Annotated in this window: 50 protein-coding genes and 3 tRNA genes (2 of these 53 running past the window's edge); 26 read left to right on the top strand and 27 right to left on the bottom strand. The window is 72.0% G+C overall.

Translation table 11 applies throughout. The features are described 5' to 3' along the window. Positions 1-117: the beginning of a Gfo/Idh/MocA family oxidoreductase gene (locus ACWCQM_RS04155; RefSeq protein WP_450913801.1), read on the bottom strand. It extends 990 nt beyond the left edge of the window; the window shows 117 of its 1,107 coding nt (coding positions 1-117); its start codon is at positions 115-117; its stop codon lies off the left edge, out of view. A 56-nt stretch (positions 118-173) separates the two neighbouring features. Here ACWCQM_RS04155 and ACWCQM_RS04160 point away from each other — a divergent pair, with 56 nt between their 5' ends. From ACWCQM_RS04160 to ACWCQM_RS04185, 6 genes are all read left to right on the top strand, one after another. Beyond that, a complete protein-coding gene (locus tag ACWCQM_RS04160) occupies positions 174-1,310 on the top strand; it encodes an ROK family transcriptional regulator (RefSeq protein ID WP_450913802.1) in 1,137 nt (378 codons plus the stop codon). Positions 1,311-1,686: 376 nt separating this feature from the next. After that, positions 1,687-2,571, top strand: coding sequence for a hypothetical protein (locus ACWCQM_RS04165; protein ID WP_450913803.1), 885 nt, complete (start codon positions 1,687-1,689; stop codon positions 2,569-2,571). A 143-nt stretch (positions 2,572-2,714) separates the two neighbouring features. Beyond that, positions 2,715-3,509: an HAD-IIA family hydrolase gene (locus tag ACWCQM_RS04170; protein WP_450913804.1), complete on the top strand. Its 795-nt coding sequence runs from the start codon at positions 2,715-2,717 to the stop codon at positions 3,507-3,509. Positions 3,510-3,575: 66 nt separating this feature from the next. Next, positions 3,576-4,133 carry a hypothetical protein gene (locus tag ACWCQM_RS04175; protein ID WP_450913805.1) on the top strand — a complete coding sequence of 186 codons (558 nt, stop codon included), beginning with the start codon at positions 3,576-3,578 and terminating at the stop codon, positions 4,131-4,133. A gap of 1 nt (position 4,134) precedes the next feature. Then, entirely contained in the window at positions 4,135-4,809 is a 675-nt protein-coding gene (locus ACWCQM_RS04180) for a class F sortase (protein ID WP_267075525.1), read from the top strand. A 279-nt stretch (positions 4,810-5,088) separates the two neighbouring features. Beyond that, entirely contained in the window at positions 5,089-6,117 is a 1,029-nt protein-coding gene (locus ACWCQM_RS04185; RefSeq protein ID WP_450914086.1) for a glycoside hydrolase family 6 protein, read from the top strand. A 61-nt stretch (positions 6,118-6,178) separates the two neighbouring features. Here ACWCQM_RS04185 and ACWCQM_RS04190 read toward each other — a convergent pair whose 3' ends face one another. The 3 genes from ACWCQM_RS04190 to ACWCQM_RS04200 all read right to left on the bottom strand — a co-directional run bounded on the left by ACWCQM_RS04190 (position 6,179) and on the right by ACWCQM_RS04200 (position 10,437). Further along, positions 6,179-8,113, bottom strand: a complete 1,935-nt coding sequence (locus ACWCQM_RS04190) for a galactose oxidase-like domain-containing protein (protein ID WP_450913806.1) — start codon at positions 8,111-8,113, stop codon at positions 6,179-6,181. After that, positions 8,110-10,044 (bottom strand): glycosyltransferase family 2 protein, encoded by a 1,935-nt coding sequence (locus ACWCQM_RS04195; RefSeq protein ID WP_450913807.1) that lies wholly within the window; start codon positions 10,042-10,044, stop codon positions 8,110-8,112. Before ACWCQM_RS04195 ends, ACWCQM_RS04190 begins: the two co-directional genes overlap by 4 nt. Positions 10,045-10,363: 319 nt before the next feature. Beyond that, positions 10,364-10,437: transfer RNA gene (locus ACWCQM_RS04200), tRNA-Lys, on the bottom strand. 169 nt (positions 10,438-10,606) lie between these two features. Between ACWCQM_RS04200 and ACWCQM_RS04205 the strand changes: the two genes are divergently transcribed. From ACWCQM_RS04205 to ACWCQM_RS04215, 3 genes are all read left to right on the top strand, one after another. Then, positions 10,607-11,887 carry a peptidoglycan-binding protein gene (locus tag ACWCQM_RS04205; protein WP_450913808.1) on the top strand — a complete coding sequence of 427 codons (1,281 nt, stop codon included), beginning with the start codon at positions 10,607-10,609 and terminating at the stop codon, positions 11,885-11,887. A 56-nt stretch (positions 11,888-11,943) separates the two neighbouring features. Continuing rightward, positions 11,944-14,004 (top strand): SPFH domain-containing protein, encoded by a 2,061-nt coding sequence (locus ACWCQM_RS04210; protein WP_450913809.1) that lies wholly within the window; start codon positions 11,944-11,946, stop codon positions 14,002-14,004. 160 nt (positions 14,005-14,164) lie between these two features. Next, positions 14,165-14,755, top strand: a complete 591-nt coding sequence (locus tag ACWCQM_RS04215; RefSeq protein WP_267075530.1) for a lytic polysaccharide monooxygenase auxiliary activity family 9 protein — start codon at positions 14,165-14,167, stop codon at positions 14,753-14,755. Between the two features lie 73 nt (positions 14,756-14,828). On the opposite strand, the gene ACWCQM_RS04220 is transcribed toward ACWCQM_RS04215, so the two are convergent. The 7 genes from ACWCQM_RS04220 to ACWCQM_RS04250 form a co-directional block, all read right to left on the bottom strand. After that, positions 14,829-14,902, bottom strand: a tRNA-Lys gene (locus ACWCQM_RS04220). Positions 14,903-15,133: 231 nt separating this feature from the next. Further along, positions 15,134-15,892, bottom strand: coding sequence for an IclR family transcriptional regulator (locus tag ACWCQM_RS04225; RefSeq protein WP_450913810.1), 759 nt, complete (start codon positions 15,890-15,892; stop codon positions 15,134-15,136). A gap of 178 nt (positions 15,893-16,070) precedes the next feature. Beyond that, entirely contained in the window at positions 16,071-16,904 is an 834-nt protein-coding gene (gene ehuA / locus ACWCQM_RS04230; RefSeq protein ID WP_450913811.1) for an ectoine/hydroxyectoine ABC transporter ATP-binding protein EhuA, read from the bottom strand. Next, positions 16,894-17,538 (bottom strand): ectoine/hydroxyectoine ABC transporter permease subunit EhuD, encoded by a 645-nt coding sequence (gene ehuD / locus ACWCQM_RS04235; RefSeq protein WP_450913812.1) that lies wholly within the window; start codon positions 17,536-17,538, stop codon positions 16,894-16,896. Before ehuD ends, ehuA begins: the two co-directional genes overlap by 11 nt. Further along, positions 17,535-18,269 carry an ectoine/hydroxyectoine ABC transporter permease subunit EhuC gene (ehuC, locus tag ACWCQM_RS04240; protein WP_450913813.1) on the bottom strand — a complete coding sequence of 245 codons (735 nt, stop codon included), beginning with the start codon at positions 18,267-18,269 and terminating at the stop codon, positions 17,535-17,537. Before ehuC ends, ehuD begins: the two co-directional genes overlap by 4 nt. 19 nt (positions 18,270-18,288) lie before the next feature. Continuing rightward, the gene (gene ehuB / locus ACWCQM_RS04245) at positions 18,289-19,191 is read right to left on the bottom strand and encodes an ectoine/hydroxyectoine ABC transporter substrate-binding protein EhuB (RefSeq protein ID WP_267075533.1); all 903 of its coding nucleotides are present in this window, start codon (positions 19,189-19,191) and stop codon (positions 18,289-18,291) included. A gap of 217 nt (positions 19,192-19,408) precedes the next feature. Beyond that, positions 19,409-20,368, bottom strand: a complete 960-nt coding sequence (locus ACWCQM_RS04250) for a D-2-hydroxyacid dehydrogenase (RefSeq protein ID WP_450913814.1) — start codon at positions 20,366-20,368, stop codon at positions 19,409-19,411. 183 nt (positions 20,369-20,551) lie between these two features. Here ACWCQM_RS04250 and ACWCQM_RS04255 point away from each other — a divergent pair, with 183 nt between their 5' ends. Both ACWCQM_RS04255 and ACWCQM_RS04260 read left to right on the top strand, forming a co-directional pair. Next, on the top strand, positions 20,552-21,316 hold the full coding sequence (locus ACWCQM_RS04255; protein WP_450913815.1) for a maleate cis-trans isomerase family protein: 765 nt from the start codon (positions 20,552-20,554) through the stop codon (positions 21,314-21,316). A gap of 140 nt (positions 21,317-21,456) precedes the next feature. Next, on the top strand, positions 21,457-22,557 hold the full coding sequence (locus tag ACWCQM_RS04260) for an LLM class flavin-dependent oxidoreductase (protein ID WP_450913816.1): 1,101 nt from the start codon (positions 21,457-21,459) through the stop codon (positions 22,555-22,557). A 23-nt stretch (positions 22,558-22,580) separates the two neighbouring features. On the opposite strand, the gene ACWCQM_RS04265 is transcribed toward ACWCQM_RS04260, so the two are convergent. Then, on the bottom strand, positions 22,581-24,410 hold the full coding sequence (locus ACWCQM_RS04265; protein ID WP_450913817.1) for a putative bifunctional diguanylate cyclase/phosphodiesterase: 1,830 nt from the start codon (positions 24,408-24,410) through the stop codon (positions 22,581-22,583). Between the two features lie 400 nt (positions 24,411-24,810). Here ACWCQM_RS04265 and ACWCQM_RS04270 point away from each other — a divergent pair, with 400 nt between their 5' ends. Further along, the gene (locus ACWCQM_RS04270) at positions 24,811-26,052 is read left to right on the top strand and encodes a M6 family metalloprotease domain-containing protein (protein WP_450913818.1); all 1,242 of its coding nucleotides are present in this window, start codon (positions 24,811-24,813) and stop codon (positions 26,050-26,052) included. A 67-nt stretch (positions 26,053-26,119) separates the two neighbouring features. Here ACWCQM_RS04270 and ACWCQM_RS04275 read toward each other — a convergent pair. The 7 genes from ACWCQM_RS04275 to ACWCQM_RS04305 form a co-directional block, all read right to left on the bottom strand. Further along, positions 26,120-26,193 (bottom strand) — tRNA-Lys (locus ACWCQM_RS04275). Next, on the bottom strand, positions 26,184-26,882 hold the full coding sequence (locus ACWCQM_RS04280) for a hypothetical protein (RefSeq protein ID WP_450913819.1): 699 nt from the start codon (positions 26,880-26,882) through the stop codon (positions 26,184-26,186). Before ACWCQM_RS04280 ends, ACWCQM_RS04275 begins: the two co-directional genes overlap by 10 nt. A 313-nt stretch (positions 26,883-27,195) precedes the next feature. Further along, positions 27,196-27,537 (bottom strand): hypothetical protein, encoded by a 342-nt coding sequence (locus tag ACWCQM_RS04285; protein WP_450913820.1) that lies wholly within the window; start codon positions 27,535-27,537, stop codon positions 27,196-27,198. Between the two features lie 84 nt (positions 27,538-27,621). Beyond that, positions 27,622-28,956, bottom strand: coding sequence for an AAA domain-containing protein (locus ACWCQM_RS04290; protein WP_450913821.1), 1,335 nt, complete (start codon positions 28,954-28,956; stop codon positions 27,622-27,624). After that, positions 28,953-30,593, bottom strand: coding sequence for a hypothetical protein (locus tag ACWCQM_RS04295; RefSeq protein WP_450913822.1), 1,641 nt, complete (start codon positions 30,591-30,593; stop codon positions 28,953-28,955). The genes ACWCQM_RS04290 and ACWCQM_RS04295 overlap by 4 nt, the downstream gene beginning before the upstream one ends. Beyond that, on the bottom strand, positions 30,584-31,768 hold the full coding sequence (locus ACWCQM_RS04300) for a hypothetical protein (RefSeq protein WP_450913823.1): 1,185 nt from the start codon (positions 31,766-31,768) through the stop codon (positions 30,584-30,586). The genes ACWCQM_RS04295 and ACWCQM_RS04300 overlap by 10 nt, the downstream gene beginning before the upstream one ends. Then, positions 31,665-32,612, bottom strand: a complete 948-nt coding sequence (locus ACWCQM_RS04305) for a phosphatase PAP2 family protein (protein ID WP_450913824.1) — start codon at positions 32,610-32,612, stop codon at positions 31,665-31,667. The genes ACWCQM_RS04300 and ACWCQM_RS04305 overlap by 104 nt, the downstream gene beginning before the upstream one ends. A gap of 315 nt (positions 32,613-32,927) precedes the next feature. Here ACWCQM_RS04305 and ACWCQM_RS04310 point away from each other — a divergent pair, with 315 nt between their 5' ends. Continuing rightward, a complete protein-coding gene (locus ACWCQM_RS04310; RefSeq protein ID WP_450913825.1) occupies positions 32,928-33,524 on the top strand; it encodes a histidine phosphatase family protein in 597 nt (198 codons plus the stop codon). A gap of 181 nt (positions 33,525-33,705) precedes the next feature. Here the strand turns inward: ACWCQM_RS04310 and ACWCQM_RS04315 are convergent, their stop codons facing one another. Then, positions 33,706-35,061: a tetratricopeptide repeat protein gene (locus ACWCQM_RS04315; protein WP_450913826.1), complete on the bottom strand. Its 1,356-nt coding sequence runs from the start codon at positions 35,059-35,061 to the stop codon at positions 33,706-33,708. A 251-nt stretch (positions 35,062-35,312) separates the two neighbouring features. Between ACWCQM_RS04315 and ACWCQM_RS04320 the strand changes: the two genes are divergently transcribed. The 12 genes from ACWCQM_RS04320 (at position 35,313) to ACWCQM_RS04375 (ending at position 48,888) form a co-directional block, all read left to right on the top strand. Continuing rightward, positions 35,313-35,675 carry a hypothetical protein gene (locus tag ACWCQM_RS04320; protein WP_241839528.1) on the top strand — a complete coding sequence of 121 codons (363 nt, stop codon included), beginning with the start codon at positions 35,313-35,315 and terminating at the stop codon, positions 35,673-35,675. Between the two features lie 87 nt (positions 35,676-35,762). Further along, entirely contained in the window at positions 35,763-36,638 is an 876-nt protein-coding gene (locus ACWCQM_RS04325) for a spermidine synthase (protein WP_450913827.1), read from the top strand. Positions 36,639-36,888: 250 nt separating this feature from the next. Beyond that, a complete protein-coding gene (locus ACWCQM_RS04330) occupies positions 36,889-38,115 on the top strand; it encodes an aspartate-semialdehyde dehydrogenase (RefSeq protein WP_450913828.1) in 1,227 nt (408 codons plus the stop codon). A 407-nt stretch (positions 38,116-38,522) separates the two neighbouring features. After that, the gene (locus ACWCQM_RS04335; protein ID WP_450913829.1) at positions 38,523-39,623 is read left to right on the top strand and encodes a LuxR C-terminal-related transcriptional regulator; all 1,101 of its coding nucleotides are present in this window, start codon (positions 38,523-38,525) and stop codon (positions 39,621-39,623) included. A 114-nt stretch (positions 39,624-39,737) separates the two neighbouring features. Beyond that, entirely contained in the window at positions 39,738-41,168 is a 1,431-nt protein-coding gene (locus ACWCQM_RS04340) for an aspartate aminotransferase family protein (RefSeq protein ID WP_450913830.1), read from the top strand. Further along, positions 41,162-42,250 (top strand): NAD-dependent epimerase/dehydratase family protein, encoded by a 1,089-nt coding sequence (locus tag ACWCQM_RS04345; RefSeq protein ID WP_450913831.1) that lies wholly within the window; start codon positions 41,162-41,164, stop codon positions 42,248-42,250. The genes ACWCQM_RS04340 and ACWCQM_RS04345 overlap by 7 nt, the downstream gene beginning before the upstream one ends. 31 nt (positions 42,251-42,281) lie before the next feature. After that, entirely contained in the window at positions 42,282-43,469 is a 1,188-nt protein-coding gene (locus tag ACWCQM_RS04350; protein WP_450913832.1) for an endonuclease/exonuclease/phosphatase family protein, read from the top strand. Beyond that, positions 43,466-44,638 carry a glycosyltransferase family 4 protein gene (locus ACWCQM_RS04355; RefSeq protein WP_450913833.1) on the top strand — a complete coding sequence of 391 codons (1,173 nt, stop codon included), beginning with the start codon at positions 43,466-43,468 and terminating at the stop codon, positions 44,636-44,638. The genes ACWCQM_RS04350 and ACWCQM_RS04355 overlap by 4 nt, the downstream gene beginning before the upstream one ends. 194 nt (positions 44,639-44,832) lie before the next feature. Beyond that, complete coding sequence (locus ACWCQM_RS04360) at positions 44,833-45,699, top strand: UbiA prenyltransferase family protein (RefSeq protein ID WP_450913834.1); 867 nt, start codon at positions 44,833-44,835, stop codon at positions 45,697-45,699. 9 nt (positions 45,700-45,708) lie between these two features. Further along, the gene (locus tag ACWCQM_RS04365; protein WP_450913835.1) at positions 45,709-46,740 is read left to right on the top strand and encodes a glycosyltransferase family 2 protein; all 1,032 of its coding nucleotides are present in this window, start codon (positions 45,709-45,711) and stop codon (positions 46,738-46,740) included. After that, a complete protein-coding gene (locus ACWCQM_RS04370; protein WP_450913836.1) occupies positions 46,733-47,794 on the top strand; it encodes a lysylphosphatidylglycerol synthase domain-containing protein in 1,062 nt (353 codons plus the stop codon). Before ACWCQM_RS04365 ends, ACWCQM_RS04370 begins: the two co-directional genes overlap by 8 nt. Beyond that, a complete protein-coding gene (locus tag ACWCQM_RS04375) occupies positions 47,788-48,888 on the top strand; it encodes an aldo/keto reductase (RefSeq protein WP_450913837.1) in 1,101 nt (366 codons plus the stop codon). Before ACWCQM_RS04370 ends, ACWCQM_RS04375 begins: the two co-directional genes overlap by 7 nt. On the opposite strand, the gene ACWCQM_RS04380 is transcribed toward ACWCQM_RS04375, so the two are convergent. The 7 genes from ACWCQM_RS04380 to ACWCQM_RS04410 form a co-directional block, all read right to left on the bottom strand. Beyond that, on the bottom strand, positions 48,851-49,849 hold the full coding sequence (locus ACWCQM_RS04380; RefSeq protein WP_450913838.1) for a LacI family DNA-binding transcriptional regulator: 999 nt from the start codon (positions 49,847-49,849) through the stop codon (positions 48,851-48,853). The genes ACWCQM_RS04375 and ACWCQM_RS04380 overlap by 38 nt on opposite strands. A 34-nt stretch (positions 49,850-49,883) precedes the next feature. Further along, positions 49,884-50,921, bottom strand: coding sequence for a Gfo/Idh/MocA family protein (locus ACWCQM_RS04385; protein ID WP_450913839.1), 1,038 nt, complete (start codon positions 50,919-50,921; stop codon positions 49,884-49,886). Further along, the gene (locus ACWCQM_RS04390) at positions 50,921-51,760 is read right to left on the bottom strand and encodes an HAD-IIB family hydrolase (RefSeq protein ID WP_450913840.1); all 840 of its coding nucleotides are present in this window, start codon (positions 51,758-51,760) and stop codon (positions 50,921-50,923) included. Before ACWCQM_RS04390 ends, ACWCQM_RS04385 begins: the two co-directional genes overlap by 1 nt. Positions 51,761-51,776: 16 nt before the next feature. After that, complete coding sequence (locus ACWCQM_RS04395; protein ID WP_450913841.1) at positions 51,777-53,165, bottom strand: DegT/DnrJ/EryC1/StrS family aminotransferase; 1,389 nt, start codon at positions 53,163-53,165, stop codon at positions 51,777-51,779. Beyond that, a complete protein-coding gene (locus ACWCQM_RS04400) occupies positions 53,162-54,319 on the bottom strand; it encodes a glycosyltransferase family 2 protein (protein WP_450913842.1) in 1,158 nt (385 codons plus the stop codon). The genes ACWCQM_RS04395 and ACWCQM_RS04400 overlap by 4 nt, the downstream gene beginning before the upstream one ends. Positions 54,320-54,363: 44 nt before the next feature. Then, positions 54,364-55,734 carry an MATE family efflux transporter gene (locus ACWCQM_RS04405; protein ID WP_450913843.1) on the bottom strand — a complete coding sequence of 457 codons (1,371 nt, stop codon included), beginning with the start codon at positions 55,732-55,734 and terminating at the stop codon, positions 54,364-54,366. A gap of 438 nt (positions 55,735-56,172) precedes the next feature. Continuing rightward, on the bottom strand, positions 56,173-56,730 hold the full coding sequence (locus ACWCQM_RS04410; protein ID WP_450913844.1) for a hypothetical protein: 558 nt from the start codon (positions 56,728-56,730) through the stop codon (positions 56,173-56,175). A 78-nt stretch (positions 56,731-56,808) separates the two neighbouring features. On the opposite strand from ACWCQM_RS04410, the gene ACWCQM_RS04415 reads away from it, so the two are divergent. Further along, a protein-coding gene (locus ACWCQM_RS04415) for a response regulator transcription factor (RefSeq protein WP_450913845.1) crosses the window boundary here: on the top strand, positions 56,809-56,923 show its 5' portion. Its footprint extends 590 nt past the window's final position; 115 of the gene's 705 nt are visible here — the first part of the coding sequence; its start codon is at positions 56,809-56,811; its stop codon lies off the right edge, out of view.

Here is a 56,923-nt window from a genome sequence, read left to right on the forward strand (position 1 = left end):
CGTGACGACCGTGTCGAGCACGAGGCCCTCGGTCGAGGAGATCAGCGGGGCGTGGAAGACGGAGCCCGCGAGGCCGTAGCCGACGAGCCCGACGCGGAGAGGAGCGTTGGCAGTCATGCAAACCACTTAAGCAACGCTGTTGCCAAAGTGCAAGCGATGGAGACAATGGTGCCGTGAACAGGAGCAGCAGCAGGAGCGGCGGGGCGAACCTGCCTTCCCTGCGCCACCACAACGCGTCGCTCGTCCTCGACCTGCTGCGCGTGGCCGGTGAGCAGGGCATCAGCCGGCTGGAGCTCGCCGAGCGCACCGGCCTCACCCCGCAGGCCGTCAGCAAGATCACCGGACGGCTCCGCGCGGAGGGCCTCGCCGCCGAGGCCGGCCGCCTCGCCTCCACCGGCGGCAAGCCCCGCACCGTCCTGCGGCTGGTCCCCGACGCCGGATACGCCGTCGGGCTCCACCTGGACCGCGACGAGCTCACCGCCGTACTCGCCGACCTCGCCGGAACCACGGTCGCGACCCGCGCCTTCCCGCTGGACCTCGGGGCCCCGGCCGCCGATGTCCTCGCGACAGCGGCCCACGCGGTGCAGACGGTACGGGCAGCCGCCCCCCGGACCGAGGACCGCCAGGTCTTCGGCGTGGGCGCCGCGCTGCCCGGCCCCCTGGACCACCGCGCCGGCGTCCTGCACCGCGTCACGGGCTTCCCGCAGTGGGACGGCTTCCCGCTGCGCGACGCGCTCGCCGAGCGGACCGGGCTGCCCGTCGTCCTGGACAAGGACACCAACGCCGCCGCCCTCGGCCTCGCGCTGCGCGAACCCGCCGAGGCCGACTTCGCCTACCTCCACCTGGGCACCGGCCTCGGCGCCGGGCTCGTCCTCGGCGGCGCCCTGCACCGCGGCGCCCGTACCGGCGCGGGGGAGTTCGGCCACCAGACCCTCCAGCTGGACGGCCCGCCGTGCGGCTGCGGCGGGCGCGGGTGCGTCGAGGCGCTCTGCCTGGGCGCCGCCGCCCGGGGTGACATCGCCGAGGCGGCCAGGGTCCTCGGCGCGGGCGCCGCCAACCTCGTGGGGCTGCTGGACATCGACCGGGTCGTCCTCGGCGGCCGTACGGTCGCGGCGCACGAGGACGCCTATCTGCGCGGGGTCCGCGAGGTCATCGAGGAGCGGGCCCGGCGGGAGGGCGTCCCGGTCGCGGTTCCCGTCACCGTGGCGGGCGGCGGCGACCGCCCCGTCGCCGAGGGCGCGGCCCAGCTGGTCCTGGCCCCGCTCTTCGGCCGCGCGGGCGAGGACGGGGGCGGCACCCCGGCGGCCTGAAGGCACCCACGCGGCCCGGCCGGCCGAGCGCGCCCCACCGGCCGGGGTGCGGGACGCGCCCGGGGTGCCTCCGGCCGGGGTGCCGGACGCGCCGGTGGCGCCTCACCGGCCAGGCAACCTCACCGGCCGGGGGCGCCGGACGCCGCCGTTCGGGCGGCCCGCGGCGCCACCGGGCAGAGCCGATCGAGCGGATTACGGCGCCCGAACGGGCGGAGTACGCCTCCGGGAGGTGGCGGCCCCACGCGCGCGGGTGGCAGCGTCGCGCACGGAGAAACGCATTGCCATGGCCGTACGTCCGGCCGCGCGTGGCAGCGTCGCCGCCCCAGCCGGTGGCCGTCCGCCGCGACCGTTCGCGAGCAGCAAAGGGTGACCCCCTATGCCCACCAGACCCCCCGCACGACTGCGCGACGGACGCGCCCTCACCCGTCTCGGGCTGGCCGCGGGACTCGTCGTCCCGGCCGGGCTCCTCGGCGTACCGGCCGCCATCGCCATCCCCGTGACCGCCCCCGCCGTCACCGTCACCGAGGAGGCCGCCGAGGCCCTCGCGGCCCCGGACCGGCTGCTCTGCGGTGATCCGGACGGCGCGGACTTCCCCATCGAGACCCGCATCCACGGCGGTCCGGACACCTACGCCTCCGGCGGCGGCTACGGCACCTGGTACCTCGACCTCACGAACACCACGTCCGAGGCGTGCCACGCGATCCACCCCGTCCTGGTCCTCACCGACGAGGACAGGACGCTCACGGCCGAGCAGATCCAGCTGGAGTTCACCGAGCGGGCCCACCCCGACGAGGAGCACCGCGTCAGCTGGGAGTCCACCGACAGGGACGAGCAGATCGGCGTCTTCGGCAGCGGGGAGCAGGACGACGACTTCCCCGGCTTCACCGTCCCCGCGAAGAAGACCGTCACGGTCGAGGTCCGGATGGCGTTCACCTCCGACACCCGGCCGGGCAAGGTCACGGCGCACGCGGCCATCGTCCAGCGGCGCACCGCGCGGGACACCGCCGAGCAGGCCGGGAACGCCACCGACGGCGACTGGGTGGGGGAGTCGGTCGCGTACCCCTTCGTCATCGTCGAGGGCGGCATCGAGGCACCCGAGGACACCCAGGAAACCCGCGACGCGACCGGGGACGCCGTCCCCGAACTGGCCCGCACCGGCCGGGACCGCACCCTCGTCACCGGACTCGCCGCCGGGGCGTTCGTGGTCGCCGGGGCCGCCGCCATGGCGTACGCCCGGCGCATGCGCGCGGGCCACCGCTGACGGGCCGGGACGGGTTCCCCGTGATCGAACGGTTCCGTACGGCGGAGGCGGCTGCCTAAGATCGGGACGTCGGCGCTGCACAGCGCGGTGCCGCCGGCGTCCAGCACCTCGCGTGCACAGTGCGTACGGCAGGAGTCCGTCACATGGCAGAGCGCAAGCCGATCGAATCCTGGCTGACCGACATGGACGGCGTCCTCATCCACGAGGGCACGCCGATCCCGGGAGCCGATGCCTTCATCAAGCGGCTGCGGGACTCCGGTCTGCCGTTCCTCGTCCTCACCAACAACTCCATCTACACCGCCCGTGACCTGCACGCGCGCCTCAAGCGCATGGGTCTGGACGTGCCCGTGGAGAACATCTGGACCTCGGCCCTGGCCACCGCCCAGTTCCTGGACGACCAGCGTCCGCGCGGCACGGCGTACGTCATCGGGGAGGCCGGACTCACCACCGCGCTGCACGACATCGGTTACGTCCTCACCGACCACGAGCCGGACTACGTGGTGCTCGGGGAGACCCGGACCTACAGCTTCGAGGCGCTCACCAAGGCGATCCGGCTGATCAACGGGGGCGCCCGCTTCATCTGCACCAACCCCGACGAGACCGGCCCGTCCGCCGAGGGCCCGCTGCCCGCGACCGGTTCCGTCGCCGCGCTGATCACCAAGGCCACCGGCAAGTCACCGTACTTCGCGGGCAAGCCCAACCCGCTGATGATGCGGACCGGGCTCAACGCCATCGGCGCCCACTCCGAGACCTCCGCCATGATCGGCGACCGGATGGACACCGACGTCCTGGCCGGCCTGGAGGCGGGCATGCAGACCTTCCTGGTGCTCACCGGGCTCACCACCACGGACGACATGGACCGCTACCCCTTCCGCCCCTCCACCGTCGTCGACTCGATCGCCGACCTCGTCGAGCTGGTCGACCTGCCCGAGGCGTAACCCGAGCGGGCTACAGCGGATGCGGGATGCCTCCCCGCGCGTGAACCTTCCTCTAGGAGGTTTACGATGCGTTCACTGCCCATCACATTCTGTGCCGCTGTGGCGGCCGCGGCGATATCCCTGCCCGCGTCCGCCGCCCTGGCCGAAGCGAAGAGCGACTCCAGGGAAGAGAAGAGCTCGGGGACGGTCTCGGTCAGCCCGTCCCGCGTCTCCCCCGGCGGGGAGGTGGAGCTGCGGGTCGACATCTGCGGCAAGAGCAGGTCGGCCCGGGGCAACTCCGAGGCGTTCGAGTCCGAGGCGCGCTTCGAGCCGGACGGCAAGGAACTCGTCGCCGACGCCCGGATCCGCTCGGACGCCGCGCCCGACGAGTACGAGGTCTGGGTGACCTGCAAGGACGGCCACGGGCGTGCCACCGGCACCGTCACCGTGGTCCACCACGGCAGGCCCTCGCCCGTCGCCCCCGTGCGGGCCGGTGGCGGCGGCACCGCGGTGCTCGCCGAGAAGGCCTCGGCCGACGAGGGCCCCGGAACCCCGCACGCGGTGATCGGGCTCGGCCTGGGTGCCGTCGCCGCCGCCGCCCTCGCGTTCCGCAGCGTGCGGCGCCGCCGCTCGGCGCTGGACTGACATGTCCGCCCCTGACCGTCCGGCAGGAACGGGACGGCTGCTCACCGGTGTCGCGTGGGCCGTCCTCCTGCTGGGACTGTGGCTGTGGGGCCGCGCGGCCACCGCCGGCAACTCGGCCCCCACGACCGGTGACGTCGCCGCGGTCGGGCGCCCCCTGGGCGTCCCGCTGCCGCCCGCCCACGACCCACTCGACGGGGCCGCGCCCCAGCGCGTGGAGATCCCGTCCATCGGGATCGACGCGGACATCGTGCGGCGCGGGCTGGACGGCGAAGGGGCGATCGAGCCCCCGCCGTTCGCGACACCCGGAGCCGTCGGCTGGTACGGCGCCGGCACCGAGCCCGGCACCGAGGGCGCCGCGCTCTTCGTCGGCCACGTCGACACCGAGACGAAGCCGGCCGTCTTCTACGGACTCAGCGCGGCCAGGCCGGGCGAGAAGGTCCGGGTGAGCCGCTCCGACGGGAAGATCGCCGAATTCACCATCGACGATGTCCAGGTCTTCACCCGTGCGCGCTTCGACGCGCAGAAGGCGTACGGACAGCGTGAGGACGGCCGGGCAGAGCTCCGGCTGATCACCTGCGGTGGTACGTACGACCAGAAGTCCCATGCGTACACGGCCAATGTCGTCGTCTCGGCGTACCTCACGGGTGAGTCGGACGGTGAGAAGAGCCGCGCCTGACGCGCCCCGCCGAGGATCTGCCCGGCCCGGCCGGCACCCGCTCCCCCTCGGAGTCGCCGGCCGGGCCGGTCCTCGACCGCGGCGCCCCGCCCGCGGGAGTGGACGGGACGCGGCACGGGAGGTCGGTTCGTGCCTGACTGACTGGCCACTGTAGGGCGCCCGCGGGCGGTGGCCGGAGAGTTTCCAGCAGGATGTCCGGATCCGTACGGAAGCGTCCGGGGCCCGATCCGCTGTGCCAGGATGGATTTCGACCGGTGGCGCATCGGCAAGGGGGAGTGGATGTACGGCAGTCGCACCGGACCGAGGGCGAGCGCGGTGGCCGGGATGGGGGTGTTTCTGCTGCTGTCCGGGTGTTCCCCGTCCGACGGCGGGGGAACGTCCGGCGACGGGGGCAAGGACGCGCCGGCGGCGGTCGGGCAACAGCCCGAGGGCGACGGTCCGTTCTGGGTCAATCCCGACGGGAACGCCGCGCGGCAGGTCGCCGCCTACGTGGAGGACGGCGAGAAGAAGAACGCCGAGCTGATCCGGAAGATTGCCGAGCAGCCGGTGGGGGAGTGGATCGCCCCGGAGAACGCCCGGGAGACGACGAAGGGCTTCACACAGGCGGCCGAACAGGCCGACCGGGAGGCGCTGCTCGTCCTCTACAACATTCCGCACCGGGACTGCGGCCAGTTCTCCAAGGGCGGTGCCGCCGACGGCGACGCGTACCGGACATGGCTGGAGGACGTCGCCCAGGGCATCGGCGACCGCCCGGCCACGGTGGTCCTGGAGCCCGACGCGCTGCTGCACCTCGTGGACGGGTGCACCCCGCAGGAGTCGCACGAGGAGCGGTACGACCTGCTGAAGTTCGCGGTCGAGCGCCTGAAGCGGCAGCCGGCGGCCACGGTCTACATCGACGCGGGCAACGCGGGATGGCAGACCCCCGACGCGCTGGACGAGCCCCTGCGGCGCGCGGGCATCGCGGCGGCGGACGGCTTCGCGGTGAACGTGTCCAACTTCGAGACCACCGAGGCCAGCAGGGACTTCGGCAAGCGGCTGTCGGCGAAGGTGGGCGGCAAGCCGTTCGTGATCGACACCAGCCGCAACGGCAACGGCCCGTACGAGGGCGGCGATCCGGCGGAGGCCTGGTGCAACCCCCCGGGCAGGGCGCTCGGCGAACCCCCGACGACGGAGACGGGCGACGAACTGGTCGACGCCTATCTGTGGGTCAAGCGCCCCGGTGAGTCGGACGGCGACTGCAAGGGCGGGCCGAAGGCGGGCGACTGGTGGCCCGAGTACGCACTGGGGCTGGCCCGCGCCACGAAGTAGGCGGGCCGGCCCCGGGTACGTTCGGGATGTCCAGGAGGGCGGGGATCACCGGGGGACAGCCTCAGGGGATCTCCACCCACATCCCCTCCGACGGTGTGCCGTCGGCGTCGGTGACGAAGAGCATGTACCAGCCCGAGGGCACCAGGGCCCGGTTCTTCGGGACCGTCACGGTGATGCCGTCGGCCGACTTCTCCAGGCCCAGCTCGATCGACCGCTGGTCCGTGTCCGTGACATGCGTGACCGCGCCGGGCCGCATCAGCTTCGCCGAGGTGATGGACGAGGCGTGCCGGGTGGTGAACAGCCCCGTGCCGCCCCGGGAGACGCGCTCGGGTCCGGCCGTCAGCTCCGGACGCCCCTCGCGGTAGAGATACGGCGGCGTGTAGATCTCGATGCGCTGCTCGAACGTGCCGGGCCGGGTGTTCGCCTCGTCCGCGTACAGCGGGTCGGAGCCGAAGATCAGGACCCGCCCGTCGGGCAGCAGCACCGACCCGGAGTGGTAGTTGCGGCCCACCGCCGGGTCGGCGACCCGGGTGTACGTGTCGGACGCCGCGTCGTACAGCCTGGCCTGGAGGAGGTCCGAACCGCCGCGCCCCCGGTAGTCGCTGGACCCGCCGGTGACCAGCACGGAGTCGTCGGGGAGGAGCGACGCGCTCGGGTAGCGGGCGCCCTCCTCCAGCGTGGCGCCGTCCGTGAAGCGCGGCTTCTCCTCGGTCAGGTCGACCAGCCGTGACTTCTCGCTGGACTTCTCGGACTCGCCGACGCCGCCCCCGCCGATCACCAGGTACCTCTCGTCCTGCGCGGGAGCCAGCCGCACGGTCGCCGAGGTCTCCAGCCGGTCCGGGTCGCCGATCCCGGGGACCTTGGTGAAGGTGTTGGACTCCAGGTCCCAGACGCCCGGGTCGCGGCCCACGTCGGCGGGGCCGTAACCGGCGTTGGAGCCCGAGTAGAAGAGCTTGCCGTCGTTCATCAGGAAGACGGCCGGATAGGTCGGGAACTTCCGGACGACGCCGGTGTAGTCCCACTCCTTCGTCTCCGGGTCGTAGATCTCGTCCTTGCCCGGGACGATCTGGCCTATCTCGTCCAGGCCGGAGAGCGCGAGGACCTTGCCGTCCTCCAGGGTGGTGAGCGTGGGATACCAGCGTGCCTCGTTCATCGGGTCGACGCTGATGTACTTCTCGGCGACCGGGTCGAACTCGTAGGCATCCTTGATGCCCTGGAAGTCCTTCTTGTCGAGGGCCAGCTTCTGCGCGATCCCGTACACGTTGCGGGCGTCGGAGCCGGTGAGACCCGAGATCCGGTAGTTGTCCTCGGTGCCCGTCTCGTACGCCGTGCCGGACTTCTTCGCCTCGACGTAGATCCGGCCCAGGCCGGGCTCGTTGCGCAGGAACGCCCCGGTCTCCTCGTCGAAGACCTTCGTGGCCTTCTCCACGAGCACCGGGTCCTTGGAGACGAACGTCTTGCCGTTGCCGCGGCCGGTGAAGCGGGTCCCGGCGGGCACGGTGACCGGCTTGTCCGGGTCCTCGTTGTGGACGATCATCAGGCCGCCGGCCTTGGTGACATCGCCCTCCAGCTTCTCGTAGCGCTTCGTGCCGCCGGCTATGAGCAGTTTCCCGCCGGGCAGTTGGGTGTGCCCGGCGCAGAACATGTCCTTCGGGGTGGGGATGTTCTTGAAGGTGTTCTCCTCCGGGTCCCACAGCACCGAACGGAAGCTCTTCGCGTCGAAGTTCTTCTGGTCGTTGCCCGACCCGGCGACGAGCAGCACCTTGCCGGTGTGCAGCAGCGCCGCGTGGATCGTGTTGATCCGGAACTCGGACGGGACGTCCAGGAAGTCCCAGTGGCCGTTCTCCGCCTTGTAGCTCTGCTGGTTGATGGCGTACGCGTGATAGCGCTCGGTGCCGAAGCGGTACAGCCACGGCCCGTTCGTCCCGGCGAGCGCCAGGACCACCGCCGTACCGATCGCCAGGCGGCGGGTACGGCGGCTCGGACGGTACTTCATCGGTCACGTCTCCCCGGAGCGATGTGCGTGGTCTCGTCGTTCCCCGCCCGGGCCGGTTCCTCCGGCAGCGGTCCCGGGATCGGTGCGGGCCCGTCCGGCGTCGGTACGGGAGGCCGCGCGGCCGGTCCGGCGCGGTGCTCCCTCCGCTCGGCGCGGACCGTGTGCCGCCAGCCGGCGATCGGCGCCGCGGTGATCAGCAGCGCCAGCGAGGCCCAGGTGAGCATCGCCGGGTGGCTGTGCCCGAGGACGAGGGAGGCGGCGATCGAAGCGCCGAAGACCACGATGAAGAAGAGGTGGATACGGAAGGTGCCGAAGAGGGTGTCCGGGCTGGACGAGTCGCCCTTCGGTGTCACCACGAACGAGCTCTTGCGGCGCAGCACCGCGTCCATGAGGGAGCGGGCGTAGATCGGCGCGGAGAGCGCGGACATCACCATGCCGGCCAGGCCGCCGGAGCCCTCGGGCTCGTGCGGCGAGACGTTGTGGCGGCGGTTCCAGACGTAGAGGCCGATCTGGAGCGCCGACGCGTTGCCGTACAGCATCATCCAGATCACCGGGTCGATCTGGACACCGGACGCGCCCATGCCGAGGAAGAGGGCGCAGCTGAGGGCGGCCAGAATCCAGTTCAGGGCCGACATCGGATAGAAGATGATCATCATCGTGTAGTTGAAGAGCTTGCCCGCCGGGAGCGAGAACCAGCCCTTCCAGTACTGCGTGAGGATCGTCTCGTACGTCCCCCGGGACCAGCGCAGCTGCTGGGTGAAGAAGTCGGTCCACGCGCTCGGGCCCTCGCCGACGGCCAGGACGTCCGGGGTGTAGACCGAGCGCCACTTCCTGCCGGTGAGCGGATTGCGATGGCGGTGCATCTCGAACCCGGTGGCCATGTCCTCGGTGATCGAGTCGTACAGGCCGCCGATCTGCTTGAGGGCCGAGATCCGCACGGCGTTGCTCGTGCCGACGAACATCGGGGCGCCGTAGCGGTTGCCCGCGCGCTGGATCAGCGCGTGGAAGAGGAACTGCTGGGACTCGGCGGCCTTCGTGACGAAGGTGTCGTAGTTGCCGTAGACCTGCGGGCCGATGACGAAGCCGACGTCCGGGTCACGGAAGTAACCGAGCATCCGCTCCAGGTAGTTGGGCAGCGGCACATGGTCGGTGTCGACCGAGGCGAAGTAGTCGTACGCGTCGCCGTGCGCGTCCAGCCAGGCGTTGTAGTTGCCGTGCTTGGTCCTGGCGCGGTGCGGCCCCTTCGGCATGTTCCAGCGGGCCACGCCCTTGCGGGAGAAGTGGTGGACCCCGAGGCGGGAGCAGACCCCCTTCACTTCGGGGTCGTCGCCCTCGTCCAGCAGCCAGACGTGCATCACCCCCCGGTGCCGGATGCGCACGGCGGCCTCCAGCGTCCTCGTCACCATCTCCAGTGGCTCCTTGCCCGGGACGAAGGAGGTGAGGAAGGCGACGCGCGTGCCGCTCTCGGGTATGACGGGGACCGGATCGCGGGCCACCAGCGTCGCGTGCGCGTTCGACAGGACGTTCATCGTGCGGAAGAGCTCGATGAGGCCGATCGAGACCAGCATGACGATGTCGAGGATCAGCAGCGTGTCGTTGTCGAGATTCGGATCGCGCTCGGTCCAGTGCTCGGGCTGCATGAGCCACACGAAGAGGCCCAGCGAGACGAGTGGCGCCGCGCCGAGCAGCAGGGCGGCGCGGACCCGGTGCGTCTCCTGGGAGAGGAGCGAGCGATAGCGCACCGTGTACGGACGGCCGGGGTCGGGCTGGGTCAGTGGCCCGGCGAGCCGGCTGTGGTGCTCGTAGTCGTAGCGAGGCGGCGCCTTCGTCTGCCGCTTCGGTCTCCCGGCACGCGGCTGCGGAGGTATGCGCAGCTGGACCGTCCGGGAAGGGTCGTTGTGCTGCCGGTCGCCTGACGGCGTCGACGTCATGGTCATCCCCCCGCACGCAGCGACTCTGCGTGACTTTCACCTGTGCGTTCCCCGGCGGGGCCCCCACCCCGCGTGTGTTCCGGTCCCTCTTCCCCCCGCCCGGGAGGTCGGTCGGACCCCGGGCGACACCTGGTCAGGTTGTCCGATTCGCGGCATGAATGCAAGGGTGAAACATGCTGTTTACCAGCCATACGTGCGAATTGTGGGGTGGCCGTGAAGGAGGCGCACGGGGGTGACGGAAGGCGCCCCGGGGGCGCTCGCGCGCCCGGTGACATGCGAAAGGCCCCCTCACGTTGAGTGAAAGGGCCTTTCGTGTGCGTGCGCCGTCAGGGACTCGAACCCCGGACCCGCTGATTAAGAGTCAGCTGCTCTAACCAACTGAGCTAACGGCGCCTGCTGACCTGGAGAACTTTACCCGATGGCCGAGTGTGCTCCGGACCAATTCCTCTCCGGCACGGCCTGTCGGATGGTCGTTTTTTCCCTTTAGTCAGTAAACATGAGGTATGTCGGGAACGGTGATGCACGGACGATCTGGACGACTGCCGAGGGGAAGAGGAGTCGCATGACTGTGCCGGTCTTCGAGGAGTACGAGCCCGCTGCCGACTGCGGCTGTCCGGGCTGCGCCCAGCGAAGGCGCGGGGCCGCCGCGCTGCCGGTGCGCTACGGCGGCCATCCGGCCGCGCCCGGCACCCGGCGCGCGCTGGTGCTGGTCACCGCGGCCGGACTCGTCCTGTCCTGCGGCGCGGGACAGGCGGCGGCCGTCGCCGCGGGCGCCAAGGGTCGCGCGGACACCACGGCCGACCCCCAGCCGGCCACTCCGCAGGGCAGCGTGGGCCCCCTGAACAGCGGCGGAGCCTCGGGACCGCCGTCCGACGCGGGTTCGGCGCTGCGCACGACGACCCGGGCCGACATCATCAACCGCGCCAAGAAGTGGGTGACCGCGAAGGTCCCGTACGACATGACGGCGTACTGGTCGGACGGCTACCGGCAGGACTGTTCGGGCTTCGTGTCGATGGCCTGGAACCTCGCGGCCAACGAGTGGACCGGCAGCCTCGCCGGCTACGGGACGAAGATCGCCCGTGCCGACCTCCAGCCCGGCGACATCCTCCTCTTCCACAACCTGGCCGACCCCGCGGTGGGCTCGCACGTCACGGTCTTCGGCGGCTGGAGCGACCACACGCACACGCACTACCTCGCCTACGAGCAGACCCGCCCGCACGCGCGCAAGGCGACGACGCCGATGGCGTACTGGAGCAACTCCTCCAAGTACGTGGCCTATCGCTACAAGGGCGTCGTGAGCGGGGCGAGCGAGAGCGGCACGGGCACGGCGTTCCCCGGGGCCGGGAAGTTCGGCCCCGGCGCGAACAACGCGCATGTGACCAAGCTCGGGCAGATGCTCATCGCCCAGGGCGGCAAGCGCTTCTACAAGGACGGCGCGGGCCCGCGCTGGGGAGACGCGGACAAGCGGGCGACCCAGGCCTTCCAGCTGGCACAGGGGTGGAAGGGCAAGGAGGCGGACGGAATCCCCGGCCCCGGCACCTGGAGCCTGCTGGTCAAGGGCACCGGCCACAGGATTCCCGCCGCCGGGACAAGCAGCGGCACGGCCGTGCCCTACCCGGGGAAGCGCTGGTTCGCCCCCGGGCAGTCCAACAGCCACGTCAAGAAGCTCGGCACCCAGCTGGTGAAGAAGGGATACGGCAAGCACTACACGACGGGCCCCGGCCCGCGCTGGACGGAGGCCGACCGCCGCAACGTCGAGGCCTTCCAGAAGGCCCAGGGCTGGAGCGGGAGCGCGGCCGACGGATACCCGGGGCCGGAGACATGGCGACGGCTCTTCGCATGACGGCCGGAGCGACGGACGGACATGAGCGGCTACGGAACGGACTGACGGAGGCGGGAATGCGATCCACGGAGAACGTACGGGGCGAGTGGGACGAGCTGGGCGAGCGGGACACGCGGGTGGTCGGACCCGGTCCGGGGCTGGGGCCGGGCGCGGGAGCGGGTCCGGGTCCGGAGCTGGGTTCCGGGCTGGTTTCCGGGCCGGGTTCCGGGCCGGGGGACGCGCCGGGCGCGCGGCCCGTGGCGGAGTGGGCCGAGGGCGGGGCGCCGGACGCGGGGCGCGATCCGGACCTCGCGCCGGGGCCGGGCGCCGTGCCGGCGGGGGAGCGGTCCCCGGAACGTGGCCCGGACTTCGTGCCGGGCCCGGGTCTCGTGCCGGGCCCGGACCTCGTGTCGAACCCGGACTTCGTGCCTGCGCCGGGCCGGGAGCCCGGTGGGTCCGGGGCTCCGGGCGGCGAGGTGTCCCTCGCGGCCGAACCCCTCACGGCCGGGGTTCCCGCGGCGGAGGCCCTGGCGTTCGAGTCCTGTGAGGAGGAGGTCGCCGCAGCCGGGTCCCATGAGGCGGGGCCGGCCCGGTGGGAGCCGCTCCAGCCGGAGCCGGTGGAGCCCCTCGCGGCGCGTTCTCTCCTGGAGGAGCCCTTCCAGCCGGAGCCCCTCCCCGTGGAGCCCCTCGCGGCGGCATCCCTCCCCGTGGAGCCCCTCCCCATGGAGCCCCTCCCGGCGGAAACCCTCCCGGCGGAACCCCTCGCGGCCGATGCCGAGGACATTCCGGCGGACCTCGGCCCCGCCCTGGACGCCGTGGCCGAGGTGGGCCGCCCCGGCCCGCACATCGGTGTCTTCCCGCAGATGGAGCCGGAGCCGGAGCCGGTCCTGGACACGATGGTTCTCCCGGAGGGCCTGAGGGCCGGACCGGGCGCCCCGGCGGATCTCCGCAAGCCGTTCCCCGCCGACGAGCGCGCCAAGGTCAGCATCGGTGTGGGCGCCGCCGACCCCGTCGCCTGGTGGGGTGCCGGGCGCAGGCAGCCCGTCATCACGACCGAGACCACCGCGCCCATCCCCGTGCACCTGCTCTTCCGGGACGACGGGACCGGCGGCGCGCCCGCCGATCCCGCGGCGGGTGCGGCGGTTCTCACCCGGCGGCCGGGTGCGCGGCGTCCGCCCCTGCCGCGCTCCCCCCAGGCGCAGGCGCAGCCGTCCACACGGCCCGCGCCCCTCGCGGACCCCCGGATCGCCGAGCGGCCCGGACCGGTCCTGCCGGGATGGGCCGCGCTGCTCACCGCCGCCGCCGGGACCGCCGCCGGGCTCGCCGTGCTGGGGTGGCAGGGCGCGCTGCCCACCGCCGTGACAGGCAGGCTCGGGCTCGGGGAGCGCGCCTACGACGGTGTGGGGCTCGGCGTCTGGGCGGTGCTCGCGCTGCTGATGACCGTGGTGCTCCTCGCGCTCTGCGGCCTCGGCCGCGGCCGGGTCGGCCATGCCTCGGTGCTGACGCTCTTCGGCGACTACCGGGGCAGCGTCCGGCGCACCGGTCTGCTCTGGATCTCGCCGCTCCTGCTGCGCCGCCGCATCGACGTACGGCTGCGGCACTGGCGCAGTGACTCGCTGCCCGCGGTGGACGCGAACGGTACCGCGCTCAGGGCCGTCGTCCTCGTCGTGTGGCGGGTGAAGGACACCGCCCGGGCGGCCCTCGGGGTCGCGGACCACGAGCGGTATCTCAGCGACCAGGTCGAAGCGGCGCTGGCCCGGGTGCTCTCGCAGTTGCCCGCCGACGCCTTCCACGAGGACACCCGCACCCTGCGCGACGCGGAGGCGGTGGGCGACGCCCTGACCAGGATGCTGAAGGCGGACTGCGCGCCCGCGGGCATCGAGGTGTACTCCGCGCAGCCGACCGGGATCGAGTACGCCCCCGAGGTCGCGGCGGCGATGCAGCGGTGCCGGGTGGCGGCCCTCGACGCCAGGCACCGGGACGGGGTGCTGACCTCGGTGGTCGACGCCGTCGACGACACGGTGGGCCGGCTGACCGCACGGGGCATCGTCGAGCTCGACGCCTACGAACACAAGGCGCTGGTCAGGGACTTGACGGTGGCCTTCTATACCGGACGTAACGGTGGAGAAGGGGCCTGACCGCTCCCGGTGACAGGGGGGCGCGCGCTGAAACCGGACCCACATTGGTCTGGACATGTTCATGCCGCGTCAATAATCTGGGACTTGGTCTAGACCGCACGAAACATGCGCGCAGCAGAGCCCCAGAACCTTCCCCCACGTTCTCGAGGAGCGACACAGCATGCGGAAAAGGGCAAGCGCGGCCGTCATCGGCCTGGCGATAGCGGGCGTCTCGATGTTCGCGACCGGCAGTGCCAGCAGCCACGGCTACACCGATTCCCCCATCAGCCGGCAGAAACTCTGCGCCAACGGCACCGTCACCAACTGCGGCAACATCCAGTGGGAGCCGCAGAGCGTCGAAGGCCCCAAGGGCTTCCCGGCGGCGGGACCCGCGGACGGCAAGATCTGCGCCGGCGGGAACAGTCAGTTCGCCCAGCTCGACGACCCGCGCGGCGGCGCCTGGCCCGCCACCAAGGTCACCGCGGGGCAGGGCTACAGCTTCCGCTGGCAGTTCACCGCCCGGCACTCCACGTCCGACTTCCGGTACTACATCACCAAGAACGGCTGGGACTCCACCAAGCCGCTGACCAGGGCGGCCCTCGAATCACAGCCGTTCATGACGGTGCCGTACGGGAACCAGCAGCCCCCCGCCACGCTGACCCACCAGGGGACCATCCCCACCCAGAAGACCGGCAAGCACATCATCCTGGCCGTCTGGAACGTCGCCGACACGACCAACGCGTTCTACTCCTGCTCCGACGTGCAGTTCTGACGTCACCCGCAGCGGAACGCACACAGCACAGTGGGCGGTCTCCCCGTAAGGAGACCGCCCACTGTGGTGTCGGTGCGCCGTCAGGGACTCGAACCCCGGACCCGCTGATTAAGAGTCAGCTGCTCTAACCAACTGAGCTAACGGCGCCTGCTGACTCGAAAATAATACCTGGTCCTCAGGGGTGCTGATGACACGCGTCCGCACCCCCCGGACGTGGCGCTCCCCACACTCCCGCGCGGGCAGCCGGAAGGTGCGGGCCCGCCCCTGACCTGCGGGCCCGCACCACCTCGCTATATATACAGAGCAAGGAGCGCCGGAGGCCACCCGCCGGTCGCGGCACGCCGCGGACCCGGGCGGGGACCGGCCCGCCCGCAGGGCTCAGAGCGTCAGGGACAGCAGGACCGGGGCCGCGCGCCTGTTGAGCGTGTCCGCCGCGGCCCGCAGCCGGTGCGCGTGCTCGATCGGCAGGGACAGGGCCAGGCATCCCGCCGACGACCCGGCCGTCAGCGGAACCGCCGCGCACACCGTGCCCACGGCGTACTCCTGGAGATCGAGGACGGGCACCGTCGCGGGCTGGCTGTCCAGCTTCGAGAAGAGCACCTTCTCGCTCGTGATCGTCCGCGAGGTCAGCCGTGCGATCCGGTGCCGCGACAGGTGGTCGCGCCGGCCGTTCTGGTCGAGCTGGGTCAGCAGGCACTTGCCGATCGCGCTGGCGTGCGCGGCCGAGCGGAAGTCCACCCACTCGTTGACGGCGGGCGTGCGGGGGCCGTCGGCCACCTGTGTGACCCGGATCTCCCCGTCGACGTACCGGCTGACGTAGACCGCCGCGCCGACGGAGTCCCGCAGCTGCACCAGCGTCTGCTGGAGCTTCGCCTCCAGGGCGTGGCGCCGGGCCGCCCCGGAGCCGAGCTCCAGGAGGGAGGGGCCGATGACGTACGCGCCGTCGGTGACCTGCTCGACGTAGCCCTCGCGGCGCAGCGTCAGCAGGAGGGGGGCCAGATGCCCGCGCGGCAGTCCCGTCTCGCGGGATATCTGGGCGTCCGTCACCCCGTTGCCGTGCGTGGACACGGATTCGAGCACACGCAGGGCGTACTGCACCGAATGGAACGGCGCCTTCGGCTCGGGCTTCAACGCCACGGTTCTCCCCCTCCAGGGCCTCTACCAGGTTGTGACCGCAAGCTCACGGACAACGATAGTGGCCAAAAGGCGGATCCGGAGGGGGTGTTGACGACTTCCTGGTGCGCCCCGGCCCTCCCGGCCAGGGCGCATCCGTCCGGCATATGCCAAGGTCAAGGGCGTCGGGCCAAGGGCAAGGTCACAGCACCGCGCTCAGGAACTCGCGCGTACGTTCGTGCTCAGGATCGGAGAAGATCTTCTCGGGCGTACCGGACTCCACGACTCGTCCCGCGTCGAACATCAGTACTTTCTCGGACACGTCCCGGGCGAAGTTCATCTCATGGGTCACGCAGAGCATGGTGATGTCGGTGTTCCTCGCGATGTCGCTCAGCAGCTCCAGTACACCGGCCACCAGCTCCGGGTCGAGCGCCGACGTCACCTCGTCGAGCAGCAGGATCTCCGGCCGCATCGCCAGCGCGCGGGCGATGGCGACACGCTGCTGCTGACCGCCGGAGAGCTGGGAGGGGTGGGCGTCGACCTTCCCGGAGAGCCCGACCATGTCGAGCAGCTCCCTGGCCCTGGCCTCCGCCTCGTCCCGGTCCATGCCGAGCACATGGACGGGCGCCTCCGTGATGTTCTGGAGGACCTTCATGTTCGGGAAGAGATTGAACTGCTGGAAGACCATCCCGATCTTCCTCCGGGACTCGCGCAGCTCCTTGTCACCGGCGGGCTTCAGCGAGCCGGACGGCGTCCGTACGTGCGTGAGCGGTGAGCCGTCGACCCAGATCACGCCGTCGCTGACCTTCTCCAGCGTCATCAGCAGCCGCAGGATGGTGGTCTTTCCGGAGCCGCTGGGCCCGATCAGCGTGACGTGCTCGCCGCGCCGCACGGTGAAGTCCAGCTCGTCCAGGACCACATGGTCCCCGTAGCGCTTGACGACCTTGTCGAAGCGGACCAGCGGCTCGACACCTGTGGCCAGGGTCTCCGGGGCCGCGTCCGCGGGTTCCTTGAGGGGGGCGGATTCAGTGGCCAAGGCGCTTCTCCAGCTTTCTCATCAGCAGCGAGGTGGGGTAGCTCGCGACCAGGAAGACCAGGCCGGCGAGCGTGAATGCCTCGGTGTACGCGAAGTGGTCGGCCCCGTACTTCCGGGCCTCGAAGACCATTTCCTGCACCATGATCACAGCGAGGAACGGGGTCTCCTTGAACATCGAGATCGCGTAGTTGCCGAGGGCCGGCAGCACATTGCGCACCGCCTGCGGCAGGATCACGGCCTGCCAGGTCCGCCGGGGCGACAGCGAGAGCGCCCGGCAGGCCTCCCACTGGCCCTTGGGCACGCCGTCGATCCCGGCGCGGTAGACCTCCGAGGTGTACGTGGCGTAGTGGATGCCCAGCACCACGACGCCGATGGTCAGCGGCTCCACGGAGGTGAACAGCGCCGCCGCGCCGACCAGCTGGACCAGCAGCGGGGTGGCGCGGACGAACTCCATCACCGCCTTCACGGGCACCGTCACCCAGCGGGACGGTGCCCGCCCGGCCACGGCGATCGCCAGACCGAGCACCGCCGCGACGAGCGTGCCGAGCACGGTCGCGAGCAGTGTGACCCGGAAACCTTCGAGCAGCAGGGGGAGGACGTCCCCGGCGGCATCCCAGTCGAATCCCTGGTTCACCGGGCACCTCCGGCCGTCGTCGCGGGTTCGGCGCTGCGGGACTTCAGCAGGTTCCCCGCGCCCGTGTGCAGGCCGAGCCGCCGCTTGGCGGACCGCTCCAGCAGATTCATCAGCAGGGTCAGCGCGTAGGCGAGCACGAAGTACACGGCCAGCAGGGAGAGATACGCCACGAGCGTCTCACCTGTGCGGTCGCGGATCTGCTGGATCACGGTCATCAGGTCGGCCACCGAGATCAGCCACAGCAGCGGGGTGCACTTCAGCAGCTGGATCAGCAGGTTGGTGAAGGACGGGATCATCTGCACCCAGGCCTGGGGCAGGATCACCTTCCGCATCCGGTGCAGGGGCGTCATGTTCAGCGCCACGGCCGCCTCGTACTGCGCGCGGGGCACGGAGTTGATCGCGCCGCGCACGATCTCGGAGCCGTACGCCCCGTAGTTGAGGCCGAAGGCCACCACTCCGCAGAGCAGCGGCGACAGTTCGTACCCCGTCAGCTGCGGCATCGCGTAGTAGAGCCAGAACAGCTGGATGTAGAGCGAGGTGCCGCGGAAGAACTCCACGACGGTCCTGGAGACCCCGCGCACCAGCAGCAGCCTGCTGCCGGCGGCCAGGCCGAGGACGAACGAGAGCAGGAGCGCGAACAGCGCGCCGAGGACGGTGGCCTCGATCGTCACCCACAGGCCTGCTCTGACCTGGGGGAACTCATCGAGGAGGGTGGAGAAGAAGTCACTCATACGGTGTGGTCCGCTCTCGTCAGCCCTTGCACAGGTCGGCCGTCTTGAGCGTGGCCGGCGGAATCTCCGTGGCGCCGAAGCCGTACTCCTGGAGCAGGCCCACATAGCGCGACCTGTCGGAGACGATCTTCTTGAGCTCGCGGTTGAAGGAGTCCCGCAGGTCCTCGTTGCCCTGGCGGAAGACCGCGCCGCCCGGGGAGAACTGCTGCACGCCGTCCAGCTCAGGGACGAAGGCCTCGGTGACCTCGGTGTCCGGGTTGGTCTTGGCGAGCCAGCGCAGCGAGATGCCGGTGAGCAGGAAGGCGTCGATGCGGCCGCCCTTGACGGCGTCCGCCCCGTCCTGCGGCTTCTGGAGCGTCTTGATCTTCCCCTCGGGGATGCCCGCGCCCTTGGCGTACGAGCCCTCGACCGCACCCGACATCACGCCGACGGTGATCCCGGCGGCCTTGGCCGACGCCAGGTCGGTGAGCTTCTTCGGGTTGCCCTTCTTCACCATCAGCGCCGTCGGGGAGATGAACTCCGGCTCGGAGAAGATGGCGTTGCCGCAGCGCTCGGGGGTGATGGCCATGCCCGCGCTCACCACGTCGTACTTGCCCGCCTGGAGACCGGGGATCAGTCCGTCCCACTCCGAGAGGGTGGGCTTCAGCTCCTTCACGCCGAGCGCCTTGAATATCTCCCGGTGCAGGGTGGGGGCCTCGCCCTTGAGCTCCTTGCCCTCCATGTAGCCGTACGGCGCCTCGTTGGCGTACGCGACCCTGACGAAGCCCTGCTTGCGGAGCTTCTCCAGGGCGCCCTCACCGTCCGCCGCGCCGGCGTCGGTCTTGCTGCACGCGGAGAGCAGACCGGGGACGACCAGAAGACCTCCCACGGCTGCCGATCGATTGAGGAAGCCCCGACGGGACAGGTGAGGGAAGTCAGCCATGGTTCGCAATCTCCTGGAGAAATCGGGGTGTCGAACAGTCCGGACAGGGTGACCACCTGCCCGATCCAGGACTCTTATGCAGGTCGCACCGCCATGTAACCCAACAGTGGCCGGAGGGTGACCTTTCCGTGTCTCAACACGGGCGCAGGGCGACGGCGTGTGCGCGGGGCGTGTTCCCCGTGACGGGCGTGCCATGCACGGCCGTTGTGCCTGAACCTCAGAGAGCGATGTCCGGAGAAGGTACGTAACCCCGCTGCATGTCCACCACGTTGGGCAACGCCTCCCCGGCCGCCCAGCGTTCGTACATCGAGACGAACTGCTCGCCCAGCCGGTCCCGCCAGCCGGCCGTGTCCCCGCTCATGTGAGGGGAGATCAGCAGACCGGGCACCTCCCACAGAGGGCTGGCCGGGCTCAGTGGCTCCTCCTGGAACACGTCGAGCGCCGCGCCCGCGATCCACTGCCTGCGCAGCGCCTCGGCCAGGTCGTCCTCGACGGTCAGCTGCCCCCGGCCCACGTTGATGAAGTGGGCGGAGGGCTGGAGCAGTCCGAAGAAGCGCGCGTCGAACATCCCGCGCGTCGCGTCGGTCAGCGGGGCCGCGCCGATCACCCAGTCCGCACGGGAGGCCAGCCGGTCCAGGTCCTCGATGCCGTGGATGGTGCGCCGTGCCGCACGCCCCACGAGCGCCACCCGGACGCCGAGGCCGTGCAGCAGCCGCATGATCTCCCTGCCGACGGGGCCCGCGCCGACCACCACGGCGCGGCTGCCCGCGAGCCCCCGTGACTCCCGGTGGCGCCAGCGGTGCTGCCGCTGGAGGTCCAGGGTGCGGGGGAGGTCCTTGGCGAAGGCGAGCACCAGCCCGGCGACGTACTCGGCGATCGGCAGCTCGAAGACGCCCCGGGCGTTGGTCACGACGGTGGAGGACGCGGCCAGTTCCGGACAGAGCAGCCGGTCCACCCCCGCGCTCGCCGTGTGCACCCAGCGGGGCCTGGGCCCGTCACCCGGCCAGGCCTCGCGGACGGCGTCGGAGGTGAAGTCCCAGACGAGCAGCACATCCGCCTCGGGCAGCGCTCCGGCGAGCGTCCGCTCGTCGGCGTACCGCACCCGGGCCCGCCCGGTGAGCCGGCCGAGGCGCGGCCGGGGGTCGGTGTCCAGGACGAGGATCAGGGGAGTGGTCATCGGGGACACCACGCTCGCACCGGGGTGCGCGGGCGTCAACAGGGCCGTGATGCCGTGGAGGAAACCGCAGGTCGGAGCTGTTGCGGGAGACGGTATGCGGCCAAAAGGGGAATACTTGTCCCAGGCAGGGGCAGCGGTGACACGAGCGGCAGCAGGACATCCGGACGTACGGGAAGGATGGACATGACGACCGTAGGACTTCTCTACCCTGGCCAGGCCGCGGAGGACGACTTTCCGCGGATCGAGGTCATGCTCGACAGCGACATCCGAGTGCCGCTGTTCCACACCGAGGCCGACGAGGACTCCCGCACCGTCGAGGCACTCCGAGCGGCGGGCGCCCCCGAACGGCTGGCCGCCGGTGTCGAGGAACTGCGCATGGCCGGCGCCGAGTCGCTGGTCTGGGCCTCCACGGGCGGCAGCTTCGCCTTCGGCTGGGACGGCGGCCACGAGCAGATCGCGTCCCTGGCCAGGGCCGCCGGGCTCCCCGCCTCCAGCGCCTCCTTCGCCTTCGTGCACGCGGTACGCGAACTGGGCGCGTCCCGGGTCGCCGTCGCCGCGAGCTACCCCGAGGATCTCGCCGCGCTCTTCGCCGGATTCCTGGAGTCGGGCGGCATCGAGGTGACGGCCACCCGGGGCGGCGGGCTGATCAAGGCATCCGACGCGGCAGCCGCGGACCTGGAGCTCCTGAAGGAGCTGGCCGTGGCGGGCGACCACCCCGACGCAGAGGTGGTGGTGCTCCCCGACAACGCCCTGCACACCGCGGCGCACGTCCCCGAGCTGGAGGAGCTCGTCGGGAAGCCCGTGCTCACCGCGAACCAGGTGGCGGTCTGGGAGGGCCTCCGGCTGGCCGACCGCCGCATCTGGGCCCCCACCCTGGGCACCCTGTTCGCCACCCGCGAGCCCCCGCTGGGCGCCGCGGAGCCCCGGGGCATCGAGGTCAGGGAGTAACGGCTCCCGGGCTGTCCCGCAGGCGTACGGAGCGGACGGCCAGGCGTGCGGCCCCGGACGGCCGCCCGGGGAATAAGCGGAGCCATCCTCCTGTTTGCACCCTCCGATACGCAGACGCAGCACCGGAGAGGGCCGAACACGTGGACGAGAACCGAGGCGACGAGATTCGCGGCACCGCAGGCGGAACGGCCCCCGTGCCCCTCTCCGTGCTCGACCTGGTGACCGTGGGCCAGGGGCGCACGGCGAGCCAGGCCCTGCGCACCGCCGTGGACATCGCCACGCTCGCGGAGCGGCGCGGCTTCCACCGCTACTGGGTCGCCGAGCACCACTCCATGCCCGGGGTTGCCTCCTCCTCGCCCGCCGTCATCCTGGCGAACCTGGCCGCCCACACCGAGCGGATCAGGCTGGGCTCGGGCGGCGTGATGCTGCCCAACCACGCGCCGCTGGTGATCGCCGAGCAGTTCGGCACCCTGGAGGCGATGGCCCCCGGCCGCGTCGACCTCGGCCTCGGCCGCGCACCCGGCACGGACGGCGCCACCGCGGCGGCCCTGCGGCGGACCGACCGGCTGAACGAGGGGGCCGACGATTTCCCGCAGCAGCTGGCCGAGCTGACCCGTTTCCTGGACGACGACTTCCCCGACGGGCACCCCTACGCCCGTATCCACGCGGTCCCCGGACCCGTGCAGGCCACCTCGCCCGGCGGCGTCCAGTCGCCGTCCCGCCCGCCGATCTGGCTGCTGGGCTCCTCCGGCTTCAGCGCCCGGCTCGCGGGCGTCCTCGGCCTGCCCTTCGCCTTCGCCCACCACTTCTCGGCCCGCAACACCGTGCCGGCCCTGGACCTCTACCGCGAGTCCTTCCAGCCCTCCGCGGTGCTGGACGCGCCCTACGCCCTGATCGGGGTCGCGGCGCTGGCCGCCGACGACGAGCGCGAGGCCCGGCGCCAGGTGCTGACCGGCGCCCTGTCGATGGTGCGGCTGCGCACCGGGCGCCCGGGCCTGGTGCCGAGCCCCGAGGAGGCCGAGGCGCACACCTTCAGCCCCATGGAGCGCGAATTCGTCGACGGCTGGCTGAAGGACATCGTCCACGGCACGGCGGACGAGGTCCGCGCCGGCCTGGACGACCTGGCCAAGCGCACCGGCGCCGACGAGCTGATGATCACGGCCAACGCGCACGGCGGCGAGGCGCGCCTGCGGTCGTACGAACTCATCGCGGACGCCTACGGGCTGCCCGACGCCGGCTGACCCACCCGCTGCCCGGGGGGCTCTCAGCCCTCCGGGGGCCTGGTGCCGATCAGTTCGGCGATCCGCTCCGGTGCCACCGCGCGTGAGTACAGCCACCCCTGCCCGGTGTCACAGCCGATCCGGCGCAGCCGCTCCGCCTGGCCCGACGTCTCCACGCACTCCGCGGTGACCGTGAGGCCCAGGCGGTGCGCCAACTGCACCATGGCCTCGACGATCGTCTCGTCGGCGGGGCTGGGGTGCGCACCGTCCTCGTAGCGGAAGCCCCGCACGAAGGCGCCGTCCAGCTTCAGCACCGAGACGGGCAGCCGGCTGAGGTAGGCGAGGTTGGAATAGCCGGTGCCGAAGTCGTCGATGGCGATCCGGACGCCCATGTCGCTGAGCGCCTGGAGCACCCGCAGCGGCCGGCCCGTCGATCCCATGACCGCGGACTCGGTCAGCTCCAGTTGCAGCAGCCCCGGTTCCAGGCCGGTCTCGGCGAGGATGTCCGCCACATCGGCGACGAGGTCGGAGTCCCAGACCTGGCGCACGGCGACATTGACGCTGATGAACAGCGGGGGCTCGTCCGGGTGTTCCAGCTGCCAGCGGCGGGCCTGGCGGCAGGCCGTGTGCAGCACCCACCGTCCGAGCTGGACGATGGTGCCGTCCTCCTCGGCGATCGGGACGAACCGGCTCGGCGCCAGCAGCCCGAACCGGGGGTGATTCCACCGGACCAGGGCCTCCACACCCCGTACGACCTCGTCGGCCATGCCGACCAGCGGCTGGTACTCCAGCGTGAACTCACCGCGTTCGACAGCCGGGCCGAGCGTGGAGGAGAGCGCCTGCCTGGTCATCCGGTGCGCGTTGCGCTCGGCGTCGAAGAGGGTCCAGCGGGCCCTGCCGTCGGCCTTCGCCCAGTACAGCGTGGTGTCGGCGGCCTGCATCAGGGCGGTGGCCGACGTGCCCGTCGACGACCGCTCCACCACCCCGATCGAGGCGGAGACCGACAGCCGGTGCCCGGCGACGTCGAAGGGCCGCTGGAGGGCCGTGAGCACCGAGCGGGCGAGATCGGTGAGCTGATGCGTACCCGAGGAGCCCTCGACCAGGATCGCGAACTCGTCGCCCCCGAGGCGCGCCACCAGATGCCCGCCCGTGCGACGGCCGTCGGCCTCGGCGCAGTCGGTGAGCCGCCCGGCGACGGCGGCGAGCAGCCGGTCGCCGGTGCGGTGCCCCAGCGTGTCGTTGACCGCCTTGAAGCCGTCGATGTCCAGATAGCAGAGCCCGATCCGGCCCGGTGCGCCGTCCTGCTCGGGCGGGCTCTCCAGGGCGGTCGCGAGCCGCTCGAAGAACAGCGTGCGGTTGGGCAGCCGGGTCACGGGGTCGTGTATCCGCAGATGGCGCAGCCGCTCCCGCAGTTCGCGCCGGTCGCTGACGTCGGCGACGGACAGCAGCACCCTGCCGGGGCCGGTGGGGGGAACCGCCACCGGGGCCGCGGTGACCTCGGCCCACAGGGGCCGGCCGTCGGTGTGCTTGAGCCTCCGGGTGCACCGCAACCCGGACCGGCCGCCGTCCAGGACCTCGCTGTACGCACGCCAGGTGGCGCGGTCCGAGGTGAGGCCGACGAGATCGGCGGCGGGCCGCCCGGCCAGGGCGGCGGGCTCGGTGCCGAGCATCCCGCCCAGCGCGTCGTTCGCCCTGACGATCCTGCCGTGGTGGTCGACGACGGCCATCGCGAGCGCGGAGGCCTGGAACGCGGCGCGGTAGTCGCGCAGCTCGGCCAGGACCGATCGTTGATGATCACTTTGCGTGACTTCTGGCGGCCCCGAGTCGGGGGCCGTGCCCGCCGAGTGCGTCGGCCCTTCGAAGGTTCCGCTCACCGCTCGCTCCCGCTGTGCAGATTGTCGTGAACAGGTGTGGCCGGGCAGGGGCGTGGAGCGAAGCGCCGTGCCAGAGGCGGGAACCACGCAGGAAAGCGAGGTGAAGCATAGAGGGTGGCGCACCGGGCGTTCCAGCGCGTCCATCGTTTCGGACCGGTGGCACGCGCATGGCCCACGCCTGTCCACCGCTTTACATCGTTATGCCCTTTGCCCAGACATGAACGCTTCTGTGTTGATCTGGTTAGTTCGGATGTTCAGGTGATCGGTTGTGACTACCTGTGAGCGGGGCGGGTGGGAGTTGTGCACCCGCTGACCCGTGTGGGGCAGCACAACAGGGCGTACGCCTCCGAATCGGCACAGGGTGAATGAGATGTCCCGCGCTCGCCACCCGGAGGTAGATGTGCCGCGTCAGCACGGACCCGGGGGAGTCGGAAGGCCGAGTCTGCGCAGTGCGGCGGCCGCTCTCACCTCCCTCCTGGCGCTCGCCGCCACCGGACTGGTGGCCGGCCCCGCCGTGGCGGCCTCGCGCGACGCGGGACCGTGCGCCCTGCCGAGGACCGGGGCGCACCACTCCCTGGGCCTCGACACCTGGAACGACGCCTATCCCCGCCCCGACCGCGGCCTCGACGCCGTCATGGTCTTCCTGTCGTTCCCCGACTCCGATCCCGTCGTGCCCCCCGAGGTGCTCGCCGCCGACTACTTCCCCTCGACCGCCGACTTCTTCGAGCGGGCCTCCTACGGCGCCTTCACCCTGCGCCCCCACCCGCAGCGACAGTGGACCCGCATGCCGCGGCCCTCCACCTGGTACGGCATACAGCGCGACTGGGGTTCCGAGCGCCGCAGCGCCTATCTGCGCGACGCGATCGACGCCGCCGACGACCAGGTCGACTTCTCGGAGTACGACATCGTCTACCTCGTCGCCGACCCCGACGCGCCCGGCGTCGACTCCGACGCCACCAAGGTCGTCAACTTCGACCGCCCCCTGCGCGCCGACGGTACGGACATCAGGCGCGTCGTCACGGTCTTCGAGGAGCACCCGCCGGACCGGAACGTCCTCGCCCACGAGACCGGACACGTCTTCGACCTGGCCGACCTCTACCACCGCCCGGCGGACGGCAAGGGCGACTGGGACACCTACGTCGGCGACTGGGACGTGATGGGCAGCCAGTTCGGACTGTCCCCCGACCTCTTCGGCTGGCACAAGTGGAAGCTCGGCTGGCTGGGGGACCAGGAGGTTGTGTGCGTGCAGGGCGCTGCCGACCTCACCCTCGAACCCATGGCAGAGGTGCCGGTGCCGGGAGCCTCCCTCGGGACCCGGCTCGCGGTCATCAGGACCGGGACCGACAGCGCGCTGGCCGTCGAGGGCCGCAGCGCCGTCGGCAACGACCGGACCACCTGCACCGAGGGCGTGCTGATCTACCGCATCCGCAACACCACACCGTCCGGCGGTGGCCCGGTCGAGGTCCTGGACACCCACCCCGACTCCGACGCCTGCTGGGACCGGTCCGTCTATCCGCCCCTCGCGGACGCCCCGCTCCGCGAGGGCGAGCGCTACACCGTGCCGGGGGAGCGCATCCGTATCGACGTCGCCGACCGGACGCGGTCGGGGGCCTGGACGGTCAGGATCACCACCGGCACCTGACCGGACGGGGCGGCTCCGGGCGCACGAAGAAGCCCCCTCGCTTCCGCGAGGGGGCTTCTTCCGTCGGTGCGCCGTCAGGGACTCGAACCCCGGACCCGCTGATTAAGAGTCAGCTGCTCTAACCAACTGAGCTAACGGCGCCTGCTGACGTCGTAGACATTAGCACTCGGATCGGCGGGAGGAAAAATCGAATTCCCGGTGGTCGACGGGGCCGCCGACCTGCCCACCCGCACACAGGCCCAGAGCAGTACGTCGGGGCCCGGCAGCCAGGGGTTGCGGGTGTCCGGTGCGACCACCCAGCGGGGGCCGCCGGAGCCCGCGCCCCCGGTCAGCGGCGGGACGGTGACCGCGTCCCCCGCGCCGTGGCAGAGCAGGGGCGGCAGGGCGCCCTGGGCCGTCCGGGAGCCTTCGGAGCCCGTGCCCCACTCCTCCCAGGCCAGCAGGGACGGCAGCCGCTGGGCGGTGCCGGGGGAGGCGAACAGCAGCATCCGGCCCCGGTGCGTGGCGACCGGGCCCGAGCCGGGACCCTCCGCCCAGAGCCGCTCCAGCATGCGCCTGCCGAACAGGGCGGGGACGTTCACGATGTCGAACGAGGAACCGCATGGCAGCACGCCGGGGGAGCCGGGGCGGGTCACCCACTGCGAGAGCGTGCTGCGGGGACAGGGCGAGGCACCGGCCAGCCAGGCGGCCCCCGGTGCGGTGACCTGCGCGGCCCTGTCGTCGACCGCCCGGTTGTCGGCGCGGTCCCGCAGCAGAGTGAAGATGTCGACACCGTGGCGCGGGTCGGCACCGGTTCGCAGGGTCGTTTCGTCATTCAGCCAGGCGGTCATGACGTCATGTCTACCAAGCGTGACGCTACTGTTCCCCAGAGTTGCCGAAAGCCTGACAGGACGGCATGTGAAGGGGTATCTTGCCCGGCGGCATATGCCAAAGGTGTACCCGCAGTGACGAAAGCCCGGTGCGAGGGAGCGGTCGGCCCTTGCGGCGGGGCCGGGCGGCCGGCACCGGGAGCAGGTGCCGCCGCCACCGGGAACAGGAGGCCTGGAAGGCGCCCGGCCCGGTCGGGGACGGGATCGGGACGGGGCACGATCCGATCGGGACCGGGTGCTCAGGACAGGGCGCCACCCGGTCGGGACCGGGTGCTCAGGGCGCGGGGTCACTCAGCAGGGACCGGCCGAACTCGATCATCTTCTTGGCGTAGTCCTCGGTCCACTCCGCACGCGCCGCTATGTCCGCGGGTGTGAGCCGGTCGAACCGGCGCGGATCGGCGAGCTGCGCCGCGGCCACCGCCTGGAACTCCACGGCCCGGTCGGTCGCCGCCCGGAAGGCGAGCGTCAGCTCCGTCGCGCGGGCCAGCAGCTCCTTCGGGTCGTCCATCGACTCCAGGTCGAAGAAATGCTCCGGATCGGCTGCCGCCTCCGACGGCTCGAAAAGCAGCGGCGCGGGACGCAGCCGCTGCCGCTCGTCCCGCTCGGGTTGTGCCATGTGGTGTTCCTTCCTCCGTCTTACGGCCGGACGGCCACCTTCCATTGTCCAGCCCGGCGTGGGTCGCAAGAGCGCTGCCCAGGATCAGGGTGCCCAATGCACGCGGTGCTCGGAGAGATGGGCCAGAACCGCGTGGTTCGCCTCCCAGCCGTCGGGGAACTTCACCGTCACACCCAGCTGGACCGGCTCCGTCGACGGGTGCTCGTCCAGCAGGTCGGCCACCCCCGCACGGCACACCACGACGCACGCGTGCCGGTGCCGCGAGGCCAGGACGCACAGCCGGCCCGTCTCCAGATGGAAGGCCGTGGCGTCCGGGCGCCCCGACAGCGGATGCAAGACCACGGTCACGTCGAACTCGCGGCCCTGGAGGCGGTTCGCCGTGTCCACCGCCACGCCCGTCACACCCAGCTCCGCCAGCGCCGCGCGCACCGCCGCGGCCTGGTCGCGGTGGGCCGTGCCGACCGCGACCCGGTCCGCCGTCACCGGGACCGGGCCGTCGGAGCGCTCGCTCGTCGCGGCCCCGCCCCGGTCCAGCAGCCTGCGGACCACCAGGGCCACCGCCCGGACCGCCTCGGGATCCGTGCGCGGGGTGTGCCGGGCCGGGAGCTCCAGCAGCCCCCAGCCGGACTCCGCGGCCTCGTCCAGCACCCGGTCGGGCCCCGAACCGTCCGACGGCACACCGAAGGACAGCCGGCGGTCGCCGTGGTCCGTGCCGCTGCGGAACGGGGTGTACGGGTAGAACGCGTCCGAGACCAGCGGCGCGGCCGAGGCGGGCAGCCGCCACGACACCGGCAGCCGGTGCTGCGGAAGCTCCGGGTTGTGCGCCAGCAGTGTGGAGACGGCGCTCGCCGACGGGTCGTACGACAGGCCCGCCCATTGGTCGGCGCCCACGATCGAGAACGGGTCCAGCTGCCCCGGGTCCCCCACGAACAGCGCCCGCTCGAACAGCCCGGCCACGGCCAGCAGGGCGTCCGAACGCATCTGGTACGCCTCGTCGACGATCGCGTGCCCCCACGGCTCCACGTTCTTCACGTGCGCCCACTTCGCCGCCGTGGAGATGACGATGTCCAGCCCCGCCAGATCCGCCGCCTTCGCCGACTTCCGTACGTTGTCCAGGCCGTCCAGGACCTTGTCGTACGGATCGGAGTCGCTGCTGTGCAGCCGGCCGACCGGCAGCTCGGGAGCCTTCTCCGCGAGCCGCACCACCAGGTCGTCCACCTGGGCGTTGGTCTGCGCGACCACCATCAGCGGGCGCCCCGCGGCGGCCAGTTCCAGCGCGGCGCGCACCACCAGCGTCGACTTCCCCGCGCCCGGCGGCGAGTCCACCACGATGCCGCGCGCCGTACCGCGCAGGGTGTCGCCGAGGATCGCGTCGGTCGCCCGCGCCGCCGCGGCACCCGGGTCGAGAACGGCTGTCACAGAAGGTCCTCCGCGGTCACTGCGTCGGGCTGCTCGGGATGTCCGCCGGCGCCCGGCGGACCACCATGGGTCCACGGGGTGTTCTCCGGGTCCGGCAGCTTCGGGCCGCCCCGCTGGTCGTGCTCGAACAGCGTCCAGGCGATCCGGTCGCCCGGCTCGGGCACCGAACCGGGAGCGGGCTCCTTGCCCCGCCCCATCCGGTCCGTGATCCGCAGCACGAGGCCGACCGTGCCGGCCCCCTCCAGGTCCTCGTCGGCGTACGCCACGAACTCCGCCGTCTGCGGCTTGCCGTCCAGCGAGCGGTACACCTTGGTCCGCTCACCGAGATGCGGGCGCTCGGCGGTGAGCACCGTGACCAGCGGGCGCGGCGACGGCCGCTTCGACTCGCTGTACGCCATCTCCACCCCGGCCACCTCGCCGATGAACGCCTCGCCGGCCAGCCTGCGCCCCGCCAGCACCAGCGGATCGTCGAGCGCCTCCTGCGCCTCCAGCTGCGCCTGGGCCGTCTCCCGCGAGGCGAGCTTCTGCGCCGCCGTCACCGCGTCGTCCCGGCGCGGCTGCGGGGGTTCGCCCGCCCGCACCCGGTCCCGGTGGCCGGTGAAGGACCAGCGGTCCCTGGTCCAGCGGTCCTGCGCCCTGGTCCCCTCGGGCAGCTCCCGCATCAGGTCCAGACCCCGCCACACCGCGTCCCAGGTGGGCCGGAGCACCCTCGCGAGCAGCTCTCGGATCTCCCGCTCGGCGATGCCCTGTTCTCCGAGCCGGGTGTCGAAGCCGAGGCCGTCCTCCGCGGCGGCCAGCGCCGTGCGCGCCCGGTCGAACCGCTCGATCGCCGGCGCCAGCAGCCTGTTGTCGAAGGCCGGGTCCGTCGCGGGTCCGGCAGGCGGGCAGATCAGCTGACCGGCACCGTCCCGCTCCAGCTCGGCCCGGAGCGCGGCCTCGGCGCCGGACTCGCCGTCCGGCGGGTCCACCCACGCGAGCAGCGCGCCGAGATGCTGGTCCTCCAGGCTGCTCTGCCCCGTCGCCCAGTGGCGGTTCAGCAGATCGGTCGCGGAGAGCAGCAGCGAGGAGCCGGGCACCCGGGCCCGCTCCCCGTAGTGCGTCAGCCAGCGGCCGAGCAGCGGCACCCGGGCGGGCGCCGGATACGGCGTGTCCGGGTCGTCCTCCGCGGTCCGCCGAAACCGCATGGACCGCCCGAGCAGCCGTACGAAGTCGATGCCGGCCCGGCTGGGCACGATCAGCTGGGCCGCGTCCGTGCACAGCTCGACCTCGACCTTGGTCTTCTTGCCGGTCTCGGGGTCGGTCTCTCCCCCAGACTTCGTCCGGGAGGGGCCCCCATGCTCGGCGGGCTCGATGACATCGGCGTACGACTCGATGTGCGGCAGCACCGCCTCCGCCAGCTCGGCGAGGAAGGCGAACCGCAGATCGCGGTCGCGCGGCTGGGACACCGACAGCAGCCGGGGCGACTCCCGGTCCGTGCCCACCAGCGCGCCGAGCGGGGCGCCCGCCTCACCCGCGGTGGTCAGCGGCACCAGCACGAGCGGCCGGTCCGTCAGATGCCGGTGGCGGACGGTCGCCAGCGGCTGGGCCCGCCCGCTGTCCACCGCCTCCAGCCGGGCCAGGGTGCTGATCAGAGACACGCCCGCACCCCGCTCACGCCGTCCAGGGCCTCGGCCCGCAGGGCAGCGGCCCTGCGCAGCGCCGCCACCGTCGGGTCCGACGGGTCGCCCTCCTTGCCCGCAGCCGCGGCGAGCACCCCCTCCACCGTCGTCAGCCCGCCGAGCTCGCCCCGCACACTGCGGCCCAGCGACTCCACCGCGCCCTCCGAGCGGGCCTTGGCCCGGCAGTGGAAGGCCAGCTCGCACGCGGCCAGGCACTCGGGGGCGTACGCCGCGGGGACCGCGTCGACGGCGGTGCCGAGCTCCTCGGGGGAGCAGCCCGGGTCGAAGGTGGTGCCCTCGGGCAGCGACGCCGCGATGTCCTCGACGCGGGTCAGCCGCGTCAGCTGCCTGCGGGTGACGGCGCGCTGCTTGCGCACGTCCACGACGGAGGCGGTCGGGAGGTTGGAGAAGTCCTTCGGGCAGACCAGCAGGACCTTGTGGCCGACCTCGGCTCCCTCGGTCACCGCGGCGATCCGCTCCAGGGCGAGGACGTAGACCGCGGACTGGCGGGCCGCCGCACCGACCTTCGCCGCGTCCGCCGAGCCGTCGATCATCGGGAAGGACTTGATCTCGACGACCGTCCAGGTGCCGTCGGGGTGCACCACCACGGCGTCCGGCTCCAGATAGGCGGGCGAGCCCGCCACCTCCAGGGCCAGCATCGGGTGGTCCAGCAGCGCCCAGCCGCCCGCCGCCGTGGCCTCGCGCAGCGCGAGGGCCGTGCGCGCGGCGCGGCCCTCGGGACCCGCCGCGGTCAGATCGGGCACCGAGGCCCCGGTGGGCGCGTCGGCGCCGCCGCCGAGCCGCTCGGCCAGCAGCCGCAGCAGCTCCGTGCCGCCGTCGGCCTTGACCTTCGCCTCGAAGGCGTTGCCCCGGATGAACGCGAACTGCGACTGGCCGAACGCGGCGGGGGAGCCGAGCGCGGTGGCCAGCACGGCCTTGTCGACGCCCGCGCCGTCGAGCAGGGCGCGGCGCCTGCACCCCGGGTTGGCGGCGAGCGCGGCCAGCGCGCGTGCGTCGAGCGGATGCGGCGCGACGGACGGACCGCGCAGCTCAGCGAGCCGCTGCCGGAGCGTCGTCGCTGGCTTCGGCAGCCGAGCCGGTGCTCGCGTCGCTGGAATCTGCGGAGGGGGTCCGCTGGCCGGGGATTCGCTCACCCGTGGAAGTCTTGCATCCGTCACTGACAATCGTGGACCTCATGGGAACGGCGGTCGCGGGAACCCGCGTGAACACCGCCCTCGCCCGGTCCTTCACACGGTCCGCGATCCGCATGAACGGCCTGGTCAGGAGGGCGCCCACGGCCATCACCGCGGCGCCCGCCACGGCGTCGAGGAAATAGTGGTTGGCCGTGCCCATGACCACGAGCACGGTGAAGAGCGGATAGGCGACGCCCACCGCGCGAACGAGCGGGTGGCGGCCGTGGCGCCACAGCAGGACACCGCACCACACCGCCCAGCCGACGTGCAGGCTCGGCATCGCCGCGTACTGGTTGGTCATCCCGCTGAGTCCGCGCGGGGCGCTCGCGCCGGCGCCCCACCAGCCGTAGTCGCTGTACTGGGCCATCGTGTCGACGAAGCCGTGGTGGGCGTCCAGCAGCCGGGGCGGGCAGGTCGGCATCAGCGTGAAGCCGATCAGGCCGAGCAGGGTGGAGGTCATCAGCCAGGTGCGGGCCGCCCGGTAGACGGCGGTGCGGCGCCGGAAGATCCAGACCAGGACGGCGGGGGTGACCAGGTAGTGCAGGGAGGCGTACGCGAAGTCCGCCGGTATCCCCAGCGAGGGGTGGGCCGTCAGGAGCCGGTTGAGGGGGTGCTCGGCGTTGATGTGCAGCGCCTTCTCCAGGCGGAGTATCGCGAGCCCGTGCTCCACGGCCGCGGGTATGTCCTCCCGGACGAGCAGCCGGCCCAGCGAGTAGAGCCCATACACCACCGCGATCAGTGGGAGCTCCGTCCACCAGCGGGGCCGGTGACCGGAGGACGGTGTCGCGGCGGTGGCGTGCGGCATCCGGTAGCTCTCCCCATGTTCATGCGGTCGACGGCGGGCGTTCAACCGTACGGTGGTCGTATGCCCCGAATCCTTCTGGGGCCGCCTTCCCCGCGGACGTGCCTGGTCATGCGCTGAGAGGGACGCGGACACTGCCCCGCAGGTTGCCCGGGGGGTGGGTGCGCGATGATGGAGCAGGGTCTTCCGCCCGCACCGGTCCTCAGCCGGCTGCCCGCGTTCGCCACCCCGCAGCTGTCCCGGACACCGCTGTCCCGGACCCATCAGATCCTAGGGTCCCCCGATCATCGGATCTCAGTATTTTCAGGGAGAGCCGTCATGGCACCGCGAATCCTGCTCGCCCGGCACGGCCAGACACAGTGGTCCGTCCAGGGCAATCACACCGGCAGGACCGACATCCCCCTTCTCGACGCAGGCCGCGAGGGCGCCAAGCTGCTCGGCGAGCGGCTGCACCGGGAGCCCTGGGACGGGCTGCCCGGGGTGGAGGTGCGGACCAGTCCGCTCGTGCGCGCCTCCGAGACCTGCGCCATCGCCGGCTTCGGTGACCGCGCCGAGCCGTGGGACGCGCTGATGGAGTTCGACTACGGGGACTACGAGGGGCTCACCCCGGCGCAGATCAAGGCGGACCGGCCGGACTGGCTCATCTGGCGCGACGGGGTTCCCGGCGGAGAGACCCTGGCCGACCTCTCGGCCAGGGCGGACGAGGTCGTCGCGTGGGCGCGCTCGGCCGACCGTGACGTGCTGGTCTTCGCGCACGGGCACATCCTGCGGGCTCTGGGAGCGCGGTGGCTGGGCGAGGACGTGTCCTTCGCCGCGCGCATCCGCCTGGAGCCCACGTCCCTCTCGGTGCTGGGCTGGGCGTACGGACTCCCGGCCCTGGAACGCTGGAACGACACCGGCCACCTGGACCGCTGAGGCCCCCGGGGCGGCGGGATCGGTAACGGCTCGCGATCCTTGTGCGGTCCGCGCCGAGGACGCCGGGCGGCGGGTCGGGCAGGACCCGGGGCGCGGTGCCTCGCGCCCGCCCCGGCCCGTGCGGTGCCTCGGGCCCGCCCCGGCCCGTGCGGTGCCTCGGGCCCGCCCCGGCCCGTGTCCCTCAGGTCAGGGGCGGGAGTTCGTCGTAGCGGTCCAGCAGGGCCGTCACCTCCGGGCCCCCCCGGGGCCTCAGCACCCGTACCGCACTCGCGAGCATGCCCCGGATGCGGGAGGACTGGACCCGGTCCAGCAGGTCCAGCACCTGGTGGCCCGCCGTCGCCGCCTCGTCGGCCGAGCCCGACCTCGCCAGGTCGCCCGCCAGCTGGGCCCGGTACAGCGCGAGGTTCCGCGTGAAGTGCGGGTCCTGGAGCCGGGTCGCCCGGCGCGCGTGCCGCGCGGCCCGGGGCCAGTCGCCCAGGGCCGACCAGCACTGCGCCTCGAGCAGCTCCAGCTCCGCCTCCCGGAAGAAGGTCATCCACTCCGGGTCCGTGTCGCGCTCCCCGCGCTCGAACGCCGTGCGCGCCCGGCCGATCGCCTGCTCGCAGCCCGTGCGGTCCCCGAGCCACGCCCGGCCGCCCGCCTCCCGCAGCGCCAGCAGGGCCAGCAGCCGTGGCGAGCCGAGCGGCCCGGCCACCCGCTGCCCCGCCTCGGCCGCGCGTACGGACTCCCGGGCCCGGCCGGTGTCGCGGGCCAGGAAGGACGCGTTGCAGAACGCGTGCGCCTCCAGCGCCGCGTCCCCGGCGAGCCGCGCCGTCGCGAGCGCCTCCGCGTAATGGGAGCGCGCGTCCTCCGTGCGCCCCGAGTCGTGGGCCAGCCAGCCCACCGAGATCGCCAGCTCCCCTGCGCCGGTGTGCAGCCGCTCGGCGGTGCTGCGGCGCGTCGTGGTCCCGCCGTCGAGCAGGGCGTACGCCGCCCGGAGCGGCTGGGACGCCTGCCGGTAGAGGCCGTCCGCGCCGTGCCGGTCGTCCAGCAGCCGGATCTGGCGCACGGCCTTCTCGACGGCGCTCACCTCGGCCTCGCCGACCCGGCGCTGAGCGGGCAGGGTGAGAGGGCCCGCGGCGGCGGACCCGCCACCCAGGCCCAGGGACGCGGCCGCCACCGTGGTGGTACCGCTGGTCATGAACACGCGACGCAGCACGTCGCTCTCCTCGTCGATGTCACGGTCGAGCGTGGGGGGTGTGGTGGAAACGGACAGGGGTGCCGTGCGGGCCCCCCGGCCGCGCACGCTCTCGCGGGAGGAGAAGCCCAGGTCCTCCAGGCTCGCGCCCGGAAACATGTGCAGGAACACCCGTTCGTACGCGTAGTTGGGGCAGCGGATCTCGCCGGACTCCACGCGCCCGATGTACCGGGCGTCGCACGCGACCTGTTCACCGATCTCGCGTGCGGCCCTGCGGACCGCGGCCGCGAACTCCCCGGCGGAGCGCTGTCCGCGCAGCCGCCGGAAGACGAGGTTGGGAACTGCCCGTGTCGACACCATGGCGGGGCCCTCTCTGGTGCAGCCGGGCTCCTGCTTCCGGTGTCCCGGCGGAGCAAGAACGTACCGGCTGTGACACGGCACACAGACAGCGTTTAGCTATAAATCAGACATCTCGCCCGTGATCCGCCATGAACTGCCACCCTTTGCGGCGGCGTGCCGCCGTAGCCCTTGACGCCGTCGGCGCGTTGGTCCATGAGGAGGCGGGGGCGTGGTCCCGCCTCAAGACGACAGGAGGGGTTCCCTTGCCTCACATGGGTCCGGAAGCCACACCGTGCGACCTGGTGACCGTCCCGGCACGTCAGGGCCTGGAGGCCGTCGACATCCTGCGCAGGGGAGCGGACAGCGAGGCCGTCGGCCCGGTCCTGCACGACGGGGCCTGCGCCGTCCTCGGTTTCGTCGTGCCGTCCGGCACGGCCGCGGCATGGGACGTGCCCGGCAGCGCCTGTACGGAGACGGACGGCCGGGGCTTCCGCGTCCCCGCCGATCCGCCCGTCATCGGCGGAGGCTGGCTCCTGCCGCCCGCCGCCGAGGCCCCCGTCACCGACCCGGCCGTCCTCAGGGCCGCCCTCGACCAGGCCGCACGGCTCATCGAGGCGGCCGACAACTGCCGCTGAGGCCATAATGGCGGGGTGGGCGGATCTCCCGCCCTCGTCGGTTCTCCCAGGCAGCCGGCCCGAACCGGTGAGCGAGGACGAGCGCGCGTGGCACGTCGAGGAGCGAGCGCGGGCAAGCGCTCCGAACGCCGGCAGGAACCCGTCTCCGCGGCGGTGGACGGCGGCCTCGCCGAACTGGTGCCCGACCGTGAGCGCCCGCGCGCCTGGACCCTGCTGCTGGACGGCGCCCCGCAGTCCCATGTGGACCTGGACGACCCCTCGTACCTCTCGTTCGAATACCAGCGCAGGCTCGGCCATGTCATCGACCTCGCCGCGCCGCCCGGCCGGCCCCTCCAGGTGGTCCACCTCGGCGGCGGCGCCTTCACGCTCGCCCGTTACATCGCGGCGAGCCGCCCCCGCTCCACCCAGCAGATCGTCGAGATCGACGCGGCCCTCGTGCAGTTCGTGCGCCGGGAGCTGCCGTTGGACCCGGGGGCCAGGACGCGGGTCCGCTCGGTGGACGCCCGCGCCGGACTCGGCAGGATCCAGGACGGCTGGGCGGACCTCGTCATCGCCGACGTCTTCAGCGGTGCCCGCACCCCCGCGCATCTGACCTCCGCCGAATTCCTCGCCGAGGTGCGCAGGGTGCTGAAGCCCGGCGGGCAGTACGCCGCCAACCTCGCCGACGGGCCCCCGCTCTCCCATCTGCGCGGCCAGATCGCCACCGCCGCCTCCCTCTTCCCCGAACTGGCCCTGGCCGCCGATCCGACGGTCTGGCGGGGCCGCCGCTTCGGCAACGCGGTCCTGGTCGCCTCCGGCCTGCCGATCGCCACCGCGGAGCTGACCCGCCGGGTCGCGGGCGATCCGCATCCCGGCCGCGTCGAACACGGCCGCGCGCTCTCGGACTTCACGGGCGGCGCCGCCGTCGTCACCGACGCGGAGGCCAAGGCGTCCCCGGCCCCGCCGCCCGGCACCTTCGGCTGAGCCGCCCGCGGTGACCGGATCGGCCACACGTGCGATGGCATGCTCCGGCCTGTCCGCTTCCTGACAGCACCGCCCTGTGCCGGAGCGGCGGGTTCGGCGTTTTCATGGGGGTCGCGACGACGCGGAACCGGCTGAGCCGTTCCTGCCGCGCGAGCTCTCCGCGCCTTCCGGTACGGAGACGATGTGCCACCGGCCGGACCGTCCACGGAACGCGTGCCTGAACTCGGCCCTCGCCAGATCGGAGTACCTGATGGTACGTGCCCAACGCTCCGCGGATCCCTGCATCGTCCTGGTCGGCGCGACCGGTGCGCTCGGAGCCGCCGTCCTCGAACTCATCGGGGAACACCGCATGCGGCACCGGGAGATACGGCTCGTGGCCTCGGCGCAGTCGGCGGGCCGGGAGATTCCCGTCGGGGGACGGACGAAGACGGTGCACGACCTGGAGGACTTCGACTTCGCGGGCGCCGATCTCGTGCTCTTCTGCGCGAGCGAGGCGGTGAGCCGCCGGTGGGTGCCCGTGGCGATGGCGGCGGGCGCGCTGGTCGTCGACGCCTCCGGTGCCTTCAGCGCGCACCCGGAGGTCCCGCTGGTCGTCCCCTCGGTCAACGACTGCCTGCTGGCCGAGTGCCCGGAGGCCGTCGCGGTGCCCAGCGGGATGACGGTGCCGCTGACGCTCCTGCTGCACGCGGTCGAGCGGTGGCGGGGGGTGCGCCAGGTGGTGATGAGTACGTACGAGTCCGCCTCCGGGCTGGGCCACCAGGGGGTCGACGAACTGCTGGAGGGCAGCGAACTGACGCTGAGCGACCCGGGGGCGGAGCTGCCCGCCGACCGCTTCCGCCCCGCCCTGGCGTTCAATGTCGTGCCGGCTGTGGACCGGCTCCTGGAGGACGGGGCCAGCTGTCAGGAACGGCGTCTCGTCGAGGAGACGCGGCGGGTCCTGGGGCTGCCGGACGCGGAGATGGCGGTGACCTGTGTGCGGGTGCCGGTCGTCAGCGGGCACGGGGCGACGCTCTTCGTGGAGACCGGCGACCCGGTGGACCGGCAGGGGCTCGTGGAACTCCTGGCCTCGCTCCCGGACTTCGTGGTGCACGACGACCTCGTGATGGACGACGGCCGTGTGGTGCGCGACGGGCTCGTGTGGCATGACGGCCGTGTGGTGCGCGACGGGCTCGTGTCGGACGACGGCCGTGCGGTGTGCGGCGACCGTGCGGCGTACGACGGTCCCGCGGGGCGCGCCGCGTTCGTACTGCGCGACGGGAAGACGCCGGGCTCCGTCCCCACTCCGCTGACGGCGGGTGACCCGGACCGCTTCCATGTGGGCAGGGTGCGGGTGAGTCCGCACACTTCCCGGGGATTCCTGTTGTGGCTGGTCTTCGACAACCTGCGCGCGGGAGGCGCGTCGACCCTTCTGCGGATCGCGAGGATCGCGCTCGCCTCCCGCGCGTCCGATGAGCGGCTGAAAAGCAGCCCTCGCTGAGGCGGACCTCCGCCCGCCCGGGACGCGGCCGCGCTAGTACTGGGCGGCAGCGGCCGAGGCAGACCCCTCGCCGGGGGTGGTGGGCGTGGAGTCCCATTTGTCGTCGGCCCTCGTGACGACGGCGGATTCCGGACCCGCAGGGACGACAGAACCGGCGAAAACAGCGAGGCCGGCGGAAGCAGCAATTCCGGCCACCAGGAGGGGCGCTACCAGGAAACGAACTTCAAACCGGCGATTGTTCGCCATTTTGCTTCTCCTCGATTCGATTCATTCGACAACGCGCGGCACCCGTTCTTCGGGACGTGAAGAGCTTGCCAGCCAAAGCCGTCCCGATCCTGGTCCATTGGGTGTCCTATGATGGCGCGGCCACAAGTGGAAAGCGTCGGACGTCGAGCGAAGGGGTGCTCGTGGAGAGCCAGTCACTGTTGGACGAACTCGCGGTTGACGCCTACAGATCAGCGCTGCGAGCCGGTGTTTTCATCGATGAGGAGATCGCGTCCGACCTCGGTGTGGAGCGGGCGCGGATCGCCGAAGCGCGCAGCGCACTCCAGGACTTGCGCCTGTTGAGCCCGGGCGTCGGCCCTGCGATCCCGCTCGACCCGGAGGTCGTCGAGGTCGAACTGATTGCGCCGCTGGAGATGTCGGTCGCCCGTCAGCGAAGACAGATAGCCGGAATTCACCGTCAGCTGAACGCGCTGTCGGCATTATATCGCTCAGTCGAGCACCGCCATGGCACAGATGTGTCGATACGCGTTCTCGATAATGCCGCCGAGGTGCGCCGGGAGATCGACCTCGCCCGGCATCGCTGTGTCAAAGAACGCCTGAGTCTTCAGCCCGGGGGAGGCAGGGCGGCGCCACTTCTTCAGCAGGATCTCGTGCAGACGCAGGAATTACTGCGGCGCGGTGTCCGGGTCCGCACGCTCTATCAGCACACCGCGCGTTCCAGCCTCACCACCCGCAGCTATGTCGCCCAGATCTGTGAAGAGGGTGCCGAGGTGCGCACCTCGGCGGAACTCTCCGAGCGGCTCATCGTCTACGACCGCCACACCGCCTTCGTGCCCAAGGAGAGGAAGGGCGCCGAACCGCCCGGCGCGGCCGTCGTCACCGACCCGACCCTGGTGGCCTATCTCTGCCGGTCCTTCGAGACGGCCTGGCAGGTGGGCCGGCCCTTCAACAGCGCGGAGCCCGCCGACCAGCAGCAGGTGAGCGCGGAACTGCGGTCCTCCATCCTGCGGTTGATGGCCATGGGGCTCAAGGACGAGGTCATCGCGCGACGGCTGGGCATGGCGGCCCGTACCTGCCGCCGCTACATCTCCGCGCTGATGACGGAACTCGGTGCCACCAGCCGGTTCCAGGCCGGTGTCCTCATCGGCCGGCAGGCCGCGGAGGGCGGCGCGGAGGGCGTCCTGGGCGGCTTCCCGGCCGATGAGCAGGGCAGTGGGGCCGACGGCCGGACCGCGGCCCCGGCCGGAGTTCCGGCCGACGAGGGGATCGCTGTCCACAAGTAGCCGTACCGCCACCGGACGCCGGTGGCACCTCGTGCCAGGGTCCTCTCCCGTGCGACGTTTGTTCGTGCCGGCAGACAACGATGTCGCACGATGACGTTGCATGGGAGAGGCCCAATGGCACAGCTCATCACTCTCGACGAGGCGGAGAAGCTCGACGTCGACGAGGTGCACGATCTCTACCGCACCTACATCAACAAGAGCCAGGTCAGACTGATGACCTCCTTCGGCTTCGGCCAGGAGCTCGTCGACCACGCGGAGGGCGCGTACGTCCACACCCGCGACGGACGCAAGATCCTCGACTTCACCGGTGGCGTGGGCGTCCTGAACCACGGGCACAACCACCCGAGGATCGTGGCGGCCCGCCAGCGCTTCCAGGAGCAGCGGCGGATGGAGGTGCACAAGACCTACTTCTCGCCCTATCTGGCCGCTCTCGGCCACAACCTGGCGGCCGTGCTGCCGGGCGACCTCAACCGCTCCTTCCTGCCGAACTCCGGCGCGGAGGCCGTGGAGGGGGCCGTCAAGATGGCGTACAAGTACCACGGCGGCAAGCGCAAGCGCATCCTGCGGGCCGACATCAGCTTCCACGGGAAGCTGCTCGGCTCCGGAGGGCTCACCGGAAGCACCCAGAACCACTTCGAGTTCCCGACCATCCCCGGCATCGGCACCTTCGCCTACGACGACCTCGAATCGGTCCGCCGGGCGCTGGCCGAGGCACGCGACGCGAACGGCCGCAGCGATGTGTACGCCCTGCTCATCGAGCCGTTCAGCGCGTCCACGATGCGCTGGTGCTCCGAGGAGTTCCTGCGCGGACTGCGCGAGCTCTGCACGGCCGAGGACATCATCCTGATCTTCGACGAGATCTACACCGGCTGGGGCAAGACCGGCAGCATGTTCCACTTCACCCGCTACGAGGGCCTGGTGCCGGACGTCGTGACGACGTCGAAGTCGTTCGGCGGCGGCAAGTCCTCCATCTCCGCCTTCGTGGCGCGCGAACCCGTGTTCCGCAAGGTGTACGACAACATGACCGACGCCATGATGCAGAGTACGAGCACGACGTACTACGGCTTCGGCGAGGAGACCGCGACCGCGATCGAGGCGATCTCCGTGGCGGTGGAGGACGACTACCCGGCGCGGGCCCGCGCCATCGAGGACGTCCTGCGGCCGGGGCTGGAACGCATCCAGAAGACCTACCCGGACCTGATCGCCGACGTGCGCGGATCGGGGGCGCTCTTCGGGGTCTTCCTCTCCGGCGGCCCCAAGATCCTCGACCTGGTGGGCAAGCTGCCCGCCGGCGGTCTCGCCAAGGACCCGCTGATCCGTACGAAGATCATCACGGCGGCGGTGATCGACACCCTGTACCGCAAGCACGACGTCTACTCCTACTACACGCTCAACGGCCGCAGCCCGCTGGTCGTGAGCCCGCCCCTGGTCGCGGGACCGGACGAGGTGGAACGTTTCCTCGACGCCCTGGACGCCACCCTCTCCGAGGGCATGAGCCGGCTGCTGGCCCGCTTCATGAAGGAGCGGGTGAGCTCGCTGTGGTGAACCCCGGGAACGAGAAGGACGCCCTGTCCGCACTGCCCGGCCGCGTCACGGTCACCGGCGCCGCCGGTGTGCTCGGCGCGCACCTGGTGGAGCGGCTGCTGAAGGAGGGGCGGGAGGTCCATGCCTTCGACCTCAGGCCGGTGCCGGCCGCTTCCGGCCTGACCTCCTCCACCGGCGACATCCGGGACGCGGGCGCCGTGCGCAGGGCGCTCGACGGCGCCGACGCCCTCGTGCACTGCGCGTCGGCGCTGCCCAGCTATCCCGCCGCCGACATCCGGTCCATCGTCGTCGAGGGCACCACCACCGTGCTGGAGGCGGCCAGGACCGCACGGACCCCGAGGGTCGTGCACATCTCCTCGACCGCCGTGTACGGGCTGCCCAAGCTGGTGCCGACGCCGGAGGACCATCCGCACGAGCCGGTGGACACCTACAGCAGGGCCAAGGCGGAGGCCGAGAAGGTCGCCGAGCGGTACCGCGCCAAGGGCATGTGCCTGCCGGTGCTGCGGCCCAAGACCTTCGTGGGGCCGGGCCGCATGGGCCTGTTCGACATGCTCTTCCAGTGGGCCGAGGAGGGCCGCAACTTCCCGGTGCTCGGCAAGGGCGACGTACGCACCCAGATGCTCGCCCTGGACGACCTCGTGGACGCGGTGGTCACCGTGCTGCGGGCCCCGGACGAGGTCGCGCACGACACGTACAACATCGGCGCCGTCGAGTTCGCCACCCTCCGCGAGGACTTCCAGTCCGTGCTGGACGCCGCGGGGCACGGCAAGCGGGTCGTGTCGATCCCGGGCCGCCCCGCCGTGGCCGTGCTGCGGCTGCTGGAGCGTACGGGGATCTCCCCGGTGTACGGGCGGCTGCTGTACAAGCTGCTCGACGACTCCTACGTCAGCGTCGACAAGGCACAGGAACGGCTCGGCTTCCGGCCCCGCCAGTCCAACCAGGAAGCCATCCTGCGTACGTACGACTGGTGGCGCGGGCAGCGCTCGGCCGCCCCGCCGCCGACGGCGAGCCGGGACGGCGGCCGGACCAGCACGGACCCCTGGCGCCAGGGAGCCCTCGGTCTCGCGAAGGTCTTCTTCTGACATGGCCGGAACCCGAGTACCGGGGACACCCATGCCCGTTTCCGGTGTCCCCGGCACGGACGAGGTCCCCGCCCCGCACGAACCCGCCGGGGCGGAAGGGGACACCGCGTCCGCGCCCTCCCCGGGCGCGGACTCGGAGGCCCGCCGCTGGTGCCGGGGCACCCGCCTGCTGGTGGGGGCCACCGCCGTCTGGACCCTGCTCCTCGGCCTGCACGTCCTGCTCGCGGGGAACTGGTGGCTGTGGCTGCTCGTCGAGGCGGTACCCCCGCTGACGCTGGTGGCCGTGCCGCTGCTGCTCCTCGCGGTGACACCGCTCGCCCGGCCGGTACGCCGGTGGCTGGCTCCCGTGCTGGTGCTCCTGCTCCTGGCCGGCGCCCATCTGTCGGGCTTCGGACCCGGCTGGTCGGGCGGCGGCACGGGAACCACCGCAGGCGGCACCGAGGTCAAGGTGTTCGCCTGGAGCACGGACTACTGGCAGATGGACGACGACAAGCAGGACTTCTACGCCTTCCTGCGGGGCCAGGACGCCGATGTGTACCTCCTCCAGGAGTATCTCTACTGGGAGGGGGACGAGCCGGTCAGGATCGATGACACGGCCCGGCTGCGCAAGGAGTTCCCCGGCTACCACCTCTCCGTCGAGGGGGAGCTGCTGACCCTCTCCCGGCTGCCCGTGGTCGCCGAGCACCACCGCCGCGTCCCGGACACCGGCACCGCCTGGTACTACGAGGGAAGCAAGGCGCAGCGCACCGACATCCAGGTCGGGGACCGCACGGTCTCCTTCTACAACGTGCACATGCCGGTCCCCTTCCAGGTCGGAGACAACCCGCTCTCCGGCGGCTTCTACCGCTTCCTGCGGGACCAGTACGAATGGCGCGACCGGGAACTGGACGCCCTGCGCTCCGATCTCGCGGACAACCCCCACCCGGCCCTTCTGACCGGGGACTTCAACTCACCCTGGACGGGCAGCCTCCTCGACCCCGCCCCGGGCACCCAGGTGCACAGCCCCGGGAGCGGCGTCCTGCCCGCCCGCTCCTGGCCCGTCTCCGACTACCCGCTGCCCAAGCTGTGGCGGCTGGACTGGCTGTTCACCACAGAGGACCTGGCCGTGCCCGGCTACCGCTTCGACGGCGGCGGGGACTTCTCGGACCACGCGGCCCAGGAGATCCGACTCGTCGTTCCCGACCCCACCGCCTCCGGACACCCGAAGGAGACCCGATGAGCCCGCAGGACAACCCCCTGAGCGAGGGATCCACCATGCGCCCCAGCCGGTTCCACGTGACGGTGATGCTCGACTACTACGCCCCCTACGTCAGCGGTCTGACCGAGGCCGCGCGGCTGACCGCCGAGGGCCTCGCCGCCCGGGGCTGGAACATCGCGGTGGTGTGCGCCCAGCACGACCCCAAGCTGCCCCGGTACGAGGTGATCAACGGCGTCCATGTCTTCCGGGCACCCGTCCTCGCCAACATCAGCCGCGGCTTCGTGTCCCCCGCGCTGCCGCTGCTGGCCCGGCGTCTCGCCGCCCGCTCCGACATCCTCCACATGCACCTGCCCAACCCCGAGGCGGCCTTCGTCGCCGCGCTGAAGGGCAGCGCCCGTCTCGTCGTGACGTACCACATCGACGTGTTCCTGCCCGACAGCCCGTTGAACCGCTTCGGGATGCGCGCCGTCGACGAGGTCTGCAAGGTGGCGGTCCGCAAGGCGGACATCGTCATCACCAACAGCGAGGACCAGGCGCGGGGTTCGCGGATCTGGCCGACGATCCGCCGCCGCAGGCTCGTCCCCATCTCCTCGCCCTGCGTCGACCGCAACGGCGGGTCGCCGCGGCTGCGCGACGGCGACGGGCTGCACATCGGGTTCATGGGGCGGATCACCGTCGACAAGGGCATCGAGTACCTCATCCGCGCCTTCCGTTCGATGTCCGACCCGAAGGCCAGGCTGCTGATCGCGGGGGACTACACCACCGTCGCGGGCGGCAGCAACATCGACGAGCTGCGCGCGGAGGCCGGCGACGACCCGCGCATCCGCTTCACCGGCCTGCTGCGCGGCGAGGCGGTACGCGACTTCTACGCCTCGATCGACGTCTTCGCGCTCCCGTCGATCTCCGAGTCCTTCGGCATCGTGCAGGTCGAGGCCATGATGGCCGGGGTCCCGCCGGTGAGCACCGACCTGTCCGGCTCCCGCTACCCGGTGGCGTCCACCGGCTTCGGGCGGCTGGTCCCGCCCAGGGACCCCGAGGCGCTGCGCGAGGCACTGCTGGAGATGGCGCACCTGCCGGACGAGGACCGCAGGGCCGGGGCGGAGACGGCGACCAAGCTGTTCGGCGGGGACGCGTTCCTCGACGCCCACGAAGAGGCGTTCCGGCGGCTGCTGCCCGGGGGGCGGCTGTGAACCGGGTCGGCGGCGGGGACGCCGTGAGGACCGGGGGCGCGGAGAGCCGGACGGTCCCCGCGCCCCCGTCGACCGGGGCGGCCACCGCCGTCGTGACCGCCGAGGCCCCGTTACGCGAATGGCGCGAGCGCCAGCGGTCCACCTCTCCTCCGAGGGCGGGCGAGGTCCGTACACCGCCGAAACGCCGGAGGAGGATGCCCGCGGCGCTGGTGCTGCTGCGGCCCCGGCAGTGGATCAAGAACATCTTCGTCCTGCTGGCCCCGCTGGCCCTGGACCCCGCAGCCCTGCTCCGGCACCCGGGGAAGGCCGCCGCCGCGGTGGTGGCGTTCACCGCGGCCTCGGCCGCCGTCTACGTGCTCAACGACTGGCTGGACCGCGAGAGGGACCGGCTGCACCCCGTCAAACGCCACCGGCCCCTGGCCGGCGGACGCATCGGCCCGATCGGGGCGGCACTGCTGGGTCTGGCGTGCCTGACGGCCCTGGGTGTCTCGGCCTCCTTCCTCCCCGGCGCGGCCCAGGCGGCGATCGCGGGGTACGGCGTGATCAACCTGGCGTACTGCCTGGTGCTGAAGCACCACGCGCTCGTCGACGTCAGCCTGGTCGCCTCGGGCTTCGTCCTGCGCGCCGTGGCGGGCTGCGTGGCGGTCGCCGCACCCTTCAACCCCGCGCTGATCATCTGTGTCTACTGCACCTGCCTGCTGCTCTCCCTGGGCAAGCGCCGGCACGAGATGGCGGCCGCGGAGCTGCGCGGGCAGGCGTCCGCCCAACGCCCCGCACTCGCCGGCTACTCGGTGCCGCTGCTCGACCAGCTGGTGACCCTGCTGCTGGCCGCCACGCTGATCAGCTACGAGATGTTCGTCCTGTCCGCATCACATCCGCACGCGGCCGTACTGGCCGTCGCCACCCTGCCCTTCGCCGTCTTCGCCGTATGCCGTTACGTCCAGATGGTGGCGGTCCGGAGCAGCGGCGGGGAGCCCGGACGGGACGTGCTCACGGATGTGCCGCTGGTGATCAACGCCGTGCTGTGGCTGGCCTGCCTGGCCGCCGGCCGACTCCTGTGAGGTGTGCTCGTGCGACCCCCTCTTGTCTCCGTCATCATCCCCAACTACAACTACGCGCGGACCATCCGCCAGTGCCTCACGGCCGTGGCCGCCCAGAGCTATCCGCACATCGAGATCGTCGTCGTCGACGACGGCAGCACCGACGAATCCCCCCGGATCGCCGAGGAGTTCCCCGTCCGGCTGATCCGTACCGCCAACACCGGGGTGTCCGCCGCCCGCAACACCGGGGTGCGGCACAGCACGGGTGACATCCTCTTCTTCCTCGACTCCGACATCGCGCTGCGCCCCGACGCCGTCCGGCTCGCCGTGGACGTGCTGGAGTCGGATCCGCGGATCGGCTTCGTGTGCGGCATCTACGACTCGGTGCCGCTGATCGACGACGGTGCCGTGGAGCGCTACAAGGTGCTGCACGGGCACTACTGGCGGCGCCGCACGGCGGGCGAGGTCAAGGCCGCGTACTTCTCGCTCGGGGCGATGCCCCGCGCCGCCTACGACCGGGCGGGGCCCCTGGACGAGAGCCTGCGCGACACCGAGGACGTGGAGTACGGGGCCCGGCTCTCGGCCGTCTCGACCGTGCTGCTCGACCCCCGGATCGTCGGCCGGCACGACGACGACGACCGGATCGGAATCCTGCTGCGCAAGCAGTACCGCCGCTCGGTCCCCCTGGTCGCGCTGTTCGGCGACCGCGACCGTGCGGGCAGACCGCAGCTCTCGGACACGGCCTACCGCCCGAAGGCGGTCGCCGGCACCGGTCTGGCGCTGGCGGGGCTCGCCGCGGCGCCCCTGTGGCCGGTGGCGGGCGCGGTCGCGGCCACGGCGGGGGCGGCGGTGTTCGTCGCCGAGGAGTGGGGACTGCTGAAGTTCCTGCACACGACGGCGGGCGGACGTGCCCTGCCGCTGATGGCCGGGCTGCACACCCTGATGACCGCGACGACCGGGGTGGCCGCCCTGGTGGGGGCGGTCCGCTGGACGGGCTCACCGTCCTTCAGGCGCCGCTACTCCAACCCGCCGGCCACGGGCGGCGCGGTCGCCGATGTCTAGGACCGCGCCCGGGGACACCGCGCCCGGACCGGCCACCTCCGGGGACGCTGCGCCCCCTCAGGCCCGTGGCCGCTGGGCCGCGGTGCGGGCCTTCGCGCGGCGCCCCTGGGTCCGGGGGACGACGACCGCCGTGGTGCTCGCGCTCTGTGCCGGGTTCCTGGTGCACTCCTTCGCCCGGGACGGGGCGGCCACCCGCACGGCCGTCGGACTGCTGGGACCCGTGCTGCCCCTGGCGCTGGTCCCGGCGCTGGCGGGGCTGTGGCTGACGGCGCTCTCCTGGCGCGAACCGCTCCAGGCCCTGTCGGTCCCGCTGTCCCGCCCCTCGGCCGTACGCATCTTCGCGGCGGGCCAACTGGGCAAGTACGTACCGGGGGTGATGTGGTCGATCGTGCTCCAGTCCCGCCTCGCGGCGGCCTCGGGGATCACCGTCTTCCACTTCACCGCCGCCTTCGGGCTGTACGCCGCCGTGTCCCTGGGCACCGGCGGGGTGCTGGGGCTGGCCGCCCTGGCACGGCACGCCTACGGGACTGGGGCGGCGCTCGTGGCCGCCGCCCTGGTCCCGGTCCTGCTGCTCGTCCTGCCCCGGCTGCTGGCGTTCTCCGTGCGGCTGGTGAAGACGGTGCCGTCACTGGCCCGCAGGCTGGCGCCGGTCCCGCTCCCCGTGCTGCGCCGCTCCGTGTGGCTGTGCGCGGTGTCCTGGGTCGTGACCGGTGTCCACCTCTGGCTGCTCGCCGTCGCGCTGGGCGCGGACCCGCTCGCGGCCGTGGTGCCCTGTGTCGCGGGGTTCGCCGTGGCGACCTCGCTCAGCAGCCTGGTGGTGGTCGTCCCGGACGGGCTCGGGGTGCGGGAGGCGCTGCTCGCGGTGTCCCTCGCCTCCGTCCTGCCCGCCCCGGAGGCCGCCGCGGCCGCCGCCGCCAGTCGGCTGGTTCTGGCCGCTGCCGACGTACTCGCCTTCGGCTACGGTTCGTTGGCCGCTCGGGCACCCCGCCCCGCCCCCGCCTCCCACGTTCCCTCCTCCTCACCGCACCACCTACGAAAGGACGACGCATGCTGACGACGGTCTACGGAGAGTCGGTCATGGACCGGCTCCGAGGTACCCGAGTCGCCCTCGGCACCATGTACTTCGGCACCACCGTCGACGAGAGGACGTCACGGGAGATCCTCGACCGCTACACCGAGCGCGGCGGCCGGCTGCTGGACACCGCGAACTGCTACGCCTTCTGGTCGCCCGGCGGCACGGGCGAGGAGTCGGAACTGGTCATCGGCCGCTGGCTGGCCGCCGCCGGCGTCCGGGACGAGGTGCTGATCGCCACCAAGGTCGGCTGCCTGCCCGACCCGCTCGACGGGCCGTTCCCCGAATCCGCCGAAGGGCTCGCCCCCGAGGTGGTGTTCAAGCAGTTCGAGCGGAGCACCGAGCGGCTGGGCCGCCCCTCCGTCGACGTGTACTTCAGCCACGCCGACGACCCGAGGACACCGCTCGCCGACACCCTGGGCGCCCTGTCGGAGCTCGTACGCTCGGGGCGGGTCGGTGTCGTCGGCGCGAGCAACCCGGACGCGGCCCGCCTCGCCGAGGCCGCCCGCCTCGCCGAGGACGACCCGACGACGGCGGCCCCGCGGGTGATCCAGGCCCGCCACTCCTACCTCTGGCCCGACCCGGCGGCCGACATCCGGCCGCAGCTTCCGCTGGACCACGACCTGTTCGCCCACGCCCGCGAGCACGGCGCGCTGCTCCAGGGGTACTCGCCGTTGCTCCAGGGAGCCCTCACCCGGGCCGACCGGCCGCTCTCGCCCGAGTACCGCAGCCCCGTGAACGAGCGGCGGCTGAGCAGCCTGCGCGAGCTGGCCGGGCGGCTCGGAGTGACCGCCAACCAGCTGTCCCTGGCATGGATGGCCGGGGGCCAGGTGCCCGTCATGCCGGTGCTCGGGGTGAGCAGCGTGGCCCAGCTCGACGAGGCCATGGACGGGCTGGAACTGGAGCTGGAGCAGGAGATCCGGGACGAACTCGACGCACTGGCCCCGCTCGGCCCCTCGGGCGCCCCCGCCACCGGAGCCCCGGTGCCCGGCGGCGGCCGGTTGCGGCCCCGGGGGACACCCGCCCGGATCCGGCCGGTCAGGCGGACGCCCGCACGACCAGCCGGGTCGGGGTGATCACGGAGGACAGGGGGTGGCTGCCCCCGGCGTCGCCGGACGCCTCACGGAACAGCAGGCGGGCCATCGTCCTGCCCATGCCCACGATGTCCTGGTGCACCGTGGTCAGCGGCGGATCCAGGGAGCCGGCGAGGGACGGGAGGTCGTCGAACCCGACGACCGCCACGTCCTCCGGCACGCGCACCCCCCGCTCCCGCAGCAGGTCCAGCGCCCCCGCGGCCATCAGGTCGGAGGCCACGAAGACCGCGTCCAGGTCCGGGCACCGGTCCAGCAGGGCAGCCATCGCCTCCGCGCCGCCGCGCCGGGTGAAGTCGCCCTCGGTGATCAACTCGGACGCGCCGTCCAGGAGCACGTCCCGGTAGCCGTCGAGCCGGTCCACCGAGGCGGCCTGGTCGAGCGGGCCGGTCACGGTCGCCACGCGCCTGCGGCCGAGCGAGACGAGATGACGTACGGCCTCCCGGGCGCCGCCCCGGTTGTCGGCGTCCACGTACAGGTGGGTGCGGCTGCGTGCGCCGCCTCCCGTCACGGGGCGCCCGCCGAGGACGACCGGTATCCCCAGCTGCTCCGTCATCGCGGGCAGCGGGTCGTCCGCCCGCAGCGAGAACAGCAGCGCGCCGTCCACGTGCCCGCCGCCCAGGAAGTGGCCGACCCGGTCGTAGTCCTCCGGGGACTCGATGAAGACCAGTACGGGCTGGGCCTCCCGTACGGCGAGTTCCTCCCTGATCCCGCGTAGGTGTTCCGCGAAGAACGGGTCGACGAACAGGCGGTTCTGAGGCTCGGTCACCACCACGGCCACCACGTTGTTGCGCCGGGTGACCAGGCTCCTGGCCGCCTGGTTCGGGACGTAGCCGAGCTCGGCGACCGCCGCCCTGATGCGTTCGGCGACCGCGGCGCGGACCCCCGGCTCACCGTTGACCACGCGTGACACCGCGGACCGGGACACCCCGGCCTGCCGGGCCACGGCGTCCAGCGTGGGCCGCCGGACCTCGCCGCGCCTACCCAAGACGCTCGCCCCGGCGCAGCAGATCCTCCAGGACCTGTTGGGCGAGGTGCCCGTCGCCGAAGCCGGCCAGCACCCCCGGACGGGTCCCGGACACGGCGCCCGACCACTCCTGGAGCTGCTCCAGGAAGGAGTCGCCCCACCCGGTCACCTCGCCCGGCGGGTCCGGCAGCCGGCCGGGGCCGAGGAGTTTGACCGGCTCGATCTCCACCCCGGTACGCACCTGGAGTATCTGACCGTCCTGCGGGTGGTACACGAGGTCCCCGCGGGTCCCGGTGACGGTGATGGCGAGTCCGAGCTCCTCGGGCGCCGAGGACTTCGAGGCCGTGAGGGTGAAGTGCGGGCCGTCCGTCAGCCCCCCGCTCACGAAGGCGTGGTCGTCGACCATCACGTCGTGCCCCTCCTTCGTCGCCACCCTCGTCTGGAGCCCGACCCGGCAGCTGCCGGTGTCGACCGGGCTGCGGAAGAGGAAGTGCAGCATGTCCACGAGGTGCACACCCAGGTCACCGAGCGCGCCGCTGGTCGACCGCTCGGTCGGACCGTCCCGCCAGGTGAAGCGGGACCGGGTCACCGCGCTGGCGCGCCGGAGGGCGACGGACACATGGAGTACGCGGCCGATCTCCTCCTCCTCGATCCGCCGGCGGATCTCCCGCACCACCGGCAGATAGCGGTAGTTGAAGCCGACGCAGGACACACCACGCGCGCCGGAGGAAAGACGCAGCATGTCGGCGGTCTCCGCGAGGGAGGTGGCCATCGGCTTCTCGCACAGCACGTGCCTGCCGTGCGCGAGGGCCTCGCACGCGTAGGCGGCGTGGGTGCGGTTGGGAGAGGCCACGACGATGCCGTCCGCCGTCCCGTGCAGTTCGTCGAGCGAGGCGAAGGACCGTGTCCCCAGATCCGCGGCCAGCGCCCCCGCACGCTCCTGGTCGACGTCGAAGACGCCGGCGAGCGAGACGCCGTCGCCGGCCGACGCCAGGACCGCCCGGGCGTGCACCCGGCCTATGTTCCCGGCGCCGATGATTCCCACGCGCATCAACGGGACTCCTTTCGTGACTCTTCTCGTGGACGGTCGCGCAGTTCGTCGCGCAGCACCGAGTGGACCGCCGCCGCGTACGGCAAGCCGGACACCTCCGTGTGACGACCGCGCGCCTCGTCGGTGCAGTTGGATACGAGGACCCCCCGGCCGGCCTCCCGGAGCATCTCCAGGTCGTTGCCGCTGTCCCCGAAGGCGAAGGTGTCCCCCCGCCGCACACCCTGCGTCCGGCGGACATGACGGACGACGGCCCGCTTCCCGCAGCCGTGCGGGAGGAAGTCCACGTCGTAGCAGTTCTCCGGATCGCCCGCCGCGGGGTTGCAGCGGCTCACCCCGACACCCAGGGCGTACTTCTCGGCGATGCTCCTGACCAGGGCCAGCGCCCGTTCGTCGGTCGACGGCGTACGGGCGTAGTAGTAGTGGCTCTGCACCAGGCTGCCGGGGGGCCTGCCCGCCTGCGGAACGAGCGGCACGCCCAGGTCAGCCAGCTCCCGGGCCACCGCGTCGGCCCGCGCCGCCAGGCGCTCCGGCGTGGGGAGTTGTTCCCGCCAGGACGGGTCCGGGTGCGCGAGGCCGTCACGGAGGTACAGGAGTTCGGTCCCGAGGGAACAAGCGATGAAGTGCGGCAGCCTCCGCAGCCGGTGGGCCCGGACCTTGTCCATGACGGACGGCAGCGAACTGCCGGTCACCCAGCCGAAGAGCAGCCCGTGACGCCCTGCCGCCTCCACGAGGAAGTCCTCCAGCGCCTCACGGTCGGCGACCGCGGAGGCGGTCGGGGCGTGCGCCAGATAGGTCTCGTCGAAGTCGCAGAAGGCCACCGCGCCCACCCGCCCCGGCATCGGGAGGGCGGGTGGTTCAGCGTGTGGCCGGACGGACGGCGGCAGCATGCAACGCCTCGATCACTCGGTCCTGCTCGGTGAGGGACAGCTGGTTGTGCAGGGGGATCTGGAACGCCGTGGTGTGGAGACGTTCGGTGTGCGGCAGCCGGCTGTGGGAGAAGTGCGCCTCGTGCAGCGGGGTTTGCTGCCGGTGGGTGAGGACCGGGTAGTAGATGTCCGTCTCCACCCCGCCTTCCTCCCGCAGGTGGGCGCGGATCCTCTCCCGTTCCGCGGGCCCGCCCGGAACGCGCACGGTGAAGAGGTGCCAGGCGTGGTCAGGGGTGAAGGACGGAAGCGTCAGCAGCCCGGCGGCGTGCAGTTCCCCAAGGCCCGTGACATAGCGTTCGGCCAGGTAGGCCCTCCGGTAGTTCTTGAGGGTCAGCCCGGGCAGCAGCCCCATGGCCACCGCGGCGATCGGGTTGTCGATCTTGGCATTGAGCCCCCAGGGCTCAGCCTTCACGTTCTTCGTGTCCGGCCGGAAGCCGTGGTAGGCGATCGCCGCCACCCGCTCGGCGAGTTCATCGTCCCCGGTGAGGACGGCTCCCGCCTTGCCGGTCAGTCCGAAGTTCTTGTACGGGTTGAAGCTCAGGACGGCCGCGTCCGAGTGCCGTCCGACGCCCGTGACGCCGATCGCCTGGCAGGCGTCCTCCACGACCCGCAGACCGTGGGCGTCGGCGGTCCTGCGGAGCGCCGCCATGTCGGCCAGCCGCCCGTACAGATGGACCGGCAGGACGGCCTTGGTGCGGGAGGTCACCGCGGCCCCGGCCGACACGGGGTCGAGGGTGTGGCGGTCGGGCTCGACGTCGGCGAGGACGGGAACGGCTCCGCAGGCCAGGACCGCGTTCTCGGTCGCCGCGAAACTGTTGGCCGGGATGATCACCTCGTCGCCGGGCTCCACCCCCACCGAACGCAACGCGATGATCAGGCCGTCCGTGCCGCTGCTGGTGGCGGTCGTGCGGAGACCGGTGAAGTCGGCGAGCGCGGCCTCGAAGGTGGCGACCTCCGGCCCGCTGGTCAGTTCACCCGTCGCCAGCGTGCGCGCGAAGCACTCGGCCGCGATCCGCTGCTCCGCCGGGGTCAGCAGCCGCGACTTCGGCAGGAAGGGGACCGGACGCCGCTCGCCCGGCAGCGCTCCGTCCTCCTCCCGGTGGAACACGGAGTCCGGGGCCGACGGATCGAGGCGTTCGGTGTGCCCGTCCAGCAGACCGGCCAGCTCACGGTGGGCGACGCTGCCGGAGGAGGTGTACACGGGGACGGTCCCGCCGCGGACCTCCAGCACGAGCCGGTGAAGGCCGCGGCTGTCCCCTGTGAGGACGTCGTCCCGGATGGCCCCGGTGTCAGGGAGGTCCTGGGTCATGGTGGTCATGCCGCGGCCTCCTCGTGGCTCGACGGGCCCTCCGGAACGGTGAAGCCGAAGGCGTCGGCGGCCTTCCGGAGCACCTGGGGGCCGGGTTGCTTGAAGTAGAGGAGTTCCCGTCCCGTGCGCATGCCCTGGACGGTGAGGGGCAGATCCCGGTCGTCGGTGGTGTCGATCACGACCAGGTCCGTCCGGGCGCCGAGCCGGGCCACCTCCGCCCCGGCACCGGGCAGGCCGGCGCCGTCCACGACCAGCACCTCGTACCTCCGCCCCAGGGGCAGCCTTCCCTCCAGGGCCCGGCAGGCGAACTCGAACCGGAGGTAGGCGTCGAACCAGCTCAGCCGGTCCTCGCGGTCGGGGTCGAAGTAGTCGTCCAGGATCCACTGGAGCCTGACCTCCGTCCCGGGGTGCCGGTCGACGAAGTAGGCGAAGTTGGCGAGCCAGTCCGCGTAGCGTTCCCGGTCCGACTCGGGGTGCACCTGGTGGTAGACACGGGCGTAGGAGGTGTGGAGGAGGGTGAGACCCGCGCGGTGCAGGCGGTATCCCAGCTCGACGTCCTCGAAGCTCCACCGCTTGATGTTCTCGTCGAAGCCCCCCACGGCCAGCAGATGTTCCCTGCGCACGGAGACGTTGCAGCCGTAGAGGAAATGCCAGCCGGTCGCCAGACCTGCCAGGTTCTCCGAAAGGGCCAGGGTGACCTCCGCGCGTTCGTCCGCCTCGGCCACCGGCGGGAACGCCTCCGGAGCGAACTCCTTCTCCAGGAGCCCGAGATCGACCGGGCCCGCCGCCAGGTAGTCACGGAAGCCGATCGCGACGACGTCGGTACGGTCCCGGTGGCAGCGGATGTGCTCCTGGACGAACAGGGGGTCGATGATCTGGTCGCCGTCCGCGAAGGCGATCACCTCGCCGTCGGCCGCCTGGATTCCCGCGTTGCGGGCGGCGGAGCGGCAGGACTGCTCGGTGCGCGGGAGGTAGAGCCTGCGGAGCGGATACGTGAGGGACAGGGCGTCCACCATCTCGCCCGTGCCGTCCGTCGAGCCGTCGTCGACGAGTACGACCTCGAACGCGTCGGACTCCGCGACGATCTGATGGTTCAGGGACACCAGGCACGGTGCGAGAAGTTCTTTCGAATTATAAGTGGGAATGACGAGGCTGACCTTCACGGATCTCCTAAGGAATCGGTCTTCAGTGGTGCGGGTGGGCTGGTTCAGGTATCGGAGACCGACGCTCTTTTCGTCTGCTCGGGAAGTGCGAGAGGCTCCTGGCTTTTCCCGGCGATACGGCGCCAACGGATATCCATCAGCAGGGCACGGAGATTCTCGTCGACCGCCATGGCGATCATCACTCCGAGTATTCCGAGCCCCAGCGGAAGGGAGAGGGCATAGGCGAGGGGCAGGAAGACGGCCCACAGGACGACGATGCCGACCACGGCCGGGAAGACCACATGGCCGAGGGCGCGCAGGGAACTCGCGGTCGTCATGATCAGCGAGGACCCGGGGAGATAGAGCAGGCCGCACCAGAGCAGCAGCTTCCCGGCGTCGGCGATCTCCGGATCGGAGGTGAACCCCCGCATGATCCATTCGCCGGACACCCCGGTCACCAGGGCGAGGGCCACCGCGGCCACAGCTCCGGCGGCACGGGTGTTGCGCGCGAGCCGGCGGATGCGGTTCGTCTCCCCGGCCCCCGACAGGTGCCCGAGGGCGATCTGGAGCCCCTGGGACAACGCCGAGGAGAACATGCCGATCATGTTGGTGATGGACAGCGTGTACATGCGCGCGGCGAGTTCGTCCGTGCCCACCGCCGAGATGATCCGGGTGGTGACGATCTGCGCGAGCTGCCAGAAGGCCGGCTCCAGCATCGTGGGCAGGGAGAAGGCGAGGAGCAGAGCGGTGTGCGCCTTCAACTGCCTTGCGCTGCGCGGGCGGCGGAACCTGATCCGGATTCTGAAGAACACCAGCCACAGGCTGTAGAGCAGTCCGGCGCAGGTGGCGAGCGCCGTCGACAGGGCGACGCCCTTGACACCCCAGCGCGGGCCGGACGTGGAGAGCACCAGCACGAGGATCAGCGTGACGTTGACGACGTTGGTGAAGACGGCGGCGAACATCGCGTGCCGGGTGAATCCGTTCGCGGCCAGCACTCCGCCGAGCATGGCCACCAGGGAGTGCAGCACCGCACTCCCCCCGACGATCTGCAGGAACGTCGTACCGAAGGTGAGGTGCTGCCCGCGCAGTCCCATCAGGCCGGCCACGTCGTCGGCGAGGACGAACAGCGCGACGCTCACCGCCGCGCCCAGGACCACGTGCAGCAGGAGCGCGACGAAGTAGTACTCACGGACCTGTCCGGGCTCTCCCCGGCCCAGCGCGCGGGCGTACACGAGGCTGCCGCCCTGTCCCATGAAGGAGAACATCATGAGCACGAACGTCGCGACCGTGTTGACCGAACCCACCGCGCCCGCGGCGTCGTCCGAGACCCGGCCCAGCGCCCAGACGTCGACGAGGCCCATGGAGTACGTCGACAGCAGCTGGAGGAAGATGGGCCAGCTCAGGGAGAAGACCCCGAGATTACCTTTTGGCGGCACGACTGCGCATCTCCGTTCCCTTGCCCTGTCGGGCCGTATCCGTACGAAATGTCGAACGGCGCCGGCCGGAATGAATCGGGGCTCGGGGTGGGATCTGCGGGAAATCCGGTTCCTCCGGTCGGGCAGCGCGATGTTATCCACACGCCGACTTTTCCAGGAAGCAGGTTTCGGATGGGAAGGAGGGATTCCGTTCCGTGGTGGCTACCGGTCGGTACTCGGTACGAGTGACCAGGAGTAATGGCCGGAAAGGGATGAAACGCCTGCCGGTGTGCGAAGAAAAACCCCAGGGACACCGTCCGTGACGGAAAGCCGGGCGGGCGCCGCTCTCATGGGCGTCGCGATACGGCCGCGCGTGGCCGATACTCTCGCCGGGATCGGCTGATTCGCATCGATGCGGCGAGCCGGAGCGGAAGCGGACGCACCGCCTCCTGTGCGTGGCTACTGCTCGACGACCTCGACGAGCGGCGGATGTCCGTTCCAGGTGCAGAAGACGGAGACCGTCGCGCCCGCACCGTCGCCGAAGTCCACCCGGATCCACTCAGGGTTCGTCCACACCTGCATCGACCAGCCCGTCTCCGGCGTGGCCGACACGAGCTTCGCCGCGTCGTCCGCCAGCTCCAGGACGACCCGGCCGCCCCGTGTCGGGTAGCTCTTCACCTTGCCCGAGGCGGCCGAGGGCGGCCGGGACTCCGCGGGGCTCCGGCCGCCCGACGGCGAGGCGGAGGGCCGCGGGGAGGCCGGTGCGCGGGACGGGGCGGCACTGCTCGGGGACGGCGAGGCCGAGGGCGAGCGGGTCGGTGACGGCAGAGCGCGGTGTGTCGAGGAGGACACCGGCTCGTCCGTGGCCTGCCCCCGCGCGCCCACCGCGATCGGCACGGCGAGCGGAGGGTCGTACGCCGTCCCGGACATGACGGTGTGCACGCCCCACCACGACAGGGTGACCGCCGCCCCGGTGGCGAGCGACCACGCGATCACGTGTACGAGTCCTCTGCGCATCCGGCACATCCTGCACCACCCGCCCACCTGCTGTCCTGGAGGGGACCGTGTTCCTCCGTATGGGCTACGGTGCGGCGCATGCCTAGTGTGCTCGTGGTCGAGGACGACCAGTTCGTACGTTCCGCCCTCATCCGGCACCTGACCGAGGCCTCCCACACGGTACGGAGCGTCGGGACCGCGCTCGAAGCGCTGC

It is taken from the genome of Streptomyces sp. NPDC002125 (genome assembly GCF_053593715.1).

Coding starts and splice junctions, on each gene's coding strand:
- ACWCQM_RS04360 (WP_450913834.1), top strand. CDS start 44,833: ATGCCCGCGGCGCTGGTGCTGCTGCGGCCCCGGCAGTGGATCAAGAAC.
- ACWCQM_RS04350 (WP_450913832.1), top strand. CDS start 42,282: ATGCCCGTTTCCGGTGTCCCCGGCACGGACGAGGTCCCCGCCCCGCAC.
- ACWCQM_RS04180 (WP_267075525.1), top strand. CDS start 4,135: ATGTCCGCCCCTGACCGTCCGGCAGGAACGGGACGGCTGCTCACCGGT.
- ACWCQM_RS04280 (WP_450913819.1), bottom strand. CDS start 26,882: ATGACCGCCTGGCTGAATGACGAAACGACCCTGCGAACCGGTGCCGAC.
- ACWCQM_RS04305 (WP_450913824.1), bottom strand. CDS start 32,612: ATGCCGCACGCCACCGCCGCGACACCGTCCTCCGGTCACCGGCCCCGC.
- ACWCQM_RS04255 (WP_450913815.1), top strand. CDS start 20,552: ATGACGACCGTAGGACTTCTCTACCCTGGCCAGGCCGCGGAGGACGAC.
- ACWCQM_RS04330 (WP_450913828.1), top strand. CDS start 36,889: ATGGTACGTGCCCAACGCTCCGCGGATCCCTGCATCGTCCTGGTCGGC.
- ACWCQM_RS04190 (WP_450913806.1), bottom strand. CDS start 8,113: ATGAAGTACCGTCCGAGCCGCCGTACCCGCCGCCTGGCGATCGGTACG.
- ACWCQM_RS04185 (WP_450914086.1), top strand. CDS start 5,089: ATGTACGGCAGTCGCACCGGACCGAGGGCGAGCGCGGTGGCCGGGATG.
- ACWCQM_RS04170 (WP_450913804.1), top strand. CDS start 2,715: ATGGCAGAGCGCAAGCCGATCGAATCCTGGCTGACCGACATGGACGGC.
- ACWCQM_RS04340 (WP_450913830.1), top strand. CDS start 39,738: ATGGCACAGCTCATCACTCTCGACGAGGCGGAGAAGCTCGACGTCGAC.
- ACWCQM_RS04395 (WP_450913841.1), bottom strand. CDS start 53,165: ATGACCACCATGACCCAGGACCTCCCTGACACCGGGGCCATCCGGGAC.
- ACWCQM_RS04250 (WP_450913814.1), bottom strand. CDS start 20,368: ATGACCACTCCCCTGATCCTCGTCCTGGACACCGACCCCCGGCCGCGC.
- ACWCQM_RS04370 (WP_450913836.1), top strand. CDS start 46,733: ATGTCTAGGACCGCGCCCGGGGACACCGCGCCCGGACCGGCCACCTCC.
- ACWCQM_RS04315 (WP_450913826.1), bottom strand. CDS start 35,061: ATGGTGTCGACACGGGCAGTTCCCAACCTCGTCTTCCGGCGGCTGCGC.
- ACWCQM_RS04385 (WP_450913839.1), bottom strand. CDS start 50,921: ATGCGCGTGGGAATCATCGGCGCCGGGAACATAGGCCGGGTGCACGCC.
- ACWCQM_RS04165 (WP_450913803.1), top strand. CDS start 1,687: ATGCCCACCAGACCCCCCGCACGACTGCGCGACGGACGCGCCCTCACC.
- ACWCQM_RS04375 (WP_450913837.1), top strand. CDS start 47,788: ATGCTGACGACGGTCTACGGAGAGTCGGTCATGGACCGGCTCCGAGGT.
- ACWCQM_RS04390 (WP_450913840.1), bottom strand. CDS start 51,760: ATGCCGGGGCGGGTGGGCGCGGTGGCCTTCTGCGACTTCGACGAGACC.
- ACWCQM_RS04195 (WP_450913807.1), bottom strand. CDS start 10,044: ATGACGTCGACGCCGTCAGGCGACCGGCAGCACAACGACCCTTCCCGG.
- ACWCQM_RS04320 (WP_241839528.1), top strand. CDS start 35,313: ATGGGTCCGGAAGCCACACCGTGCGACCTGGTGACCGTCCCGGCACGT.
- ACWCQM_RS04410 (WP_450913844.1), bottom strand. CDS start 56,730: ATGCGCAGAGGACTCGTACACGTGATCGCGTGGTCGCTCGCCACCGGG.
- ehuC (WP_450913813.1), bottom strand. CDS start 18,269: ATGAGTGACTTCTTCTCCACCCTCCTCGATGAGTTCCCCCAGGTCAGA.
- ACWCQM_RS04175 (WP_450913805.1), top strand. CDS start 3,576: ATGCGTTCACTGCCCATCACATTCTGTGCCGCTGTGGCGGCCGCGGCG.
- ehuB (WP_267075533.1), bottom strand. CDS start 19,191: ATGGCTGACTTCCCTCACCTGTCCCGTCGGGGCTTCCTCAATCGATCG.
- ACWCQM_RS04355 (WP_450913833.1), top strand. CDS start 43,466: ATGAGCCCGCAGGACAACCCCCTGAGCGAGGGATCCACCATGCGCCCC.
- ACWCQM_RS04210 (WP_450913809.1), top strand. CDS start 11,944: ATGCGATCCACGGAGAACGTACGGGGCGAGTGGGACGAGCTGGGCGAG.
- ACWCQM_RS04310 (WP_450913825.1), top strand. CDS start 32,928: ATGGCACCGCGAATCCTGCTCGCCCGGCACGGCCAGACACAGTGGTCC.
- ACWCQM_RS04285 (WP_450913820.1), bottom strand. CDS start 27,537: ATGGCACAACCCGAGCGGGACGAGCGGCAGCGGCTGCGTCCCGCGCCG.
- ACWCQM_RS04205 (WP_450913808.1), top strand. CDS start 10,607: ATGACTGTGCCGGTCTTCGAGGAGTACGAGCCCGCTGCCGACTGCGGC.
- ACWCQM_RS04215 (WP_267075530.1), top strand. CDS start 14,165: ATGCGGAAAAGGGCAAGCGCGGCCGTCATCGGCCTGGCGATAGCGGGC.